Source organism: Pseudomonas sp. FSO-7, assembly GCF_059579345.1.
Map to the genome: position 1 here is coordinate 229,909 of NZ_CM184193.1, position 57,671 is coordinate 287,579.

A 57,671-nucleotide genomic window follows, 5' to 3' on the forward strand; every position below is an offset into this window, starting at 1 on the left:
GGCCCGGCGATGTACAACTCGCCGGGAACCCCCTGGGGCACCGGTTGCAACTGTTCGTCCAGGATCAGCACCCGGCCATTGGCGATGGGCACGCCGAGGTTGCGGTTGTTGTCGCCGACGCCGAACGGGCGTGTGGTCGCCAGCACCGTGGTTTCGGTCGGGCCGTAGATGTTGTGGAACCGGCATTGTGGCGCGAGCTGTTCGATCACGAACGGCTCGCAGACATCGCCCCCGGTGATCAGGTGCGCCAGGCCCAGCGGCGCATCCAGGGGCATGACGCTCAGCAGCGCAGGCGGCAGAAAGGCGTGGCTGACGCGCTGCTGGTGAATCAGCGCCACCAGTTGCTGCGGATCGCGGCGCTGGTCTTCACTGGGCACCACCAGCAAGGCGCCGTGGATGAAGGTCGGCAGGATATCCAGCAGCGACGCGTCAAAGTTGATGGTGGAAAACTGCAACGCCCGGCTGTCGCGCCGCAACCCGACGTAGTCGCCGTACCAGGCACAGAAATGGCTGAGGTTGCGATGGCTGAGCAGCACGCCCTTGGGCTGGCCGGTGGTGCCGGAGGTGTAGATCGCCACGGCCGGTTCGTCGCCGTCCAGCGTACGGCGGATCAGCGAAGCCGGGATGCCGGGCTTGGGCGCTGGCAGTTGGTGGACATTCAGCGTTGGCACCGAGAGGTCGCCGAGGTCGCTGGCGCCGTCGTGCAGCAACAGGTCCGCCTGGGCATTTTCCAGGATAAAGCGCCGACGTTGCGCCGGGTGCTGCGGGTCCAGCGGCAGGTACACCGCCCCGCAGCCCAGCACCGCCAGAATCGCCGCGTACAGGTGTGCGGACTTGGGCAGGCACACACCGATGACCTTGTGGGAGGAAGGCTTGCCCCCGATGAACGATGACGCGGTTTGGTTGAGAGCATCGGTGTCTTCATCGCGGGCAAGCCTTGCTCCCACAGATTCTCCAACAGCTCCTTTCTCATGTTCTGCTCGGTGCAGTATTTCCAGCATCGGCTGCTGCAACCCCAGCGCCAGGCGGCGCAAGGATTTGTAGTCGATCAATTGCCCATCGACCCACAGGGCGGGTTGCGTTGCGTCAGCGAGCAGGCGCTGCTCGATGCTGTGCATCACCGGTACGTCGGCGGCGGCCAGCAGCCAGGGTACCGGCGGCCGGTTGAGGCGGTGCTCGAAGGCCAGCGGCTCCAGCGCATCGAGGCCGAGCAGGGGGTGGGCGACAGCGTCGGCGTGTACTGTCGGCCAGTGATCGAAGCAGGTGTCATCCCGGGATAACTGGCTGACCAGCCGTGCGCCGGTTTCGACCACTGTCGCCAACGTACGCAGGCGCAAGGACTGACCGTTGCCATCGCGTTGCGGCGCGATCACGTCCTGGCACAACGGCCGCTGCGCACCGTCGTGAAAGACCAGTACCGGTTGCGGCAATGCCTCGCCGGGCCGCGTGCGCAGCGCCACGCGGATCTGCAGGCATGAACGGGCTTCAATGGCTCGCGGCGTCGTCCCGTCGTCGATCAACAGGTCGACCGCGTCGTGATCGGCCGGCGATTGCCGGACCACACCGTGGCCGTGCAGCTCCAGTTCCCGGGCCAGTTCGGTCATGGCCTGGCTGGTGCCAGGCACTGCAATGTCGAGGCGTCTCATCGAAAGGTCCTCATGGGGTCAGGTAATCAGCGAGGGCGTCGCGTACGCAGGGGGACGCGAGCATCGAGCTGCCGCGGAAAAAGCGCGTGATGTTGCCCACCAACGGGTGAAAACGATTGATCGGATAGGCCAGCGCACTGGCGTCTTCACGCAGCGACTGGCGTACCGATTCGTCGACAGGCAGGTGCGCGATCAGCTCGAAGTCGAAGGCTTGCTGCAGGTCGCTCGCCAGGTAATGGGCGATGAAACCGGGCATCAGGCATGCGATCGCCGCGCGGTCTTCTTCGGGCGCGGTGCGCCAGTAGATCTGTACCAGTCGCGTCCAGAAACCGGAGTGCCGGCCCTCGTCGAGCAAGTGATCGGCCATCAGTCCCTTGATCGAGGCCTTGACCGAGTCGTCCCGGGCGAAGGCGGCCACTTCGTTGGTCACGGTGTTCTCGGCAATGGCGATGCAGATCAGCTCCACGGCGCTGAGCAAATGCTCCGGGGCCCGGGCCAGGGTCGCCGGTATGGCGCGACTGAGTTCGATCTGCCCAGGCAACGGGATAGGGTCGATGCCGGTCATGTCGATGGTCTGCTGCATGAAGTCCATCGCCACCAGCGCGTGGTAATCCTCGTCCACCACCACGGTCATCGCGTCATAACGGCACGCGAACGGGAACTCGATGCCAAAGCTGTTCTTGGCGATGCGCCGGGCGGTGTGGTCCACCAGTTCCGTCTCGAAAATCACCACATCGTTAATGAACTTGTAGAGGCTCTGCACCAGCACAAAATCGCGCAGCTGCGGGCAGTGGCTGAGGAAGGTCTGGCTGTGCACCAGGGGCTGGCGGCTCATGGGGAAGATCAGCTTGTCGTCGTCTTCGACCCGGCGCCGTGGCCGGGTACGGATCGTGGCGCGGCTTTCCCAGGCGTCGGCGAAGGATTGGTATTCGACGGCGTTCATGGCGTCACCTGTGCAACCGGTTGGGCCATGCTCTGGCGCAGGCCGTCCCACAAGGCCGCGCGGCTGTGAACGGCGGCGAGCGCGGCGGCCAGGACTTCGGTTTCGCGCTGCGGGTCGCCATCGATCAGCCGGGCCAACAGTTTTTCTGCCGCCGGCCCGTGGTCTTCGGAATCGACTTCGATGTGCCGTTGCAGGTAGTAACGAAAGGTCGGTGCCTGATCCAGGCCAATGCCCCAGGCGTCGAGCATGCGCTGGAACATCTGCGGGATGACACTCTCGCGACCATGCACGAAGGCGGCGGCCACGCTGTGGGCCGGGGCGTGCAGGGCGGTGTGCAGGGTCTGGCGGACGAACCGCGCCGCCGCCGGTTCGACCTTGACGCTGTCCAACGCGGTCTCGGGGCTGACGCCTTCCTGCTGCAGGGTGATGAACTGCTCGATTGCGCGGGTATCGGCGCCGATTTCCCGCATAGCGTCCAGGTACAGTTCGAAATGGCTGCAATAGCCGGCGCCAGGGCGGTCATCCGACTCTTCCCCCAACACGATTTCATTGATCAAGCGGGCCGCATGGGGGTCGGCCGGCGGTAGCCAGGGCAGGTGGACACAGGTGAGCTCGCGTTGCAGCCGCTTGGTCAGCGACATGAAGTCCCAGACGGCAAAGACATGGCTTTCCATAAAGCGGCGTAACAGATCGATTGATGTAATCTCGGAAAAAACCGGGTGTTGACCAAGTTCGCGTTTTTTTAGAGATAGTTGTTCTTTGGATGGCTGCATTGGAACGTCCTCATCAATGATGTTTTGTCCGGAAGGCGGCTCGTTAGTTAATGGAGGCGAGCGGGTGCCTGAACCGAAATCCATGAATTGCCAAAGTGGCTTGAGTATTCTCTTTTAATCGTGCTTTCGGCTTGCGATGCCCTTGTTTGCTTGGCTTTTCGCAAGTCGGAAGGGCCGTCAGTAACGCGGCGAATAAAAAACTAATACACGGAGCAAGTAAGCGGCAAGTACTTTTTTAATTATTTAAAGTGGGTGTTTTATTGGGCGCGAAGAGGGCTTTTAAAACTTTTAATATAAGTTTTATTGAGGCGAAGAAGCTCCTTCCGATTTAGGAGTATCAGAATCGAATAGTTCGAGTGAATGCCTCACTCGGAGCACTTCAGGGATCGGGGAGTAAGGAAGTTTTATGTTATGGGCAGGACGTCGGTCGGACATCCGATCATCCCGCCGGTTGGACGACGCTCCTTGCGTATTGGCTTCGATTCGCCTGGCCTCAGCCAGGCGTTGACTTCTTCAGGTCTGTTTTGAATCGACAAGCGCAAGAGTGAGCCCAAATCGATGGCAGTGCCATTGAACTGATGGGGCGACGAGCCGCGGCCACGGCCAGGCCGCGCCGCGCTGGCGACAAGTGAGTCGGAAGGATATGTAAGAAATTTTTACGCCGGACGGAGCGCCGGCGTGGGATCACAGCTTCGACGGCTGTTCCAGATACCGGCGCATGGTGACAGAGGCTTTTTCCAGGTGCAGTTCCAGCAAGACGATCGCTTTGTCGATGTCTCTGGCCCGCGCGGCGTCGAGCAGCGCGTGATGATCGTCCTGGCTCAGCTTGCCCAGGCCCATGGACGACAGATGAAAGCGCAGGAAGCGCTCTTCTTCATTGAGCTCGCGCTCGATCAGGTCCAGCAGTTTGCCATTGGGCGCCTTGTGATAAAGCGACATGTGGAACAGCCGGTTGAGCTTGCCGATCTCGGCGTGATTGGTTTCCGTTTCCAGCTGTTCGATGTACTGGGCGGCCAGTGCCAGGTCGTTGTCATCGAGCAGCGGGATGGACAGGCGCAAGGCGAAAGATTCCAGGACCGAGCGCAGGGCGTAGGTCTCTACCGCATTGTTGGTGATCAACGGCGCCACGACGGCGCCCTTGTGCTGAACCACATTGAGCAGCGACTGCGCTTCGAGCTGGCGCAACGCCTCGCGCACCGGCATACGGCTCACGCCGAACAGGTCAGCCAGTTCCTGCTGGCGCAGGGCGGTTCCGCAAGGCAAGCGTCCATCGAGGATGGCCTCGCGCAGCGACTCTTCGATGATCGAGCGTGCCTGATCCGCGGGAATGGGACCGTTGATCTGGATAGTGCTTAGTGGTTTGGGCTTCTGTGTCACGACAACGCACCCTGCTTGGTAGTAAAGATTGGATCCAGGCACACGTTAGTTACAGGTTGGCGAGCCGTCAAAATCTCTCGACCAGAGGTTCCTGAACTAAAGTTTAGTCTGCCTGCGGTGATTGCACCTTGCCATTGTCTTTTGGTGGGCCAGGCGTCACCATCCAACGAATTTCCAACGACCCTTTTCGGACGTATTTCCCTTGGCTGCACCGTTCCCTGTCCTCAGGTCCTTGCGCTGGCTGTGTTCGGCATTGTTGCTGGCCGGCCTGATGCTGGGCGGCCTGCGGGCCGACTGGGACTTTGCGCAGATCAGCCGGCGGGCGCAAGCGTTATATGGGCCGCTGGGCGAAGGGCAGCAACGGATCGACGCGTGGCAGCAATTGCTGGCGACCCAGAAACAGATCCCGGAACTGGAACAGCTCAAGGTGGTGAACCTGTTTTTCAACAAACAGGTGCGCTACGTGGAGGACATCGACCTGTGGCGTGAAGTCGACTATTGGGAAACGCCGATCCAGGCTCTATGGAAGGGCGCCGGCGATTGTGAAGACTACGCCATCGCCAAGTATTTCAGCCTGCGTCATCTCGGGGTGTCCAGTGACAAACTGCGCATCACCTACGTCAAGGCCTTGCGGCAGAACCGTGCACACATGGTGCTCACCTATTACGCCACGCCCGAGGCGATGCCGCTGGTCCTCGACAGCCTGATCGACGGCATCCAGCCGGCCAGCCAGCGAACCGACTTGCTCCCGGTCTACTCTTTCAATGCCGAAGGGTTGTGGCTGCCGGGCGCCAAGGGCAACAAGAAAGTGGGTGACACCAAGCGCCTGTCCCGGTGGCAGGATGTGTTGAAAAAAATGCAGGCCGAAGGTTTCCCGGTCGAGACGACTAACTAGGAGCGCGCGCTCAGATGTCCTTGTTCAAACAGCTGTTGATCGCTATCTGTCTGTTCCTGGTGGTTGCCTTCAGCGGCAGCTTCATGGTCAGCCTGGAGAGCTCGCGGGCCCAGTACGTCAACCAGTTGCGCTCCCACGCCCAGGACGCGGCCACGGCGCTGGCGTTGTCGTTGACACCGAACATCGACGACCCGGCGATGGTGGAGTTGATGGTCAGCTCGATCTTCGACAGCGGCTACTACGCGACCATCCGCGTGGTCGACGTGGCCACCGACAAGACCCTGGTCGAGCGCACCGGTACGCCGGACGCCGGCAGCGTGCCGCAATGGTTCGTCAAGCTGATCGGCCTGGAACCGGCCGGTGGCGATGCCATCGTCAGCCGCGGCTGGGAGCAGGCGGCGCGGGTCGAGGTGATCAGCCACCCGATGTTCGCCCTCGCCAAGCTGTGGCAGAGCGCGTTGGGCAGCCTGGGCTGGCTGTTGCTATGCGGCGCCGTAAGCGCGGTGCTGGGGGCCTTGCTGCTGCGTCGCCAGCTCAAGCCGCTGGACTACATGGTGCATCAGTCCCATGCCATCGCCCGACGTGAGTTCCTGAGCTTGCCGGAGCTGCCGCGCACGCCTGAATTGCGCCGTGTGGTGCAGGCGATGAACCAGATGGTCGAGAAGCTCAAGGCGCTGTTCCAGGAGCAGGCCGAGCGCAGCGAGAAACTGCGGGTCGAGTCCTATCAGGACAACCTCACGGGCCTGGCCAACCGGCGCTATTTCGAAATGCAGCTCAATGCCCGGGTGAGCAACCCGGAGCAGGCCAGTTCCGGTTATCTGCTGTTGCTGCGGGTCAAGGACCTGGCCGGTTTGAACCAGCGGCTGGGTGGGCAGCGCACCGATCAGTTGCTTAAGGCGGTGGGTGAGCAATTGCAGCGTGAGTGCGCCCGCTATCCGGAAACCCACAACCTGGTCACGCGTATTCGCGGCGGCGAGTTCGCGGTGTTGGCGCCCGGTCTGGTGCGTGAGGAAGCCTTGCAACTGGCGCAGAACCTCGAAGGTGCGTTGGCGAGCCTGCACGCCACTGGAGCGACTGACGTGGCGTCGGTGGCCTCCATCGGGCTGGCGCCGTTCGTCCATGGCGACTCGCCGCAAGCGGTGCTCCAGCTCGGCGACCAGGCCCTGGCCCAGGCCGAAAGCCAGGGCGAACCGGGCTGGGCCTGTCTGGACCACAGTGCCTCGGCGAGCGTCGGCGACGATCACCATGCCTGGCATACGTTGCTCGACCAGGCTTTGAGTCATCAGCGCTTCGAGCTGTACTTCCAGCCGGTGGTGGCTGCCCAGGACACCCAGGTGGTGCTGCATTACAAAGTGCTGTCGCGCTTGCTGGACGAGCAGGGCCAGACCATCCCCGCCGGGCGGTTCCTGCCGTGGTTGGAGCGCTTCGGTTGGACGGCGCGCCTGGATCGCTTGATGCTTGAACAGGTGCTCGAGCAAATGGCCGGGCATGAACAATCCCTGGCGTTGAACCTGTCTTCGGCGACCTTGGCCGATCCGCAGGCGCTGAACAAGGTCTTCGAGATCCTGCGGGCGCATTCCAACCTTGGGCCGCGCTTGACCCTGGAGATTGGTGAAGAGCAACTGCCGGAGCAAGCGCTGCTGGAACAGTTGACTCGGCATCTGCGCGAGCTTGGTTTTTCCCTGAGTCTGCAGCGTTTTGGTGGGCGGTTCAGCATGATTGGCAACCTGTCGCGGTTGGGGTTGGCTTACCTGAAGATCGATGGCAGCTATATTCGTGCGATTGACCAGGAGAGCGACAAGCGCTTGTTCATCGAGGCGATTCAGCGTGCGGCTCACAGTATTGACTTGCCGTTGATTGCTGAGCGGGTTGAGACGGAAGGGGAGTTGGCGGTGATTCGGGAGATGGGGTTGTTTGGGGTGCAGGGGCAGTTGGTTGGGGAGCCTCGGCGGTGGGGGTGAATTTGTTTACCTTCTGACCGGGTACATATCCATTGCTGCGGTAACGGCGGCTGGCGGTTACGCCCTTACGGCGTGTCACTTTTGGCAAACGCCCCAAAAGTAACCAAAAGGTCTTGCCCCACCACTCGGTGCCTCGCCTAGGCTCGGCATGCCCTCACTCCGGCATTGCTCCGTGGGCCCGCCGCGAAGGACCATCCATGGTCCAGCGCGGCTATCCCGGCATCCATGCCGGGATGCCCACTGCGCAATGCCTGCGTTCGGCCAGCGTGGTTAACGGGGCCCCCAGATCAAAAGCCGAAGCGAGGCGGCCTTAGAGCCGACCTGGCTCTCCCGGCCGTACTCCGATCCCATTGTGGGAGCGAGCCTGCTCGCGAAGGCGGCCTGACAGCCGACCTGGGCTCTCCCGGCCGTACTCCGATCCCATTGTGGGAGCGAGCCTGCTCGCGAAGGCGGCCTGACAGCCGACCTGGGCTCTCCCGGCCGTACTCCGATCCCATTGTGGGAGCGAGCCTGCTCGCGAAGGCGGCCTGACAGCCGACCTGGGCTCTCCCGGCCGTACTCCGATCCCATTGTGGGAGCGAGCCTGCTCGCGAAGGCGGCCTGACAGCCGACCTGTCTCTCCGGCCATACCCCGATCCAACTGTGGGAGCGAGCTTGCTCGCGATGGCGGAGGATCAGTTTGCGGTGATGTTGGATACCCACAAGGGGTTTGGGAACGGCACGGTCCTGTGGCGAGGGAGCTTGCTCCCGCTGGGGCGCGCAGCGGCCCCCAAAAAAACGATGAGCGCTGCGCACTCAAGCGGGAGCAAGCTCCCTTGCCACAAAAGCTTCTCAGCCATCACGGCACAGATTGATCAACGGTAAACGCTGTGGGGGCGAGCTTGCTCGCGATAGCGGTGGTTCAGTCATATGACTACTGGGCTTGCTGGCCCATCGCGAGCAAGCTCGCTCCCACAGGAGAAACGCGATCACCCTAAGCCAGGTCGGCTCTCAGGCCGCCTCGTGAAGGACGTTGATCTCGGGCGCCCCGTTAACCACGATGGCCGAACGCAGGCATTGCGTAGTGGGCACCTCGGCATGGATGCCGAGGTAGCCGCGCTGGGCCATGGATGGCCCTTCGCGGCGGCCCACGGAGCAATGCCTTCGTTCGGGCATGCCGAGCCTAAGCGAGGCACCAAGTGGTGGGGCATGAGCGTTTTGGTTACTTTTGCGCTTTTCAAAAGTGACCCGCCGTCAGGGCGGAACCGTAAGTAGCCGTTACCGCAGAAACGGATATACACCCCCTCTAAAAGTCAGGTCCTAGGAGATTTCCTTCGAGTTGTAGCGAACTTGGTGAACTTGTCCGGCGTCTGCCCCGTGGCTAGTCTGGGTTTGTCACTGAAAAAAACGGTGACACTGGCGTGCAAGCCGGTTAAAAGACGACGCGCAAGCGCTTTATGGCGGTTGTGCGTGGGAGATTTCTTCGCGAGAAGGAGTCTGCCGGGGTTCCGTCTGCCCGGTCTTGCACACCTGCGTACAGCTGCCACCTCATTTGCGTGCAAGCGAAGGGTGTCGGTTCCACTTCTACAGATGGAGCTTCACGACATGTTCAAAGTAACTCCGAATCCGCCAGAAAACCCTGGCAATGCTTCCGACAAATCCTCGAAATCCAAAAAACTCGACGAAGCCGCCCAACGCGCCCTCGACTATTACCTCAATCCCAAACCAACCGATGACGCCTCGGGAAAAACCCAAACCGCCCAGCTCTTCATGGTCTCCCCGGACATCGACACCGAAACCCTCCTGGCCAATGCCTCCGAAGACCTGCTGTCCATCAGTGCCATCGCCGCCGACCTGGCGGATGACGTCGACGGCTCACGCCGCAGCGTGATCCTGGCGATCAGTCGAATGGCCGATGGGGTGCATTTGCTGGTGGAGCGGGCGATGGATCGGCTGGAGGTTCAAGCGGCGGGCTGACAGGCCTGCAGTGGATTGACGATTGCCATCGCGAGCAAGCTCGCTCCCACACTGGATCTGTTTCGAATCGAAATATGGAGATCAACACCGATCAACTGTGGGAGCGAGCTTGCTCGCGATGGCGTCAGCCCAGACAACCCAAAACCGGGCAATGTGGTCCACCTGGAGACATGCAGGGGCCTGCTTCGCAGGCCAGCGGGAGCAAGCTCCCTCGCCACAGGTGCTGTGTATTGCCTGGAGTGGCGTCAGCCTAGATCAACCCCTTCTCATCATCATCGATCAACCGACTCAACCCGCCCAATGCCTCCCGGGCCTGATTGCGGTCCATCAGCTTGGCCTGGGCCGCCGGTGGCAGGTCGGTGACGCGAATCACGCCTTTGCTGGTCAGCACCTGGATCAAGTCGTCGAGTACCCGGATCATCTCCAGGTCGCTCTGCTTGAGCTGCTTGAGGCTGTTTTCCACCGCCTGGTTGGCGAACCAGTCCTGGATCTCGTGGTTGTCGGACGGCAAGGTCTCGGTGGCCTCGGCGTAAGCGGTGGCTTCTACGCGCACCAGCAGGCCTTGTGCATCGCGTTGCACATAAAACATCGGGCATCCCTCATGTATGAAGCGGCGTCATGCTGGGCAGCATAGGCCAACTGCAGAGGAGTATGAACACTTATCCCGTGGCGAGGGAGCTTGCTCCCGCCGGGCTGCGCAGCAGCCCCAAAAAACAGGGCCGCTTCGCGTCTCAGTGGTAGCAATCTCTGGCCACGGGTTTTGTGTCAGGTTCAGCTGTTGTTGTGATCGACCTTGATGGTCGGGTCGCTGCCGGCGATCAATGAGTTCAGGTTTACGTTCGACCAGTTGTTGCCTTCGAGCTTGATCGTCACGTCCGGCGTCGCTGCGGCACCGTTGGCCCCATTGAATTGGCCGGAAGTGCTGACCTGCAGCGACGACACGCCATCGACCGTGCTGATTTTCAGGAAGTGGTCGATGGTGCTGCCGGTCTCACCCTGCAACAGGTCCCGCAGGTCGATCCGGTCACCTTCGCTGGCCTTGAAGTCCTTGATCACGTCAGTGCCGGTATCGCCGGCCTTCCAGACAAAGGTATCGCCCCCCAGACCGCCGATCAGGGTGTCATTGCCCTGGCCGCCGATCAGTGTGTCGTTACCCGTGCCGCCCAGCAGGATGTCATTGCCCTTGCCACCGTTGAGCGAGTCGTTGCCGCCCTGGCCGAAAATGATGTCGTTGCCGGCGCCGCCCAGCAGCGTGTCGTTGCCGTCGTGAGCACCGGACACATCGAACGCGGTGTAGTGCTCGGTGATGTACTGGTGCACGTTGCTGGCGGTGACCTTGCTGACGTCCACGCCGCTCTGTTGGGCGACGAAAGCCTGGATGGCCTGGTAGCCCTCGCCGGCAACGCCGTTGAAGCTCACCAGGTCGCCGAACAGGATGTCATTGCCGTCGCCACCGTTGACCGTGTCGGCGCCCGGCAGGGTCGCTTCGGTGTGGCCGATGATCGAGTTGGCCAGGTCTTTCGGGTCGATGTTGGTCTGCGGTTTGCCATCCGAGTCGTAGGGCTTGAGATCGTCCAGGGTCACGCCATTATTCAGGCCGATGGCTTCTACGTTGCTCAGGCCCTTCAACAGGGTGAAGCTGGCGGACGAGCCGGTTGCCGCCCAGGAGTCGGCGTAGCCACTGCCATCCAGGTAGGAGAACTCAAAGGTCCCGTTGCCCTCGGCATGCACCGTGCCGACATAGTTCTCGTTCCAGTTCCGACCGCTCTTGGTCGACAGGTACATTTCGCCGTTTTCGTAGATGGTGAATTTATGCGTGCTGTCGATCGTCTGGGTGTAGTACTTGCCGACGGTATAGTTGGCCGCACTCAGAACGTCGTCGAGCTTGACGGTGCCGTACAGTGTCGGGTTCGTCTGTTCGCCGGACTGGTAGAGGGTCGGCTGACCGTCGGTGATGAAGTACGTCAGGTTCTTCGCACCGGTATTGCTCAGGGCCTGGGTGCTATTGAAGAAGTTCGCGGTGGTCTTGAACACGTCTTCATAGTTGGTGCCGCCGCCGGACACCATCGAGTCGAGCACGTTCTTGAGCAGTGTCAGCGCGTTAGGGTCGTTGAGGTTCACCGCAACGCTTTTGTTCACTTGGTTATCGAAGTCCGCCAGGAAAATGTTCACGGTGCCCGAGTTACTGCCCATGCTCTGCTTGAGGGTGTTGAACACTTGGGTCAAGGAGTTCTTGGCGGCGGTCACGGACGACGAACTCATGCTGCCGGAGCTGTCGACCATGAAGGCGATGTTGTAGTTGGTGCCTGGCACCACGGTCAGGCCGCCGATGTCGGCGACTACCACGTCGTTACCGTCTGTGCCGGTGACGTTGTCGCTGCCGGAGGTGGCGGTGACTGCGTTGTAGGTGGCTGGGTACACCGTGACCGGGATCTGCGCCGTGCTGACCGCCGAGCCGCCGAGGGCTTCGGTGGACGTCGATGTCACGGTCAGGTTGAACTGGCCGTTGTAGTAGGTCGGCGGTGTCAGAGTCAGGCTACCCAGGTTCCAGCCGGTGACCGAAGCTTCGCCGTTGCTGCCCACGGTAGCGGTATGACCCGCGCCGTCACTCAGCACGCTGCCTTCAGGAATGCCACCGATCTTCACGCTCAGGCTTTCGGAGCCGTCGGTGTCGGTCAGGGCGGTGGTGATCTTCGACAGGTGCACGCTGGTGCCTTCGGCGCCTTCGTTGAGCTTGAAGCCGTCGTAGTAGCCTTCGCCGTTGGTGCCGTGCAGGTCGGAGACGGTCACGCCAGCATTTACCAGATCGGTCACGCCGGTGTAGAGCGGTACGCCGGCACTGCTCAGGTCCACGGGTGTGCTGCCATTGACCGACAGGTTCACGTCGTAGCTGCCCGGGCCGGTCTGGTTGTGGTGGTAGATGTCCAGGGTGTAGTAGCCGCTGGTGGTCGGCGTGAACGAACCGTTCAACTGGCCGCCCGCACCCCACGTGGTTGCCGCGGCGGTCTTGCCGCCGATGGTGACCAGCAAACTGTCATCGCCTATGCCGCTGAAGGTGTAGGTCTTGCCGGCTTCGAGGAAGATCAGGCCCGAGGTTTTCGACGCGGTGCCCGGGTTGACGTTGCTGTCGGACTGCACGTTGGTCACGTTGGTGCTGCTGTTCGGCGTGCCGGCGGCATCGATCACCGACTTGAGCGTGCCGGACGGCGCGCCGCTGCCATCGGTGCCCAGGCCCGACAGGCCGGTCCAGACTTCCTTGATCAGCCCGGTGGAGGTCACGTTGTTGCCGGCCACGTTGAGGCTCGGTGCGTCGGCGACCGGGGTGATGTCGATCTTCACGGTGCTGGTATTGCCCAGCGCCTGGCCATCGGTTGGCTGGAAGCTGATTTGCGCGTAATCGGCCTTTTGATTGCCCACACCGGCCGGGTTGCCGTTGGCGCCGGATTCGTTGGCATCGGGGGTAAAGCGCAGCTTGCCAGCGTCGATGTCGGCCTTGCTGAAGGTCTGGTTGTTGGCCACATCCTTCCAGGTTGCGCCGTCCAGGTACTGCAACTTGCCGTCACCCGGCAGCCCGGTGATTTTCACACCCTGGCTGGCGGCGGCGCTGTCCACGTCGCTGATACCGAACGTCGACCAGCCGAGGACCAGCGAAGTGTCTTCGGTACCGGTCACCGCGCCACCGGTGGCCACTGGCGCGTCGTTGATCCCGACCACGTTCACGGTGGTGGTCGCTGTGTTCGAGTAGTTACTGCCGTCGGTCACCGTCACGGTGATGATGCGCGGTACGGTGCTCGGGTCTTCGCTGTTGTTGATGAAGCTGATGTTCTTGATCTGCTGCATGTAGTCGGCCAGCGTCGCATTGCCCGTCAGCGTCAGGACGACCTTGCCGTCGGTGCTGTTGGCGTTGATGCTGATGCCGTTGACGCTGTTGCCCAGGTTCAGCGCATCGCCAGGCTGACGGTTGGTCAGCACGATGGTGGCGCCGGTCAGCATCGTGCTGTCCGGGTCAGTGATTTTCAGGTCGGTGTCGGCGATGGACACGCCCGGGCCGGTGGTGCCTTCGGTGAAGGTCACCTGGTAATCGGCACCGGTCTTGCCGCTGGAGTTGTTGGCGTCCAGGTCGAGGACCGGCGGCGCATCGTTGTCGATGATCGAGGTGCTGACGCTGCCATTGGTACCGCTGACGGCCAGGTGCTCGAAGTTGCCACCGGTGGCCGAGTCGATCTTGACCACGAAGTTTTCGGTGCCTTCGGTGATCTTGTCGTCCAGCGTCGCCACATTGAAGGTCGCGCTGGTGGCGTTGGCCGGGATCTTCACGGTGTAGACGCCGGTGAAGTCCGTGCCGTCGGCGGCAGTGCCGCTGTAGACGATCTTGACTGTCACCTCGGTTTGCGCCGGGTTCGTCAGGCTGACGGTGTACGTGGCCGCCTGGCCTTCAGTGACCGACGTGCTGCCGGTGATGCTGACGGTGGTGTTGTCGACAGTGTCGGTGACAGCGGTCACCGCTGGCGTGGTGCTTGGGACCAGGTTCTCGAAGTTGCCACCGGTGACGGTCTTGATGGTTGCCGCGACGCTACCGGCGTCTTGGTAGACGTCGTCCTTCGGTGCATCGACGATAACGGTACCGGTGGTCTTTCCGGCGTCGATGGTGATGACCGCACCGTTGCTCAGGGTCACGGTGACGGGTGTGCCGGCGGCGTTGGTCAGGGTGGCGGTGTAGGTGATCTGGCCGCCCTCGGCCACCGTACCGGTGGCGCTCAGGCTCAGGCCGGTTGTGTCCTGCGTGTCGGTCACCGACGTGTCAGCCGGTTTGCCGTCAATGGCGAGTTTTTCGTAGTTGCCACCCTTGGCGTCGTCAATCTTGACGCTCAAGTGGTTGCCGCCAGCGAGGGCATCGTTAGGTGTAACGAAGTTCGCGCTACCGGAGCTGGCGCCGACCGGGATTGTGATGGTCTGGCCGTTGCTCAATGTCACGACCAGCGGAGCGCCGGTGACTGGCGCATTGACCGACGCGGTGTAAACGACGGTGCCACCTTCAACTGCAGTCGGTGTCGCGGTGAGCGAGACGGTGCTGGTGTCGATGGTATCGGTGACGTCGGTCACCGCAGGCGTAGTGCTTGGCACCAGGTTTTCGAAGTTACCGCCGGTGGCCTTGTCGATGCTGACTTCAACCTTGCCGGCATCTTTGTAGACGTCGTCTTTCGGCGCGTCGACGGTGACGGTGCCGGTGGTGGCGCCGGCTGCGATGTTGATGACGGCGCCGTTGCTCAAGGTCACGGTGACTGGCGAGCCGGCGGCGTTGGTCAGGGTTGCGGTGTAGACGATCGAGCCGCCTTCGGCAACGGTGTTGGTCGCCGACAGGGACAGGCCGGTAGTGTCCTGAACGTCAGTGACTGAAGTTTCAACCGGGGTTTTATCTGCAACCAGGTTTTCGTAGTTGCCACCTTTAGCGTCGTCGATCTTGACGCTCAAGTGATTGCCGCCAGCGAGGGCGTCGTTTGGCGTGACGAAATTCACGCTGCCGGAGCTTGCGCCGACCGGGATGGTGATGGTCTGGCCGTTGCTCAACGTCACGACGAGAGGGGCGTCGGTGACCGGAGCATTCACCGACGCGGTGTAAACGACGGTGCCGCCTTCAGCGACGGTCGAGGTGGCCGTCAGGCTGACTGTCGAAGTGTCGATGGTGTCGGTCACGTTGGTCACGGCTGGCGTGGTGCTTGGAACCAGGTTTTCGAAGTTACCGCCGGTTGCCTTGTCGATGCTGACTTCAACCTTGCCGGCGTCTTTGTAGACGTCATCTTTCGGCGCATCGACGGTGACGGTGCCAGTGGTGGCGCCGGCTGCGATGTTGATGACGGCGCCGTTGCTCAGGGTCACGGTGACTGGCGAGCCGGCGGCGTTGGTCAGGGTTGCGGTGTAAACGATCGAGCCGCCTTCGGTGACGGTGTTGGTCGCGCTCAACGTCAGGCCGGTTGTGTCCTGGGTATCCGTGACGGTGGTGTCGGCAGGCTTGCCATCGATGGCGAGGTTTTCGTAGTTGCCGCCCTTGGCGTCGTCGATCTTGACGCTCAGGTTATCGCCGCCCGCCAATGCATCGTTCGGCGTGACGAAATTCACGCTGCCGGAGCTTGCGCCAACCGGGATGGTGATGGTCTGGCCGTTGCTCAGCGTCACGACGAGTGGGGCGTCGGTGACTGGAGCATTCACCGACGCGGTGTAAACGACAGTGCCGCCTTCAGCCACGGTAGACGTAGCGGTGAGCGAGACAGTGCTGGTGTCGATGGTATCGGTGACGTCGGTCACCGCAGGCGTGGTGCTTGGGACCAGATGCTCGAAGTTGCCGCCAGTGGCCTTGTCGATGCTGACTTCAACCTTGCCGGCGTCTTTGTAGACATCGTCTTTCGGCGCGTCGACGGTGACGGTGCCAGTGGTGGCGCCGGCTGCGATGTTGATGACGGCGCCGTTGCTCAGGGTCACGGTGACTGGCGAGCCGGCGGCGTTGGTTAGGGTCGCGGTGTAAACGATCGAGCCGCCTTCGGTGACGGTGTTGGTCGCGCTCAACGTCAGGCCGGTTGTGTCCTGGGTATCCGTGACGGTGGTGTCAGCCGGTTTGCCATCGATGGCGAGGTTTTCGTAGTTGCCGCCCTTGGCGTCGTCAATCTTGACGCTCAGGTTATCGCCGCCCGCCAATGCATCGTTCGGCGTGACGAAATTCACGCTGCCGGAGCTTGCGCCAACCGGGATGGTGATGGTCTGGCCGTTGCTCAGCGTCACGACGAGTGGGGCGTCGGTTACCGGAGCATTCACCGACGCGGTGTAAACAACGGTGCCGCCCTCAGCGACGGTCGAGGTGGCAGTCAGGCTGACAGTCGAAGTGTCGATGGTGTCAGTAACGTCAGTGACTGCTGGCGTGGTGCTTGGCACCAGGTTTTCGAAGTTACCGCCGGTGGCCTTGTCGATGCTGACTTCAACCTTGCCGGCGTCCTTGTAGACATCATCTTTCGGCGCGTCGACGGTGACGGTGCCAGTGGTGGCGCCGGCGGCGATGTTGATGACGGCGCCGTTGCTCAAGGTCACGGTGACTGGCGAGCCGGCGGCGTTGGTCAGGGTGGCGGTGTAAACGATCGAGCCGCCTTCGGCGACGGTGTCGGTCGCGCTCAACGTCAGGCCGGTCGTGTCTTGGGTATCCGTGACGGTGGTGTCAGCCGGTTTGCCATCGATGGCGAGGTTTTCGTAGTTGCCGCCCTTGGCATCATCGATCTTGACGCTCAGGTTATCGCCACCCGCCAATGCATCGTTCGGCGTGACGAAATTCACGCTGCCGGAGCTTGCGCCAACCGGGATGGTGATGGTCTGGCCGTTGCTCAACGTCACGACGAGAGGGGCGTCGGTTACCGGAGCATTCACCGACGCGGTGTAAACAACGGTGCCGCCTTCAGCGACGGTCGAGGTGGCAGTCAGGCTGACAGTCGAAGTGTCGATGGTGTCAGTAACGTCAGTGACTGCTGGCGTGGTGCTTGGCACCAGGTTTTCGAAGTTACCGCCGGTGGCCTTGTCGATGCTGACTTCAACCTTGCCGGCGTCCTTGTAGACATCATCTTTCGGCGCATCAACGGTAACGGTGCCAGTGGTGGCGCCGGCGGCGATGTTGATGACGGCGCCGTTGCTCAAGGTCACGGTGACTGGCGAGCCGGCGGCGTTGGTCAGGGTGGCGGTGTAAACGATCGAGCCGCCTTCGGCGACGGTGTCGGTCGCGCTCAACGTCAGGCCGGTCGTGTCTTGGGTATCCGTGACGGTGGTGTCAGCCGGTTTGCCATCGATGGCGAGGTTTTCGTAGTTGCCACCTTTGGCGTCGTCAATCTTGACGCTCAGGTTATCGCCGCCCGCCAATGCATCGTTCGGCGTGACGAAATTCACGCTGCCGGAGCTTGCGCCGACCGGGATGGTGATGGTTTGACCATTCGACAGGGTAACAACCAACGGAGCGTCGGTGACTGGTGCGTTGACTGACGCGGTGTAAACGACAGTGCCGCCTTCAGCCACAGTAGACGTAGCGGTGAGCGAGACAGTGCTGGTGTCGATGGTGTCGGTGATATCGGTCACCGCAGGCGTGGTGCTCGGCACCAGGTTTTCGAAATTGCCGCCGGTGGCCTTGTCGATGCTGACTTCAACCTTGCCGGCGTCCTTGTAAACGTCGTCGGAAGGCGCGGCAACGCTGACGGTGCCAGTGGTGGCGCCGGCAGCGATGGTAATGATCGAGCCATTGCTCAGGGTCACGGTGACCGGTGTGCCGGCAGGGTTGGTCAGGGTGGCGGTGTAGAGAATTTGCCCGCCTTCTGCCACTTGGGTGGATGCCGACAGGTTCAGGCCGGTGGCATCAGCCGAATCGGTGATCGTGGTGACGGCAGGTGTAGTGCTTGGCACCAGGCTTTCGAAGTTGCCACCGGTCGCACCCGTGATGGTGGTGCTGACGGTGCTGCCGTTGTTGTAGACGTCATTGGCCGGAGTATCGACGTTGACGGTACCGGTGGTCTGGCCCGCAGCAATGGTAATGACCGAGCCGTTGCTCAAGGTCACGGTCACCGGAGTCTGGGCCGCATTGGTCAGCGTCGCGGTGTAAGTGATCTGGCCGCCTTCGGTAATGGTATCGCTGGCGGTCAAGGTCAGACCGGTTGCATCGACCGAATCGGTGATCGTGGTGACCGCTGGTGTAGTGCTCGGGACCAGATTCTCAAAGTTGCCACCCGTCGCACCGGTAATGGTGGTACTGACGGTGCTGCCGTTGTTGTAGACGTCATTGGCCGGGGTATCGACGTTGACGGTACCGGTGGTCTGGCCCGCAGCAATGGTAATGACCGAGCCGTTGCTCAAGGTCACGGTCACTGGGGTCTGGGCAGCGTTAGTCAGCGTCGCCGTGTAAGTGATCTGGCCGCCTTCGGTAATGGTATCGCTGGCGGTCAAGGTCAGGCCGGTGGCATCGACCGAGTCAGTAATCGTGGTAACTGCGGGCGTAGTGCTCGGGACCAGATTCTCAAAGTTGCCACCGGTCGCACCGGTAATGGTGGTGCTGACGGTGCTGCCGTTGTTGTAAACGTCGTTGGCTGGAGTGTCGACCGCAACAGTACCGGTGGTCTGGCCCGCAGCGATGGTGATGACCGAGCCGTTGCTCAAGGTCACGGTCACTGGCGTCTGGGCAGCGTTAGTCAGTGTCGCCGTGTAAGTGATTTGTCCGCCTTCGGTAATGGTATCGCTAGCGGTCAGCGTCAGACCTGTAGTGTCAGTGGAGTCGGTGATCGTGGTGACCGCTGGTGTAGTGCTAGGCACCAGGTTTTCGAAGTTGCCACCCGTCGCACCGGTAATCGTGGTGCTGACCGTGCTGCCGTTGTTGTAGACGTCATTGGCCGGAGTATCGACGTTGACGGTGCCGGTGGTCTGGCCCGCAGCGATGGTAATGACCGAGCCATTGCTCAAGGTCACGGTCACTGGGGTCTGGGCAGCGTTAGTCAGCGTCGCCGTGTAAGTGATCTGGCCGCCTTCGGTAATGGTATCGCTGGCGGTCAAGGTCAGGCCGGTGGCATCGACCGAGTCAGTAATCGTGGTAACTGCGGGCGTAGTGCTCGGGACCAGATTCTCAAAGTTGCCACCGGTCGCACCCGTGATGGTGGTGCTGACGGTGCTGCCGTTGTTGTAAACGTCGTTGGCCGGGGTATCGACAGCAACAGTACCGGTGGTCTGACCCGCAGCGATAGTGATGACCGAGCCATTGCTCAGGGTCACGGTCACCGGAGTTTGAGCCGGGTTGGTCAAGGTGGCGGTGTAAGTGATCTGACCGCCTTCGGTGATGGTGTTGCTGGCGGTCAAAGTCAGGCCAGTGGTATCAGCCGAATCAGTAATCGTGGTGACCGCAGGCGCAGTGCTCGGGACCAGGTTTTCGAAGTTGCCACCGGTCGCACCGGTGATGGTGGTGCTGACGGTGCTGCCGTTGTTGTAGACGTCATTGGCCGGAGTATCGACGTTGACGGTACCGGTGGTTTGGCCGGCGGCGATGGTGATGACCGAGCCATTGCTCAGGGTCACGGTCACCGGAGTTTGAGCCGGGTTGGTCAAGGTGGCGGTGTAAGTGATCTGACCGCCTTCGGTGATGGTGTTGCTGGCGGTCAAAGTCAGGCCAGTGGTATCAGCCGAATCAGTAATCGTGGTGACCGCAGGCGCAGTGCTCGGGACCAGGTTTTCGAAGTTGCCACCGGTCGCACCGGTGATGGTGGTGCTGACGGTGCTGCCGTTGTTGTAGACGTCATTGGCCGGAGTATCGACGTTGACGGTACCGGTGGTCTGGCCGGCAGCGATGGTGATGACCGAGCCGTTGCTCAAGGTCACGGTCACCGGAGTCTGGGCCGGGTTGGTCAGGGTGGCGGTGTAAGTGATCTGGCCGCCTTCGGTGATGGTATCGCTAGCCGTCAGCGTCTGGCCGGTGGCGTCGACCGAATCAGTAATCGTGGTGACCGCAGGCGTAGTGCTCGGGACCAGGTTTTCGAAGTTGCCACCGGTGGCACCGGTAATCGTGGTGCTGACCGTGCTTCCGTTGTTGTAGACGTCATTGGCTGGGGTGTCGACGTTGACGGTGCCAGTGGTCTGGCCGGCGGCGATAGTGATGACCGAGCCATTGCTCAGGGTCACGGTCACCGGAGTTTGAGCCGGGTTGGTCAAGGTGGCGGTGTAAGTGATCTGGCCGCCTTCGGTGATGGTATCGCTAGCCGTCAGCGTCAGGCCGGTGGCGTCGACCGAATCAGTAATCGTGGTGACCGCAGGCGTAGTGCTCGGGACCAGATTCTCAAAGTTGCCACCGGTCGCACCCGTGATGGTGGTGCTGACGGTGCTGCCGTTGTTGTAAACGTCGTTGGCCGGGGTATCGACAGCAACAGTACCGGTGGTCTGGCCCGCAGCGATGGTGATGACCGAGCCGTTGCTCAGGGTCACGGTCACCGGGGTTTGAGCCGGGTTGGTCAGCGTGGCGGTGTAGGTGATCTGGCCGCCTTCGGTGATCGTATCGCTAGCCGTCAGCGTCAGGCCGGTTGCATCGACCGAATCGGTGATCGTGGTAACGGCGGGCGTGGTGCTAGGCACCAGGTTTTCGAAGTTGCCACCGGTCGCACCCGTGATGGTGGTGCTGACGGTGCTGCCGTTGTTGTAAACGTCGTTGGCCGGGGTATCGACAGCAACAGTACCGGTGGTCTGACCCGCAGCGATAGTGATGACCGAGCCGTTGCTCAAGGTCACGGTCACCGGAGTTTGAGCCGGGTTGGTCAAGGTGGCGGTGTAAGTGATCTGGCCGCCTTCGGTGATGGTGTTGCTGGCGGTCAAAGTCAGGCCAGTGGTATCAGCCGAATCAGTAATCGTGGTCACCGCAGGCGTAGTGCTCGGGACCAGGTTTTCGAAGTTGCCACCGGTCGCACCGGTAATGGTGGTGCTGACGGTGCTGCCGTTGTTGTAAACGTCGTTGGCTGGAGTATCGACGTTGACGGTACCGGTGGTCTGGCCCGCAGCAATGGTAATGACCGAGCCGTTGCTCAGGGTCACGGTCACCGGAGTTTGAGCCGGGTTGGTCAAGGTGGCGGTGTAAGTGATCTGGCCGCCTTCGGTGATCGTATCGCTGGCGGTCAGCGTCAGACCTGTAGTGTCAGTGGAGTCGGTGATCGTGGTGACGGCAGGTGTAGTGCTTGGTACCAGATTCTCAAAGTTGCCACCCGTCGCACCGGTAATCGTGGTGCTGACGGTGCTGCCGTTGTTGTAAACGTCGTTGGCTGGAGTATCGACGTTGACGGTACCGGTGGTCTGGCCCGCAGCAATGGTAATGACCGAGCCGTTGCTCAGGGTCACGGTCACCGGAGTTTGAGCCGGGTTGGTCAAGGTGGCGGTGTAAGTGATCTGGCCGCCTTCGGTGATCGTATCGCTGGCGGTCAGCGTCAGACCTGTAGTGTCAGTGGAGTCGGTGATCGTGGTGACGGCAGGTGTAGTGCTTGGTACCAGATTCTCAAAGTTGCCACCCGTCGCACCGGTAATCGTGGTGCTGACGGTGCTGCCGTTGTTGTAAACGTCGTTGGCTGGGGTGTCGACGTTGACGGTGCCAGTGGTCTGGCCGGCGGCGATGGTGATGACCGAGCCATTGCTCAGGGTCACGGTCACCGGAGTTTGAGCCGGGTTGGTCAGCGTGGCGGTGTAGGTGATCTGACCGCCTTCGGTGATGGTGTTGCTGGCGGTCAAAGTCAGGCCAGTGGTATCAGCCGAATCAGTAATCGTGGTGACCGCAGGCGTAGTGCTAGGGACCAGGTTTTCGAAGTTGCCACCGGTCGCACCCGTGATGGTGGTGCTGACGGTGCTGCCGTTGTTGTAAACGTCGTTGGCCGGGGTATCGACAGCAACAGTACCGGTGGTCTGGCCGGCTGCGATGGTGATGACCGAGCCGTTGCTTAAGGTCACGGTCACCGGGGTTTGAGCCGGGTTGGTCAGCGTGGCGGTGTAGGTGATCTGGCCGCCTTCGGTGACGGTATTGCCTGCGCTCAGGGTGACGGTGGTGGTGTCGACGGTGTCGGTAATCTGGGTCACGGCCGGCGTGGTGGGCACGGTCACGGCGATGCCGGTGCCGCCGGTGGTGCCTGTGACGCTCACACTGATCTGGCTGGGGTCGTTATAGACGGTGTCATTCGGCGCGAGTGGGACGTTGACGCTGCCGGTCAGCTGACCCGCCGGGATCACGATGACCGCGCCGTTGGACAACGTCACCGTCAGGGCGGTTTGCGGCGCCTGGGTGACCGTCGCGGTGTACACCAGCACGCCACCGGCCTCGGTCAGGGTCGGCGTGGCGCTCAGGGTCATCGTCGCATTGAGCACGGCGTTGGCGGTCGTATCCGTGGTATCGCCACCCAGGATGTTGTCATCAGTGGCGGCGGCGGCCGCGAGGCCTTCGGTTGGGAAACCGACGGTAGGGTCGACGCTGCCGGCGGTGGCATCCAGCACCACAAAGCTGTGACCGCCACCGGCGGCACCACCCGTACCCGCGGCAGTGGCGCCGGCGGCGGTGGCTTCCAGGGCGGTCGTCGGGTCGACGCCAGCGGCGATGGCTTGTTGCAGCTCTTCTACCGACGGCGCGGCCTGGGCAGTGGCTTGGGCCAGGTCGGTGGACGAGTCCGGGGCATTGGCGCTCCACTGAGTGTCGCGACCCAGGTCCAGGGTGCGGCCATCGGCCAGTTCCAATGTGACGGCGCCGGCAGGGCCAGTGTCCAACTGGTCGCCTACGTTCAGGCGATCACCTTCAATGAGTACGCGCCGGATGCCCTCTGGGGATACGACGAAAACCTGACCAACAATGCTTTTGACAACGGCAATAACACTGCTCATTGAAGACTCTCCGGGTGCCACGCTCAGTAGACTTCCATGGACCCGGCGGCTTGTGGGCAGCAGCGGTCTGGACGTTTATGTTCACAAAGTAAGGTTATTTGACGCTTTCTATCGTCAATATTTTGGCTATGCTTTTTGCGATTATTTTGTTTGTGCCAAACTATTGACCTTCTGCCGGCCATCCTAAACAATCGCTGACGTAATGTCACATTGATATTTAAGCGGCGACCTGTTCTTTCAGTGTGTGTTCCAACTCCTGTTTTGAACTTTCCGACATACGGTCATTCCGGTTGCCATCATCCGATGCAGCGCCACGTTTCGCTGTGATCCAAGACAAGTGTTTCAGGAAGAAATCCACCATGCGTCTGCACCTGCTCAAGGCTTTACCCTTTGCCCTCGCCGCCAGTTTCGTACAAGCACAAACCTTGCCGCAGGCCATGCAACAGGCGCTGGATGTCCATCCTGAAATCCAGGCCGGTGTGAACAGTCGTCTCGCAGCGGATTACCAACTCAAGGCGGCCAAGGGCGGCTACCTGCCTAGGGTGGACCTTGCAGCCGGGTATGGCCGTGAAGGCACCGACAGCGTCACCACCCGGTCGGGCGGCAATAACCATTGGGAAACCCTGAACCGCAGCGAGTCGAGCCTGCGCTTGTCGCAAATGGTTTTTGACGGTTTTGCGACGTCCAGCGAAGTGGGGCGTCAACAAGCCACCGTCAATGCCCGTGCCTATTCGCTGCTGGACGCCTCCGAGCGCACCGGGTTGACGGTGGCCCAGGTCTACCTGGACGTGCTGACCCGTCGCGAGTTCGTGCGCCTGGCCGAGGAAAACCTCAAAAGCCACGAGCGCATCTTCGACCAGATCAAGCTGCGCACTTCCCGTGGCGTAGGCAGCGGTGCCGACCTGGACCAGGCCGAAGCGCGCATGGCCCAGGCCCGTAACAACCTGATCACCGAACAAACCAACCTGGCCGATGCCGAGACCAACTACCTGAGCGCCGTCGGCCAACTGCCCGATCAATTGGAACGTCCTGCCGATTTTCTGGCGTTGCTGCCGGCCAACCTGACCGAAGCCCGCGCCCAGATGCTGGAAAACAGCCCGGTGCTGCGTTCGGCCGAAGCCGACATCGCCGCCGCCGAGCAACAGTACGAAGCCGCCAAGTCGAGCTTCTACCCACGCTTCGACGCCGAGTTGGGTCGCACGGCCGACAACGACCTGGACGGCCAGAACGGCCACAACAATGAATGGCAAGCCATGCTGCGCATGCGTTTCAACCTGTATGCCGGTGGCAGCAACAAGGCCGACCTGGAATCCAAGTCGTACCTGTCCAACCAGGCCCTGGACATCCGCAACAACGCGCTGCGCCAGTTGAACGAAGAGCTGGGCCTGGCCTGGAACGCCTTGAACAACGCGAACGCCCAGGTGCCGGTCGCCCAGCAATACGTGGATCGCAGCGCCAACGTGCGCACCGCCTACCAGAAGCAATTCAGCCTCGGCGAGCGAACCCTGCTCGACTTGCTCGACAGCGAAAACGAGTTGTTCAGCGCCTCCCGTCGCCTGGCGGAAATCAAGAATGTGCAGCTGTTCACCCAGTACCGGATCAAGGCAACCATGGGCCAGCTGTTGAAAAGCCAGGGTGTGGTCGCGCCGTTGGCATCGGTTGTGCAGAACGACGTGAAACCCAAGGTCCAGTTGCCTGGGATGAATTGAGTCTTCAACCTGTTTTAATCAGTCAGAGTGCCGAGCGTGGAATCAGAAGTCAGTCCAGTCGAACTAGTTCATGACCCGCGCACGCTGCACGACGACCCGTTGCTGGACGGTCTGCTGGCACTCTGCATGCTGCATCAGAAGCCGGCCAGCGCGGCGATGCTCACTACTGGCCTGCCGCTGCCCAAGCAACGGCTGAGCGTCGAATTATTGTCGCGCGCGGCGGCCCGTGCCGGCCTGCAAGGCCGGGTGCTGCAACGCAAGCTCGAGCAGATCCCGACCATCGCCATGCCGGCGCTGTTGCTGCTCAAAGACGGCCGCAGCGCCGTGCTGCTGGGCTGGGTCGGTGACGACCAGGCGCGATTGCTGCTCAGCGAAAGCGACGGCGGTGAGGTGACCATCAGCCGCGAACTGCTGGCCGATGACTACAGTGGCAAGGTGTTCTTCGCCCAGCCGCAGCATAAATTTGACGTTAACCACGGCACGCTCATTCCCCGGGCGCGTTCGTGGTTTCGCGACACCCTCAAACGGTCCCGCTGGCTGTACGCCGATGCCATCGCCGCGAGCCTGCTGATCAACATCATCGCCATGGCCGCGCCACTGTTCGTGATGAACGTCTACGACCGCGTGGTGCCGAACCAGGCCGAATCGACCCTGTGGGTACTGGCCGTTGGTATCACCGGCGCCTATGTGTTCGACCTGATCCTCAAGATGCTGCGCAGCCTGTGCCTGGACCTGGCCGGCAAGAAAACCGACCTGATCATCTCGGCGACCCTGTTCGAGCGCATCGTCGGCATGTCCATGAAATACCGCCCGGCGCGAGTCGGCAGCTTTGCCCAGAACATCCATGAGTTCCAGAGCCTGCGGGACTTCCTCGCCTCGCTGACCCTCACCAGCCTGATAGACTTGCCGTTCACCCTGCTGATCTTCATGGTCATCGCGATTATCGGCGGGCACCTGGTGTGGATTCCGGTGCTGGCGTTCCCGATTGCCCTGCTGATCGGCTATGCCTTGCAGAAGCCGTTGGTAGCGACCATGGAGCGCACCATGGCCCTGGGCGCCGAGCGGCAGTCCAGCCTGATCGAGACCCTGGCCGGCCTGGACGCGGTGAAGGTCAACAACGCCGAGAGCGAACGCCAGTACCAGTGGGAACAGACCATCGGCACCCTCAGCCGCCTTGAACTGCGGGTGAAGATGCTGTCCGGGCTGGCGATGAACATCACCTTGCTGATCCAGCAATTGGCCGGGGTGATCATGATCGTCTTCGGTGTTTACCTGATCATCGCCGGCAACCTGAGCATGGGTGGGCTGGTGGCCTGCTACATGCTCAGCGGCCGCGCCCTCAGCCCATTGGCCTCGCTGTCGGGCCTGTTGACCCGCTACCAGCAGGCGCGGGTGACCATGACCTCGGTCGACCAGATGATGGAGCTGCCCCAGGAGCGCAATTTCGATGAGCGCCCGCTGAGCCGCAAGGTATTGCAGGGCGCCATCGAATGCCGCCAGCTGAACTTCACCTACCCGAACCAGCAGAACGCCGCGCTGAAGAACATCAACCTGGTGATCAAGCCGGGCGAGAAAATCGGCATCATCGGCCGCAGCGGCTCGGGCAAGAGCTCGCTCGCCAAATTGCTGGTGGGCCTGTATCAGCCGGATGACGGCGCCTTGCTGGTGGACGGCGTGGACATTCGCCAGATCGACGTCAGCGAGCTGCGCTACAACATTGGCTACGTGCCCCAGGACATCCAGCTGCTGGCCGGCACCCTGCGGGACAACCTGACCTCCGGCGCCCGTTACGTCGAAGACGAGCTGGTGCTCCAGGCCGCCGAGCTGGCGGGCGTGCATGAATTCGCCCGCCTGCATCCACAAGGCTATGAACTGCAAGTCGGCGAGCGCGGGCAGAACCTGTCCGGTGGCCAGCGCCAGAACGTCGCCCTGGCCCGCGCGCTGCTGCTCAACCCACCCATCCTGCTGCTGGACGAACCCACCAGCGCCATGGACAACACCGGTGAGGAACGCTTGAAACAGCGCCTGGCCGCCGTGGTGGAAAACAAGACCCTGCTGTTGGTGACGCACCGGGCGTCCTTGCTGTCACTGGTGGACCGTCTGCTGGTGATCGACCGTGGACAGATCCTCGCCGACGGCCCGAAAGCCGCTGTCATGGAAGCGTTGAAGAAGGGGCAGATCAGTGTTGCTTAAGTCGGGTTTAAAGGGCGCTGTGGGCCGTTATTTCAAAGGCTCCGACTCGCTGCACGGCCAACCGCTGCCCGAGGTCAACAAAGCCCTGATCGAGGACGCTCCCCGGGTGGTGCGGTTGACGATCTGGGGCATCATCGGCTTCTTTGTGTTCCTGGTGCTGTGGGCCAACTTCGCCGAGATCGACGAAGTGACCAAGGGCGACGGCAAGGCGATCCCCTCGTCCAAGATCCAGAAGATCCAGAACCTGGAAGGCGGCATCGTCGCTGAGCTGTTCGTCAAGGAAGGGCAGATCGTCGAGGCCGGCGCGCCGTTGATTCGTTTGGATGACACGCGGTTTGTCTCCAACGTCGGCGAAACCGAGGCTGATCGCCTGTCCATGCTGTTGCGGGTCGAGCGCCTGAGTGCCGAGGTCGATGATCGGCCGCTGAACTTCCCGGCCGATGTGCTCAAGGCGGTGCCGGGCCAGGCCGCCAGCGAAGAGTCGCTGTACATCAGCCGTCGCCAGCAGTTGCACGATGAAATCGGCGGGTTGCAGGAGCAGTTGATCCAGCGCCAGCAGGAACTGCGCGAGTTCGTCTCCAAGCAGGCGCAGTACCGCTCCGGCCTGGCGCTGCAACGCCAGGAAATCAACATGTCCGAGCCGTTGGTGGCCCAGGGCGCGGTATCGCCGGTGGAAGTGCTGCGGCTCAAGCGCGCCGAAGTCGAGACCCGTGGGCAGTTGGACGCCACAACGCTGGCAATCCCCCGTGCCGAATCGGCGATCAAGGAAGTGCAGCGCAAGATCGACGAGACCCGCGGCAAGTTCCGCAGCGAAGCCCTGACCCAACTCAACGAAGCGCGCACCGACCTGAACAAGGCCCAGGCCACCGGCAAAGCCCTGGAAGACCGGGTGAGCCGAACCCTGGTGACGTCGCCGGTGCGCGGCATTGTCAATAAATTGCTGGTGAACACCATCGGCGGCGTGATCCAGCCCGGCAGCGACCTGGTGGAAATCGTGCCGCTGGACGACACCATCCTGGTGGAAGCGAAAATCCGCCCCCAGGACATCGCCTTCCTGCACCCCGGCCAGGACGCCACGGTGAAATTCACCGCCTACGACTACACCATCTACGGCGGGATGAAAGCCAAGCTGGAACAGATCGGTGCCGACACCATCACCGATGAAGACAAGAAAACCACCTACTACATCATCAAGCTGCGCACCGAACGCAGCCACCTGGGCACGCCTGAAAAGCCCCTGCTGATCATCCCAGGGATGGTGGCCTCGGTGGACATCATCACCGGCAAGAAAACCGTGCTCAGCTACCTGCTCAAGCCCATCATCAAGGCCCGGTCCGAGGCGTTGCACGAGCGCTAGGCACACAGGCCTGTGGCTTGCCGCTTTTGTGGCGAGGGAGCTTGCTCCCGCTTGAGTGCGAAGCGCTCACTGCTTTTTGGGGCCGCTGCGCGCCCCAGCGGGAGCAAGCTCCCTCGCCACAATCGTGCCATTCTCGAAGCCCTTGTGGGAGCGAGCTTGCTCGCGATAGCGGCAGGTCAGATTTTTATCTATCACTGACACACCGTCATCGCGAGCAAGTCCGCTCCCAAAGGTTCTGCCATATGGTTATGCATTTTTAATATTTAAATTAACTTTCTTATACCTTTAAAGTCATCCTCCTGCGTACCTGCCGACCAATCGGCGCGCCGCACGACACAAACCAACACGGTACCGCCGTGAGTTTTGATCGATGCGCGCCTGAAGCGTGCGTGGGAGTGATGTATGCCAGCCGTCTCTTATTCTCCAGATTCAACCGTCGCAAGCAGTGCGCCGCAGTCGTTCGAAATCCGTCCGTTCCCCGATGCCGTCGGCGCCGAGATCGTCGGGTTGGACCTGTCCCGGCCCATCAACGACCAGGATTTCGCCCGCATCCATCGTGCGCACCTGGACTATCACGTGGTGGTGTTCCGCGACCAACGCATCACCCCCGAACAGCAGATCGCCTTCAGTCGCCGCTTTGGCGTGCTGCAGATACATGTGCTCAAGCAGTTCCTGCTGGCCGGGCATCCGGAAATCCTCATCGTCTCCAACATCATCGAAAACGGCCAATCCATCGGCCTGGGGGATGCGGGCAAGTTCTGGCACTCCGATCTTTCCTATAAGGAACTGCCCAGCCTCGGCTCGATGCTTCACGCCCAGGAGCTGCCGAGCGAAGGCGGTGACACGCTGTTCGCCGACATGCACAAGGCCTGGGACGGTTTGCCCGAAACACTGCGCAAAGCGGTGGAAGGCCGTTCGGCGGCCCACTCCTACACCGCGCGCTACAGCGAAACCAAATTCGAAGGCAACTGGCGCCCGACGTTGACGCCCGAGCAACTGGCCCAGGTGGCTGAAGTGGTGCACCCGATCGTGCGCACCCACCCGGAAACCGGGCGCAAGGCGCTGTTCGTCAGCGAGGGGTTCACCACCCGCATCGTTGGTCTGCCGGAGGATGAAAGCAAAGCCATCCTGACGGAGCTGTATGCCCACAGCGTGCTGCCGCAGAACATCTATCGCCATCAATGGCAGCCCCATGACTTGGTGTTCTGGGACAACCGCTCGCTGATCCACCTGGCCGCCGGTTGCCCGAGTCATCTGCGCCGCAAGCTGTATCGCACCACCATCCAGGGCGACGCCCCTTTCTGATCGGCTGCGCAGCGCGCAAAGAGCCCGGAGAATCACCATGTCCAAACCCATTGCTTTTGCACCGCTGGCCGCCGCCATCGGCCTGGGCTTCAGTTTGCTCGCCGGTAGCCTGATCGCGCCGGCCAGCGCCCAGGCCGAGGGCGAGATTCGGATCGCCGAGCAGTTCGGCATCGTTTACCTGCTGCTGAACGTGGTCCGCGACCAGCAATTGATCGAGAAGCACGGCAAGGAGGAGGGCATCGAGATCAAGGTCGATTGGACCCAACTGTCCGGCGGCGCGGCGATCAACGATGCGTTGCTGTCGGGCTCCATCGACATTGCCGGGGCCGGCGTCGGGCCGTTGCTCACGGTCTGGGACCGCACCCGTGGCAAGCAGAACGTCAAGGCCGTGGCCTCCCTGGGCAACTTCCCTTATTACCTGCTGAGCAACAACCCGAAGGTCAAGACCATCGCCGACTTCACCGAGCAGGACCGCATCGCGGTGCCGGCGGTGGGGGTTTCGGTGCAGTCGCGTTTCCTGCAATACGCCGCCGCCAAGCAGTGGGGCGACAAGGACTTCAATCGCCTCGACAAGTACACCCTGGCGGTCCCGCATCCAGACGCCACGGCTGCGTTGATTGCTGGCGGCACCGAGTTGACCGGGCACTTTTCCAACCCGCCGTTCCAGGACCAGGCCCTGCAAAACCCCAACGTTCATGTGGTGCTCAACTCGTATGACGTGCTCGGGCCGAACTCACCCACGGTGCTGTTCGCCACCGAGAAATTCCGCGATGAAAACCCGAAGACCTACAAGGCTTTTGTCGAGGCCCTGACCGAAGCGGCCGAGTTCGCCCAGAACGACAAAGCCGCGGCGGCGGACACCTACCTGCGAGTGACCAAGGCCAAGATCGACCGGGCGACCTTGCTGAAGATCATCGACAACCCGCAGATCGAATTCACCGTCACGCCGAAAAACACCTACCCGCTGGCGGAGTTCCTCTACCGCGTCGGCGCCATCAAGAACAAGCCGGCGTCGTGGGAAGATTATTTCTTCCAGGACGCCAAACCGTTGCAGGGGAGCTGATTGTCATGAACGCGCTTTTGCAAGGCCACGCGGCCAGCAACCCCACCCGCACCGGCACGGCATTGTTGTCGGTGGATAACGTCAGCCTGGAATACCGCACCCCGCAGCGGGTAGTGCGGGCCACCCACCAGGTGAGCTTTGAAGTCGATCCGGCGGACCGTTTTGTTTTGCTCGGCCCGTCCGGTTGCGGCAAGTCCACTTTGCTCAAGGCCATTGGCGGCTTCATTACGCCGTGCGAAGGCGAGATTCGCTTGCAAGGTCAAACCGTCAACGCGCCGGGACCGGACCGGATCGTGGTGTTCCAGGAATTCGACCAACTGCCGCCCTGGAAGACCGTGAAGCAGAACGTGATGTTCGCGCTGCTGGCGTCCGGCACGCTCAAGCGTCGCGAAGCCGAGGAGCGGGCGCTGCACTACCTCGACAAAGTTGGCCTGGCGGCGTTTGCCGATGCCTACCCCCACACGTTGTCCGGGGGTATGAAAGCCCGGGTCGCGATTGCCCGGGCGTTGGCGATGCAGCCGAAAATCCTCTTGATGGACGAGCCCTTCGCCGCCCTCGATGCCCTGACCCGACGCAAGATGCAGGAAGAGTTGCTGCTGCTCTGGGAAGAAGTGCGTTTCACCCTGCTGTTCGTCACCCACTCCATCGAAGAGGCGTTGGTGGTGGGCAATCGCATCCTGCTCCTGTCTCCGCACCCGGGACGTGTCCGGGCGGAAATCCACAGCCATCAATACGATCTGCACAGCCTCGGTGGGGTGGGGTTCCAGCATACGGCGCGGCGGATTCATGGATTGCTGTTCAATGAAGGTCAGACGCCTGAAACCGAGCGTGAGCTGGATTTCACCGACATCCGTATCGCGTACTAAGGGGTGCCTTTCATGAGCCAATTATCGCCTGCGCGCGAAGAATACGAAGTCGACCTGCAACCCCTGGCCCACGTGCCGCTGGAGCGGGAATTACCCTTGGGCCAGCGCCTCTGGCAACAGGGTTGGCTGCGCAAAAGTCTGATCCTGTTATTGTTGGCGCTGGTGTGGGAGGGCGTGGCGCGTTACCAGAACAACGACCTGCTGCTGCCGAGCTTCTTGCAGACCGCCAGCGCGTTGTACGACGGTATGCTCAGCGGCGAGCTGCTGGGCAAGGTGTGGATCTCCCTGGTGGTGCTGCTCAAGGGCTATTTGTTGGGCATTATCCTGGCGTTTGGCTTGACCACCTTGGCGGTGTCGACGCAGTTGGGTCGCGACCTGCTGAGCACCTTGACGTCGATGTTCAACCCGTTGCCGGCCATCGCCCTGTTGCCGTTGGCGCTGTTGTGGTTCGGCCTGGGACAGAACAGCCTGATTTTCGTGTTGGTGCATTCGGTGCTGTGGGCGTTGGCGCTGAACATGTATGCGGGGTTTCTCGGTGTGTCGGAAACGCTGCGCATGGCCGGTCGCAACTACGGGCTCAAGGGCCTGCGCTTTGTGCTGTTCATCCTGATCCCGGCGGCGCTGCCGTCGATTCTCGCCGGGTTGAAGATCGGCTGGGCCTTCGCCTGGCGCACCCTGATCGCCGCCGAACTGGTATTCGGCGCCACCAGCGGCAAGGGTGGCCTGGGTTGGTACATCTTCCAGAACCGTAATGAGCTGTACACCGACAAGGTCTTTGCCGGGTTGGCGGTGGTGATTTTGATTGGGTTGTTGGTGGAGAATCTGGTGTTTGATTCCCTGGAGCGGGTGACGGTGAAGCGTTGGGGGATGCAGCGTTGAACAATTCTGAAGTCATGCTCCGAACCCGTGGCGAGGGAGCTTGCTCCCGCTCGGCTGCGCAGCAGTCGCAAAACCGGGCCATGCGGTTTGTCTGAAGGAATGCTGGGGCCTGCTCCGCAGGCCAGCGGGAGCAAGCTCCCTCGCCACTGATTATGGGTTGTCTGGGCTGACGTCATCGCGAGCAAGCTCGCTCCCACAGTTGATTGGCTTTGATCTCAAGATTTCAGTTCGACACAAAACCCCTGTGGGAGCGAGCTTGCTCGCGATGGCGATCTTCAATTCACCGCAGGTCTATTAACCTGACACTTGAACCTCAACCCTATCCCTGTGGCGAGGGAGCTTGCTCCCGCTGGCCTGCGAAGCAGGCCCCCTTCGAGGCTGATTTTATTTATCGCTGCCCGGCCCATTAGCCAAGTAAAGCCCCGTCCTTTTCCTTTAGACTGGCCGCCCTCAAGCAAGCCTTCAGGACATGGAATGCCAACCCCTCCCAGCCCCCTTCGCAAAGCCCTGGTCGTTTGGTTATACGCGGCGGCCTTGATGCACCTGTTCGCCGGCGTCACGCTGACCTGGGCCGGTCATTCGGGCTTGCTCGACGGCTATCTGAACACCATCGAACAGGCTTTCTGGGGCACCAATGCCGTGCCCGCGACGGCCCGCACGCAACAAGTCTGGTGGCTGGCCTTGTTCGGCGCCACGTTACAGAGCTATGCGTTGTACATGCTCGCCCTCGTCCATATCGGCAATCGATTGAAAAGTGCCATGCCTTGGGGTTGGCTGATCGCCGGCATCCTGCTGTGGGCGCCCCAGGACATGTTGATCTCTGCCCAGGCCCAGGTCTGGTCACACCTGTGGTTCGACAGCATCGCCCTGCTCGTTTTATTACCGCCGCTGTTCTGGCTCTATCGCCACGACCGCCGCATCTCCCTGACTGATAACGCGTCGAGTGATTCAAACCATGGCTGACTTTTCACTGCTGGACTGGGCGATCACGTTGTTGATTGCCCAGGCAATCCTCGGTGCGCTGGATACCCTGTATCACCACGAACTCACCGTCGCCTTGCCCTATCGCCACAGTGCGCGGCTGGAGCTGTCGATCCACGCCTTGCGTTCGTGCTTCTACGGGATCCTGTTCCTGGGCATTGCCCATCTGGCCTTCGAAGGCACCTGGGCGATTGTCATCGCGCTGCTGTTCGCCTTGGAGATCGGCCTGACGCTGTGGGACTTCGTGGTCGAGGACCGCAGCCGCAAACTGCCGCCCATCGAGCGGATCATGCACACGGTACTGGCGGTCAACGGCGGGGCCTTCTTCGCGCTGTACGGCGTGCAACTGGCGCAGTGGGCGAGTTTGCCCACCGGCCTGAGCGGGATCGACCTGGGCTGGCGCGGCTGGCTGCTGACCTTGTTCGCCATTGGCGTCACGGCCTCGGGGATTCGCGACGGCGTGGCGGCCTTGCGCATGCAACGCGCGGGCAAGCCTGCCAACCCGTTTGCCGGTGGCGCCCACAAGCGCGTGCTGGTCACGGGAGGCACCGGGTTTATCGGCGAGACGCTGGTCAATCAACTGCTCGACGCCGGGCACACGGTCAGCGTGCTGGCTCGCGATCCATTGAAAGCGGCGTATCTGTTTGACGGTCGCGCTCGCTGCCTGCGTTCGCTGGGCAAGCTGGGGCATGAGGAAACCTTCGATGTGCTGATCAACCTGGCGGGCGCTCCGGTGGCCGGGCCGCGCTGGAGCCCCAAACGCCAGGCGCAACTCATCGCCAGCCGGGTCAATACCACCGAAGCCTTGATGACGTGGTTGAAAAACGCCCGGCACAAACCGGCGTTGTGGATACAGGCCTCGGCTGTCGGTTTTTACGGCGTGCGGGACGCCAGCGAAAGCCTCGATGAAGGCGCCACCCGGGGCGATGGCTTCATGGCCGAACTCTGTGCGCGCTGGGAAGCCTCAGCGTTGCCTGCCACCGAGCTGGGCGTGCGACAGGTGGTGATGCGCCTGGGCGTGGTGTTCGGTCCGGGCGGTGCGTTGTTGCCGTTGCTGATTCCGTTTCGCCTGGGGTTCGGCGGGCGGATGGGCGATGGTCGGCAAATCATGAGTTGGGTGCACCGCGACGATGTCATCCAAGTGATCGCCCGTGCGTTCGATGACGAAAGCCTGAGCGGCACCTACAACCTGGTGGCACCGGAAACCGTCAGTCAGGCGCTGTTCGCCGAAAGCGTCGGCAAGGTGCTCAAGCGTCCGGTGTGGTTCCACATTCCTGCCGCGCCGGTGCGCGCCTTGGCAGGCGAGATGGCCCAGTTGTTTTTCGACGGCCAGCGCGTGGTGCCCAATCGTCTGGTCGAGGCCGGTTATACGTTCCGTTACCCGACGCTCGACGCCGCCCTGCGCGACCTGGCCTGAGGAGTGCCCATGAGCAAGCCCCGGATGTACCTGCTGGCCGGCAACGGCAGCGCCGCTGATTGGTGGGACGACGCCTTGCCGCATTTCCAACACTACGACGTGGTGCCGTTGGAACTGCCCGGCTTCGGCAACAACCCCCAGGCCCCTTGCGAAGACCTGGCGGCCTACGCCCAGGCGTTGTTGGCGGCGACGGTCCAGGGCAGTGCAATCATGGCGGTCGGGGTCAACGCCTTGCTGGTGCTGCACGCTTTGCAACGGCAACCGGGGCACTTTTGCCGCAGCGTGTTGCTGGCGCCGGTGGGCGCGTTTTTGTGGCAGCGACGACTGCCGGCATTGATGTCGCCGTTGCCGATTCGCAAGACCATTCACTGGCTGCTGGCGAACAAGCCAACGCTGTTTGCCCACAAGTTCTCCAGCCAGGCCTGGACGCCCGCGCAGTACCAGCGTATGGGCGCCGGCTATGGCCGTTGCCGCGCCTTTGTGCCGCACTGGGACCTGGTGCGTGCCGACACCGCGTTGCCGCTGCTGGAGTGGATCAGCGACCCGGTCGAATTGGTGTGGGGCGATCAGGACAAGGTGCTGGGCGTCACGCAGGCGGCGGCCTGGTCGGCCATTCTCGCCCGTGCCGATTTGACCATCAGCCTGAAACCCGGCTGGGGTCATTATCCGTGGATCGACTCACCGGCTGAATTCGCGGCGTGGCTGGAGTCCGGCGAGCGTGGCTTCGTCGCGCATACCAAGGGCGGCCGTTTGCGCCTGGCGGCACTGGCTGGGCAGCCGGTGCCTGCGGCGCTGTCGCTCAACGATTGCGATGATCCACGCCTGCCGAGCTTTCTGAAGAGCCAGCCGGACGCTCTCTGGGCCGTGCGTTCCTCCAGTTATGGCGAGGATCAGGCCGATGCGGCCAATGCGGGCTTGAGCACCACGTTCCTGCGTGAGCCGACAGGCAACGTACCGGCGCGGATTGCCGAGTTGAGCGCGGCGGGTGTCGAGGAAGTGGTGGTGCAGCGTTTCATCACGCCACGGCTGTCCGGGATCGCCTTCGTGCGTCACCTGTCAGTCGAACTGGAGTGGGTCGAAGGGCATCTGGAGTCGTTGGCCGATGGCAAGGTGAGCCCCGAGCGGGCGATCGTGTCCCGTCTCGGCGAGTCATGGAACAGCGGTGCATTCAAGCCAACCCATGGCCTGACCGCCGAAGCGCTGTGGCGGTTTCTCCAAGGCGTACTGCGGGTCTTTCACTATGTGCCCGGCGACGTCGAATGGGCCTGGGACGGCACGCAACTCTGGCTGCTGCAATACCGGCCGATCAGCGACTACGGCTGGCGCCGGCACCTGACCGCCGCCAACATCGCCGAGATCCTGCCGCCGCAACCCAGCGTTCTGGTGGAGTACGCCCAGCGCCGCGCGGCGGCGAGCATTCCGGCGATCATGGCCCGTTGGGATTCACGGGTGTTGCAGGACAACGAGCCCTTCACGGCGGTGTTTGGCGGTGCTTCGTATATCAACAACGACCTGTTTCTCGCCCGACTGGCCGACTGGGGCATCAGCGCCAGCAGCTACGCCGGTGAGGTTGGTGGCGCCACCCCGCATCTACCTTGGCAGCCCCTGCGACTGCTGCGTTCGCTGCCGTTGTTCCTGCGCATGCAGCGCATTGCGCGTGGCCATTTGCTGACGCTGGAAAACGGCTTGCAACGCTTCGACCGAGAGCTGCACGAACTGACCGCACAAGGCGCTGGCGGCCAGCAACTGGCTGACTGGTTTACCCGCTTCTACGTGTTTGTGGTGCAGGGCAACCTGTGCATCGCGACGGCGTTGGCCAGCAGCGGCGGCGATCTGCTGGGACGACCGCCGACCGCCTATGACGACCTTGAACACAGCCCCCATCGGCTGCCTTGGGAAACCGATCCGGCAACGCCACGCCCGGCGCCAACCGAGTTGCCGTTGCAGGCATTCCCCCAATGGCCCCTGGCGATTCGCCTGGCCCACGGCGCTGGCCTGCCGGGTTTACGCGGTTACTACCTGCAAGTGCGCGAATGGTATCGCGACAACCTGATGCGGATTTTCTTTCGCCTGCACCACGCCGTGCCATTAGTCGATCGGGCGCATTGGTTCGCACCGCACCCGGACATCCGCAGCCGCGACGGCAGCTTCTGGCAGGACGGTCGTGAAGGCACCGAGCAGGCGAGCGGGTTCCTGATCTACCCGGGCCAGGCCCAAGGCATTTTGGGCGAGGACATTCTGCTGGAAGACACCTTGGACCCTGGCCGCCACGCCCACTATCAAAGCGCCCGGGCAGTGATTGCGCGCATGGGTGGGCGTTTGTCCCACGGCTCGACGCTGCTGCGTGAACTGCGCAAACCCTCGGCGGTGCTGCCTCAGGTCGATGTGGCCTGGTTGGGGCGTGAGGTGGTGTATTGCGATGGTGAGTTGACGTTGGTGGAGTAGGCCCTGCGCGATGATCGTCGATCACAGAACCTGTGGCGAGGGAGCTTGCTCCCGCTGGACTGCGCAGCAGTCCCAAACCCTAGCGCCTCGGTGTGTCAGGCAGGTCGGATTTAAATTGCTTGGGGTCGCTGCGCAACCCAGCGGGAGCAAGCTCCCTCGCCACAGGAAGTGCGTTCAGCTCAGGGGCTGTTCTCAATCCTCAGAAACGAAAAAACCGGCCGAGGCCGGTTCTTTCACCCCAACGGCCAGAGAACTTAATCTCTGCGTACGGGGTTGAGTGGGGTCATCCTAAGTGGAAGAGGCCGTGGGGTGAGCGCTATAAGTGCTGATGTTAATCGACCTGTGGCGAGTGGATTTATCCCCTCGCCACAGAGCGTGTATGACCATCAGATTTCTCACCTCTCACAGCTACTCCCTTGACGCCCCCCACCGCTGTCGTAGACTCCGCCCATCCGTCAGGGAGTAACGGTCATGCGGCGTTTGAGTAGTTGGGTTGTGGGATTGGCCTTCATCACGTGCGGGGTTCAGGCGCAAACGCCGGCTTCCGACGATCCGTTGCTGGAGAGCAACATCTCGGCCAATGCCTCGGGCAGCGAGGCGCGAGGGGTGCTTCGGGCGCGGGATCAGGCGGTGCTGGCCAGTGAATTGGCCGGGCGGATTGTCGAGTTGCCGTTCAGTGAGGGCGAGTCGTTCAAGAAGGGCGACACCCTGGCGCGTTTCGATTGCTCGGCCTATCAGGCCCAGCTCAATGCGGCCCAGGCGGCCAGCCGTGGCGCCAGTGAAGAACTGGCCCATAACCGGCAGTTGGCGGCGTTGAAATCCGTTGGGCGTTTCGAAGTGTCGCGGGCCGAGGCGCGGCTCAGCGAGGCCCAGGCGCAATCCCAGGTGTACCAGGTCCAGGTCAAGCGCTGCAGCGTGGTCGCCCCGTTCGACGGACAGGTGGTGGCGCGCAAGGTCCAGCGTTATGAGAGTGTGGCGGCCGGCGCGCCGTTGCTGGACGTGGTCGACAACCGCACCCTGGAAATTCATGTGTTGGTTCCCTCGCGTTGGATGGGCAAGCTCAAGCCCGGCCAGCCCTTTACCTTCGTCCCCGATGAAACCGGCAAGCCGTTGCAAGCGACGGTCAAGCGCCTGGGGGCGCGCATCGACGAGGGTAGCCAGACCCTGCTGCTGGTGGCGAGCGTGCCGGATGCCGGCGGCTTGCTATCCGGCATGAGCGGCACGGCGCGTTTTGTGGAGTCGAAGTGAACGCGCCGATAACGGGCAGCGCCGAGCAGGTGTTTGCCCGCTTCCTCGACTTGGAACGCCAGACACGGGCCGCGCGTACGTCGGCGCAATTGAGCTACAGCCTGGTCAATGACGGCCAGGCGTTGTTCGGCTTTCGCCACGCCGCGTTGTTGATCGCCGGCAAGGTCCAGGCTGTGACCGGCGTCAGTACCGTGGAGCCGAATGCGCCGTTCGTGGCGTTTGTCGAACAGGCGGTGGCGCAACTGTTCAAGCAGGGCCTGTTGAATCAGGCTCGGGTGATTGCCGCCGATCTCGTCAGCGAATCCATCCGGGCAGACTGGCGCAGCCTGTCGGCCGGGCAAGTGTTCTGGTTGCCGTTGATCGATCATCAGGGCCAGGTGTTCGGCGGTTTGTGGTTGGCCCGCGACCTGCCATGGACCCCGCCCGAACAAGTACTGCTATCGCAATTGGGCGACACCTACAGCCACGCCTGGCTGGCGCTGCAACCACGTAAGCCGTGGCGTCTGCGTTGGACGCGCAAACGTCAGGTCGCCCTGGTGGCGGTGCTGTTGCTGGGGTTGTTGATTCCTGTGCGCCAGTCAGTGTTGGCTCCCGCCGAAGTCGTACCGTTGGGTGGACAAGTGGTGGCGGCGCCGTTGGATGGGGTGATCGCCGAGTTCCTGGTCAAGCCCAACCAGGCCGTCAAGAACGGTGACTTGCTGCTGCGTTTCGAAAGCACCAGCCTCAAGGCCCAGGCCGATGTGGCCGAGCGGGCGTTGGGCGTGGCCGAGGCCGAACTCAAGGCTAATTCCCAGCGCTCGTTTGCCGACGCTGAATCCAGTTCGAAGATTGACCTGCTGGCCGCCCGCGTCGAACAGAAACGTGCCGAGCGCAACTACGCGCTTGAACTGCTCAAGCGCAGCGAAGTACGCGCCGAGCGGGACGGCATCGCAGTGTTCGCCGACGCCGAGCGCTGGCTCGGCAAGCCGGTGCAGACCGGCGAACGATTGATGGAAATCGCCGATCCGAACCAGGCCGAGTTGCGCATTGAATTGGCGGTGGGCGACGCGATTGCCTTGGAGCCCGGTGCGCAAGTGGCATTGTTTCTCGACAGCGACCCGTTGCAGCGGCACCTGGCCTGGCTCGAGCGCTCGGCCTATGAAGCGCAGCCTACCGCCGCCGGGCAACTGGCGTATCGGTTGGATGCGCGCTTCGATGCCACGGCGCCGCGCATTGGCCTGCGGGGCACGGCGAAGGTCTTCGGTGACCGCGCGCCGCTGGCGTTGTACCTGTTGCGTCGGCCACTGGCCGGCCTGCGCCAGAGCGTAGGCCTGTAGCATGGACCTGCCGAGCCTGCGGCCGGACCTGCAATTGTCCCCGGCGGCGCCGGACCCGGACGGTTCGCCGCAGTGGACCTTGGCCGATCCGGTGCGCGGACGCTATTTCAAGCTTGGCGCGGCGGCGATGCGCATGCTGCGGCACTGGTCCCTGGGGGATCCGGAGCAGGTGCTGCAAGCCGCGAACCGCGAACCGGGCCTGCCGCTCAATGGCGAATCGCTGGAGCAACTGCTGGGCTTCTTGCGCGGCCATGACCTGATCAGCGCGATGGACCCGCAACAGCGCGACAGCTACCTCTTCAAGACCGCCGCGCAGCGCCAGAGCCTGTGGCAGATCCTGCTGCATCAATACCTGTTTTTTCGCATTCCGCTGTGGCGCCCGGACGCTTTTCTCAACCGGGCCTGGCCCTGGTTGGCGCGGTTCGGCCCGGGGATCCTGCGCTATGGCCTGCCGCTGACCCTGGGCCTGGGCATCTTCCTGGTGTCGCGGGACTGGCAGCGCTTCATCGCGACGTTTCCGCACCTGTTCAGCCTGGGCGGTGCGCTGGCGTTCGGGGCGGCGTTGCTCTTCGCCAAGCTGTGCCACGAATTCGGCCATGCCTTCATGGCCAAGCGCGCCGGTTGTCGTGTGCAAAGCATGGGCGTGGCGTTCATGGTGCTGTTGCCGATGTTCTACACCGACGTCAGCGACGCCTGGCGGATCAACGATCGCCGCGCACGGTTGTTGATTGGTGCCGGTGGCGTCCTGGCCGAATTGCTGCTGGCGTGCATCGCGCTGCTGGCCTGGTCGCTGCTGCCCGACGGGCCGGCACGCACCGCGGCGTTCATGCTGGCCAGTGCCACCTGGATCACCACGTTGATCATCAACCTGAACCCCTTCATGCGTTTCGACGGGTACTTCCTGCTCAGTGATTTCTGGGCGGTGGATAACCTGCAGGGGCGTGCGTTCGCCCTGTGCCGCTGGCGCCTGCGCGAAGCCTTGTTCGGTTATGGCGCGGCTGCGCCGGAACCCTGGTCGCCGAAGATGCGCCGCCGTTTGCTGGTGTGGGGATACGGCTCCTGGCTGTGGCGGGCGCTGTTGTTTTTCGGGATTGCCCTGGCGGTCTATCACCTGTTCTTCAAGGTGCTGGGCATTTTTCTGATGATGGTGGAATTGGTCTGGTTCATTTTTATGCCCATCGTGAATGAGTGGCGGCAATGGTGGAGTCGCCGTGAGCAAGCCCACGGTGGGCGGATGCTTCTGAGCGGCCTGGTGCTGCTGGCGTTGCTGTTGGCGTTGCTGTTGCCCTGGCGCAGCGCGGTGGAAGTGCCGGTCATGCTCGAGGCCGGGCGTGCCAGTGCCTTGCATGCGCCGGTGGCGGCACGGGTCAAGCAGGTGAACGTGCACGACGGCCAGACCGTGGCCCAGGACGATGTGTTGATCGAACTGGAGTCGCCGGACATGGCGTCGCGCCTGGCCATCGTGCGCCGGGAAATCCAGATCCAGCAGTTGCAGATGCGCCGTCAGGCCGGGCGCAGCGAAACCGCCGCCGATGCCGGCATCATCGAACAGCAATTGGCCGAAGCGGTGGCCGAGTACCGGGGCCTGGTGGCCCAGCGCGAACGGCTGTTGTTGCGTGCGCCCCATGCTGGCCAGGTGCGCGACTTGTTGCCGCAACTGTCGGTAGGGCGCTGGCTGTCACCGACCCAGGCGCTGGCGCGGGTGGTACAGACCGATTCGCGCTTGCGCGGGTACCTCACCGAAGCCGAGCTTTGGCGGGTCGAGCCGGGTGCCACGGGACGGTTCATCGCTGACGATCCGATGCACACGTCGATTGCCGTGCAGTTGAATGAAATCGACACCAACGGCGTTGCCTGGGTCGAACAGCAAGCGTTGACGTCCGACCATCACGGGCCGATTGCGGTGCGCCGCGATTCGCAGCAGCGGGCCGAGCCGGTGCAGGCCCAATACGGTGTGCGCCTGAGCGCGGTGGACGCCACGTCCGCCCCGGTGCAGCCGCTGCGTGGCGTGGCGGTGTTGCAGGGCAAGGGCGAGTCGCTGCTGGGAGCGGCCTGGCGGCGGTTGGCGGCGCTGGGCGTCAGGGAAAGCGGTTTTTAAGGAGCAAGCATGAATTCAGTGGCGGCAGAGGGGTTGGTGGTACGGCCATCGCAGGTCAGCGATGGGCCGTTTTTGCAGAGTCTTTACCAGGCGGCACGGCCGGATCTGCAATGGATCGACGGCGAGCACGAGCAAGTGCAGCAGGTGATTGCCCAGCAGTTCCAGGTGCAGGAACAAGGGCTGGGCGAGAACTTTCCCAACGCCATGCATTACGTCGTGGAAAAACTCGGCACCGCGATCGGCGCGTTGAGCACGGATTTCGGGCCCAATGAAATCCGCGTGCTGTATCTGGCCTTCATCCCCCAGGCCCGTGGGCAGGGCTATGGCCGGGCGGTGTTGCAAGGGGTACAGAAAGCCGCGCAACAGATCCGTTGCCCGGTGGCGACCGTGGTCTGGAGCAGCAACCCCCACGCGCGCCAGCACTATCTGGCGCTGGGCTTCGAAGTGCAAGAGCGCAACCCGGCGGCGGAGCGGTTGGTCTGGTATCCGAAAGGCAACTGAGTGATCCCTCTGTGGGAGCGAGCTTGCTCGCGATGGCGTCAGCCCGGACCACCCGTAAACCCGTAAACCTGTGGCGATGGAGCTTGCTCCCGCTCGGCTGCGCAGCAGTCGCAAAACCTGACAAAACGGTCCGCCTGGAGGAAGGCAGAGGGCCTGCTTCGCAGGCCAGCGGGAGCAAGCTCCCTCGCCACAGGTTCCCGGCTGGATGGAGGATTGCCATCGCGAGCAGGCTCGCTCCCACAAGGGCCTCATCAGTCTTTAGTTGAATGCGATGTAGAAATACCCCAGCGCCGGATCCCGTCCCATGGGCGGTATCCGTGACACGAACACCCCCTCGAGCTTGCCCAGTTCCGGCACCTCCAGAGCGCAGAGCCCGTCGACGAACGCGGTGCTTTCCAGGCTGTTGAATTCCACGCTGAAGGGCATGCGTTCGGTGTTTGGCAGCTTTGACCGAGACGTTTCTTCAAGGGTTTCGAAGCGCACCGGCAGGCGGCTGCCGTCGGGCAGGGTCAGGCTGCCGGTCTGGCCCAGCAGCGGTTGGAAATGGCGGCTATGAACCTGTTGCAACATGTCGACACTCCAAAAGGCCGGAGGACCGCAGCCCTCCGGCGGTTCATCAGTTGCGGGATGGGAAATAGCCTTGAAGGGCGATGCTGAAGTTGATCGCCAGGAACGGGTTCATGATCGCCATCGGCATGCCGCCGCCCGTGGGGGAGACCGTGCCGTTGACGGTGGTGGTGACGCCTTGCAGCGACACCGGCGAGGCGCCTATCTGGTCGGAATAGATATTCGCCGCGCCCGGCCCGGTGCCCGAGGTGCCGATGAACGAGTTGGTGGCCGTCGGCGTATTCACCGGGTTGCTGGCCGGGTTGGCCAACTGCAGGGTGGTCGAGGCGGTGATGCCGGTGAGGGCGTGGGTGTGGTTAGGCAGGTTGTTGAGCGTTGCCGTGACGTTTTCGGTGCCGGAGATCTCGCCGATGACGCGCGGGGTCAAGCCCAGGCCATTGCCTTGGCCCAAGGGCAGGCGACCTTGTAGGTTGGGCAGCATGAACGTGGTCTGGCCATTGCCTCCGTATGTCACTCCGATCAGGGCGAACAAGGTCTGGTATTGAGAAAGGGAAAGCGTCTGCCCGTTGCACAGGGCCCAGTCCCTGGGGGCAAAGTTAAAGGCGAATGACTGGATAGTGCCGATGAATACTTCCATAGATTCCTCATCCTTCAGGTGATTGGTCTTGCAGTGCCCGGACGTGAAGGACAAGAGTGCGATCAGCCCGACTCCTTTATTCCCTGGCCTGGTCACGCACGGCTGAGCGTAGACCGGGATATTGGGTTCTGCCGAGCGAAGCGGGCGGAAAAATGTCGCGAAACGGCTTAATCGATTCAGGTTCACCGAGCGTCTTTACCGTCCATCTTTTTTACCGTGTGGGGCGAATCTGATATCAAAGTACTACTAGGCGAAGATTATTTCCTCGGCTACGCTTGGCGATACAAAGGGACTACAAACAAGGTGAATGGATTGCCGCAGTTTCACTTCATTTCCGGTTTACCGCGCTCAGGCTCGACCCTGCTTTCTGCCATTTTGCTGCAGAACCCGCGCTTTCATGCCGGCATGACCAGCCCCGTCGGTACGCTGTTCAGCAGCGTCCTGCAGCAATGCAGTGCCGGCAGCGAGTTCGGTTCGGTGATCGACACCGACCTGCGTCGCCGCCTGCTGCGCGGCCTCTTCGATTCCTACTACGCCGACAAAGCCGATAAACCGGTCATCTTCGACACCAACCGCCAATGGTGCGCCCGCCTGCCTGCCTTGCAGGACCTGTTTCCCCAAGCCAAGACCATCGCTTGCGTGCGCAACGTCGCCTGGGTGCTCGACAGCCTGGAGCGGCTCTACCGCGCCAACCCGTTCGAGAACACCAAGCTGTTCAATGACGATGACGAGCGCAACACCGTCTACAGCCGCTGTGAAACCCTGGCCCAGCGCAACCGCCTGGTGGGGTTCGCCTGGACGGCGCTCAAAGAGGCCTATTACGGCGAGAACGCCGAGTCGCTGCTGATCGTCGATTACGATCTGTTGAGCCAGGCCCCGGAGCGGGTGATGCGCCTGGTGTACGAATTCATCGGCGAGCCCTGGTTCGAACACGACTTCGATCACTTGACCTACGACGCCCCGGCCTTCGATCAGGCCCTGGGCGTTGCCGGCCTGCACAAGGTCAAGCCCAAGGTCGCGCCGCAAGCCCGGCGGACCTTGCTGCCGCCGGACCTGTTTGAGAAGTATGCCGAGTTGTCGTTCTGGCGCGATGGGTCCGCCAGCGCCGCCAATGTCATTCGTATGAAAACCGACGCCACGGTCAGTTGATCGCGGTTTTTTTCATTTGCGTGTTCAAGAAGTTCGAGTCCAGGTGATCGTCATGTGGTGGAGCAAAGGCAAATCGCGGGTAACCGAGGGCGCACAGGCCCTGGCATCGCCAATGATCATGTCCCTGGAGCCGCGAATGCTGTTCGACGGCGCGGTGGCCGCAACCGTGGCCGATGCCGCGCAACCGGACGCCCAGCCGTCTGCCGAGGCGGCCAAGACGCCCACGGCGGACCAGCCGACCGACACGCATGCGCCCCAGGGCCAGGTCGATTCCACCCAGGCTGCGGTTCCGGGCAAGGCCGTGGTGTTTGTCGATTCCCGGGTCAAGGATTCCGCCAATCTGCTCGAAGGCGTGGCGCCTGGTACCCAGGTGGTGCAACTGGATGCGAACAAGGACGGCTTGCAGCAGATCGCCGATTACCTGGACACCCACCAGGGCATCAGTTCGGTGCAGATCATCGCCCACGGTAACGCCGGCGATCTGTGGTTGGGCAACAGCTACCTGTCGGCGGACAACGTCCAGGCCCGCAGTGAAGTGCTGGCGCAGATCGGCCAGGACATGAACGCCGGCGGCGATATCCTGATCTATGGCTGCTACACCGCCGAAGGCGAGCGCGGCCTGAGCCTGGTCGATTCATTGGCGCAGTTGACCGGCCGCGACGTGGCGGCGTCCACCGACCGCACCGGCCTGGGCGGCGACTGGGACCTGGAAATCGCCACCGGCAACATCGAAAGTGCCAACGTGCTCTCGACCACTGCCATGAGCGAGTACCAATGGGGCCTGGCTACCTGGACCGCTACCAACAATCTCAATTCCGGCATCGGCTCTCTGCGCGCAGCACTGTCTTCTGCGCAGAACGGCGACATCGTCACGTTCAATACCAGCATGACTGTCGCGCTGACCCAGGTGTTGGACGTCAATAGAAACGTCACCATCGATGGTGATCTCAACAACGATAACGTCGCCGATGTCACCCTCGACGGGCAATATCGCACCCAGATCATCAACGTGACGGCCGGCACCACCGCTACCCTCGATGGTCTGGTGATTACTCGCGGCATGGTGGCGGGTAACGGCGGTAATGGCGGCGACGATGCGCTGGTGTCAAAGGGGGGCGGGATCTATAACGCCGGCACCTTGACCCTGAGGAACGTCACCGTCACCGCGAACGCCGCGTCGGGCGGTGGTGGCGGTGGTGGTGTCACGCCGCAATACGCCGGTGGCGGTGGTGGCGGCGGTGGCGCGATTACTGGTGGTACCGGCGGCAAGGGCGGCGACACCCTCAATGCCACGGGCTCCAACGGCTCGGCCGGGCAGGGCGGTGCCGGTGGCGGCTTCTTCAACATGGGCGGGCGTGGCGGCTCCTCCACCGGCGGGGCCGGCGGTTCCGCATATCCGGGCTACAGCACGGGCTCCGCGGGCGGCACGGCCTCCAGCGGTGGGCTATCCATCGGTGGCGGTGGCGGTGGCGACGGCTATAACGACATTGGCGGCGCCGGTGGCGGAGCGGTCGGTGGTATTTATAACGATACCGGCGCGACCCTGCGAATCATCGGTAACTCGGTCATTTCCAACAACGTCGGTGCAGGTGGCGGCGGTGGTGGCGGTGGTGCCGGTGGTGGCTACAACCACACGGGCGGTGCCGGCGGCGTCGGTGTCGGGGCCATCTGGAACAAAGGCTCGATCCTGATCACCGCCGCCAACTTCGCCGCCCTGGCCGGCAACGTCGGTGGCAGCGGCGTGGGTGGGACCAGTGCCGGCAGCGCGGGTGTTTCGCCGGCGTCGGTGGCCAACGTCTACGGTGACGGCGGCACCATCAACACCAACTATGTGCCGGACGAGACGCCGCCTACGGCGACCGTCGTGGTGGCCAATACCAGCTTGAACTCCGGTGGTACGTCGCTGGTGACCATCACCTTCTCCGAGGCCGTGACCGGTCTCACTGCGGCGGACCTGACAGTACAGAACGGCACCGTCGGGGTCTTGAGCAGTGGCGACGGCGGCATCACCTGGACCGGCACGTTGACTGCGGCCAGCAACATCGCCGACACCACCAACGTCATCACCCTGAACAACACCGGGGTCGCCGACCTGGCCGGCAATGCCGGCGTGGGCACCACCGACTCGAACAATTACATCGTCAACGACACCGTGGCGCCCACGGCGTCCATCGTGGTCAGCGACACCGCCCTCAGAGTCGGTGAAACCTCGGTGGTGACCATTACCTTCAGCGAAGCGGTGAGTGGTTTCACGGCCGCCGACCTGACCGTCGCCAACGGCTCGATCAGTGGCCTGAGTTCCAGCGACGGCGGCATCACCTGGACGGCCACCCTGACGCCGGATACGGCGATCACCGATACCTCCAATCTCATTGTCCTGGACAACACCGGCGTGGCGGACCTCAACGGCAACGCCGGCGTGGGGACGACCAACTCCAACAACTACGCCATCGACACCCTGCGTCCGACCGCCACGATCGTGGTCGCTGATACCGCGTTGAGAGTCGGCGAAACGTCGCTGGTGACCATCACTTTCAACGAAGCGGTGAGCGGTTTCACCACCGCCGACCTGACGGTCGCCAACGGTACGGTCACCGGGCTGAGCAGCAGCGACGGCGGTATCACCTGGACCGGGACGTTGACCCCGAGCGCCAGCGTCAGCGACACCAGCAACCTGATCACGCTGACCAACAGCGGCATTGCCGACCTGTCCGGCAACGTCGGCAGCGGCACCACTGACTCGAACAACTACGCCGTCGATACCCTGCGCCCGACCGCCACCATCGTGGTGGCCGATACCGCGCTGAACGTCGGTGAAACGTCCCTGGTCACGATCACTTTCAGCGAGGCCGTCACGGGCTTCACCCTGGCGGACCTGACCGTTGCCAACGGCTCCTTGAGCGGGTTGAGCAGCAGCGACGGCGGTATCACCTGGACCGCGACGCTCACCCCGAGCGCCAGCATCACCGATGCCACCAACCTGATCATCCTGGCCAATACCGGTGTGACGGACGCGGCCGGTAACACCGGCAGCGGCACCACCAGCTCCAACAACTACGCGGTCGACACCCAGCGTCCGACCGCGACTATCGTCGTGGCCGACAATGCGTTGAGCGTTGGCGAAACCTCGTTGGTGACCATCACCTTCAACGAAGCGGTGACGGGCTTTACCACTGCCGACCTGACGGTCGCCAACGGCACGGTCACTGGCCTGAGCAGCGGCGATGGCGGCATTACCTGGACCGGCACGCTCACGCCAAGTGCCAGCACCAGCGATACCAGCAACCTCATCACCCTGGACAACACCGGCGTGACGGACGCGGCGGGCAACGCCGGCAGCGGCACCACCGACTCCAACAACTACGCCATCGACACCGCGCGTCCGACGGCCACCATCGTGGTCGCCGACTCGACCATCGGCGTTGGCGAAACATCGGTAGTGACCATTACCTTCAGCGAGGCGGTGACCGGTTTCACCCTGGCGGACCTGAGCGTCACCAACGGCAGCCTGAGCGGCCTGAGCACCAGCGACAACATTACCTACACCGCCACCTTCACCCCAAGCGTGGGTGTCAGTGATGCCACCAACCTGATCACGCTCAACAACACGGGCGTGGTGGACGGTGCGGGCAACACCGGCAGTGGTACCACCGATTCCAACAACTACGTCGTCGACACCCTACGCCCGACCGCCACCATCGTGGTGGCCGATACGGCGCTGAGCGTCGGCGAAACCTCGCTGGTGACCATTACTTTCTCCGAGGCGATCAGCGGTTTCGACAATTCGGACCTGAGCGTCGCCAACGGCACGCTGAGTGCGGTCAGCAGCAGTGACGGCGGCTTCACCTGGACAGCTACCTTCACGCCGGCCCTTGGGGTCAGCGACACGTCCAACGTCATCACCCTGAACAACACCGGCGTCAGCGATGCGGCGGGCAACACCGGTACCGGCACCACCAACTCCAACAACTACCAGGTCGACACCAACGTGCCGACGGCGACCATCGTGATTGCCGATACCAGCTTGAGCATCGGCGAGACGTCGTTGGTTACCGTGACGTTCAATTCGGCGGTCAGCGGGTTCGACAATGCGGACCTGACCGTCAGCAACGGCACGCTCAGCACCATGAGCAGCACCGACGGCGGGGTCACCTGGACAGCCACCTTCACGCCGAGCGCCAGCATTTCCGATACCAGCAACGTGATCACCCTGGACAATACCGGCTTGATCAACGGCGCGGGCAACGCCGGCGTGGGCACCACCGACTCCAACAATTATGCGATCGACACGGTCCGCCCAACCGCGACCATCGTCGTGGCCGACACCGCCATTGCCGCCGGCGAAACTACGGTGGTGACCATCACCTTCAGTGAGGCGGTGACCGCGTTCACCAGTGCCGACCTGACGGTCGCCAACGGCGTGATCTCGGGGCTGAGCAGCAGCGACGGCGGCATCACCTGGACCGCGACCTTTACACCGACCGCTGGCATCAGCGACACCAGCAATGTCATCTCGCTCAACAGCGGTGGCATCGTTGACTTGGCGGGCAACGTCAACGTTGGCGCCACCGATTCGAACAACTATGCCATCGACACCGTGCGCCCAACGGCGACCATTGTCATGGCCGACGCCAACCTCAGTGTCGGCGAAACCTCGTTGGTGACCATCACCTTCAGCGAGGCGGTGACCGGTTTCACCAACGCCGACCTGAGCGTGGCCAACGGCACCCTCAGCGCTGTCAGCAGCAGCGATGGCGGCCTGACCTGGACCGCGACCTTCACGCCGGCCCTCGGCGTGCGGGATACGTCCAACCTGATCATCCTGGACAACACCGGCGTCAGCGACGCGGCGGGCAATACCGGCACCGGCACGACCAACTCGGCCAACTACGCCATCGACACGCAGGTGCCGACGGCGACCATCGTGGTGGCCGATACTTCTCTGAGCATCGGTGAAACCAGCCAGGTGACCATCACCTTCAACGAAGCGGTGAGCGGTTTCGACAACAGCGACCTGACCGTCAGCAACGGCACGCTGAGCAACGTGTCGTCCTCCGACGGCGGCGTTACCTGGACGGCCACGTTTACGCCGAGCGCGAGCATTGCCGATACCAGCAACCTGATCAGCCTGGACAATACCGGAGTCGTCAACGTCTCGGGCAACGCCGGCGTCGGCACCACCGATTCGAACAACTATGCCATCGACACCGTGCGGCCAACGGCAACCATCGTCGTCGCCGACACGGCCATTGCCGCGGGCGAGACATCGCTGGTGACCATTACCTTCAGCGAGGCTGTGACCGGCTTCACCGACGCCGACCTGACCGTCGCCAACGGTACTCTCAGCGGGTTGAGCAGCAGTGACGGCGGCATCACCTGGACCGCGACCTTCACGCCTGCCACTGGCATCGCCGACACCAGCAATGTCATCACCCTCGCCAACGGCGGCGTCGCCGACCTGGCGGGCAATGCTGGCAGCGGCACCACCGACTCGAACAACTACAGCGTCGACACCCAGGGGCCGACCGCCACCATCGTGCTGAGCGATTCGGTGTTGAAACCGGGTGAAACCGCTCAGGTGACCATCACCTTCAGCGAAGCGGTGACCGGCTTCAGCAACGCCGACCTGAGCGTGGCCAACGGCACCCTGAGCGCCGTTAGCAGCAGCGATGGCGGCCTGACCTGGACCGCGACCTTCACCCCGACCCAGGGCGTGACCGACGTCACCAACCTGATCACCCTGGACAACACCGGGGTCAGCGACGCGGCCGGCAATACCGGGACAGGCACCACCGATTCGGCCAATTACGCGGTCGAAACGCAGGTGCCGACTGCCACGATCGTGGTGGCCGATAACGCGCTCAAGGTGGGGGAAACCTCGCTGGTGACCATTACCTTCTCGGAAGCGGTCAGCGGTTTCGACAATGCCGACCTGAGCGTGAGTAACGGCACGCTGAGCAACGTTTCTTCTTCCGACGGCGGCGTTACCTGGACGGCCACCTTCACCCCGACGACCAGCATCACCGACACCAGCAACCTGATCAGCCTGGACATCGGCGGCGTGGTCAACGCCTCGGGCAACAGTGGCGTCGGCGTGGTGAACTCCAACAACTACGCGATCGACACAGTTCGTCCAGGCGCCACCATTACCATGGGCGACGCCTCCCTGGGCATCGGCCAGAGCACCACCGTGACCATCAGCTTCACCGAGGCGGTGTCCGGTTTCGACTTGTCGGACCTCAGTGTCGCCAATGGCGTGTTGTCCAACCTCGCCAGCAGTGACGGCGGCCTGACCTGGACGGCGACCCTGACGCCTACGGCGGGCGTGACCGACGCCACCAACCTGATCCTGCTCGACGCCAGCACCGTGCAGGATCTGGCCGGCAATGCTGGCGTGGGCATCGCGATTTCCAGCAACTACGCACTCGACGCCTCCCGGCCGACGGCGACCATCGTGGTCGCCGACCCGAACCTGACGGTGGGCGAGACGACCCAGGTGACCTTCACCTTCAGCGAAGCGGTGACGGATTTTGACCTGTCGGACCTCAGCGTCACCAACGGCGAACTGACCAACCTGACCACCAGCGACGGCGGCAGGACCTGGACGGCCACGTTCACGCCAACGGTGAACCTCACCGATCCGAGCAACTTCATCGCCCTGGACACCAGCAACGTCAGCGACCTGACGGGCAACGCCGGGGCCAGCGTGGCGGTGTCCAACAACTATGCGATCGACACCGTGGTGCCCAACGATGTGAAGCCGCCACCGGAGTTCCTGACGTCCGACCCGGTCACGGTTATCCCGCCGTCCGAGGTGCCATTGCAGCCGATCGTTTTCACCCCGCCAACGGGCGACCTTGGCTCGCCGCTGGGCTTCCCTCCATTGTTTGAACAGCGGGATGTGGGCGGTGGTCTTCGGCCGATAGGGGACATTTTCATCAACCGTGGCGAACTGGCGCCGAGCTATATCGCGCAAGTATTCAGCAGCGACGCAGCTGGCGATGGCTCCGGCCAGGGCTTCCTGGGCTTTGGTGGTGGTGATGGCGGGGTGTTTGGCAGCAGCACGGTCTCGAGCCTGTTCAACCGCGACACCGGTTCCGAAAGTGAATCGATGGACGCCTTTGGCAGCCAGTCGATGCAGGGCGGCGATGGCTCCCAAGGCGCTCGAGGGATATTCGGTGCACCGACTCTGGGCCAGCAACTGCAGCAGCTCAAGGACACGGAACAGCGTCAGGTCAATAGCCTGGCAACGGCTTTAAAACAGGTCGGCATCAGCCAAGTGCAGGCCTGAAAATCATAAAAAATTGGGGCAGCCAGGGGCAATCCAGGGAATGAATAGAAGTCAGAAGTTATTCGGTATGAGTGTGCTGGCGTTGGTGGTGAGTGGATGTGCAGTCACCAGCGATCCGATCGAGCGTAGCGTCAGCGAACAGCGCGCTCGAACGGATCTGCAGAACATGTACAAGGATCAGGAGCCCTTGAGCGGCCCACTGACCTTGCACCAGGCCATGGCCCGGGCGGTGAAGTACAACCTCGAAGGCCGCTTGAAGATCATGGAGGAAGCCCTGGCCAAGCGTCAGTTGGACCTGGCCAGCTTCGACATGCTGCCGCGCATGGCGCTGGACGCCGGGTATGTGGGCCGTAACAACGTCAGTGCCTCCAGCAGCCAGAGCGTGGAAACCGGTACCCAGTCCCTGGAGCCGTCGACCTCCCAGGACCGCGACCGTGAGGTGGCGGACCTGACCATGGTCTGGAACGTGCTCGATTTCGGCGTCAGCTACATCAGCGCCAAGCAGGCCGGGGACCAGCGCCTGATCGTGCAGGAGCGCCGGCGCAAGGTGATCAACACCATCGTCCAGGATGTGCGTTCGGCCTACTGGCGCGCCATGGCCGCCGAGCGCCTGCTCAAGCAGATCGACAGTCTGATGGCCCGGGTCGAGACGGCGCGCGACAACAGCCAGAGCATGAGCGAACAGCGCATCGGTGACCCGGTACAGGCCCTGGGTTACCAGCGTTCGCTGATCCAGGCCACCCGCCAACTGGAAGAGCAACGCCGGGCGCTGTCCCTGGCCAAGACCGAACTGGCGACCTTGATCAACTTGCCCTTGGGCACCGAGCTGACCCTGGCGACCCAGGATGAATACACCATCCCGGAACTCAAGGTCGACCTGGCCCGTCTGGAACAGGAAGCCCTGGCCAGCCGTCCGGAACTGCGTGAGCAGGATTACCAGACCCGCATCACCGCCGCCGAAACCCGCAAGGCCATGTTGCGCCTGCTGCCGGGGCTGGAGTTTTCCGCCGGCGGGCATTACGACAGTAACTCGTTCCTGGTGGAACAGGGCTGGGCCGACTATGGCGTGAAAGTCACCTGGAACCTGTTCAACGTGATCTCCGCCCCGGCGGCCATCGACGTGGCCAAGGCCGGGGAAGAAGTGGCGGCGGCGCGGCGCCAGGCGATGTCGATTGCCGTGCTGGCGCAGCTGTACGTCGCCAACGCGAACTATCGCGAAGCGCTGCGCCAGTTCAAGACCAGCCAGCAACTGTCGGACATCGACGGGCAGATTGTCGGCCAACTGCGCAGCCGTCACCAGGCTGCCGGCATCGGTGAGCTGGACCTGATCCAGGGTGAACTCAATACTCTGCAGGCCGATCTGCGCCGGGACCTGGCCTACGCCGACCTGCGCAACGCCTACGGGCAGATCTTTGCCAGCGCCGGCCTCGACCCGCTGCCAAACGAAGTGCAATCGACCGAAGTCCAGTCGATTGCCACGGCGCTGGCCAACCGCGAAGCGGCCTGGGCCCAGGGCGATATCGCGTTGCCGAAGCCTGCCACGGTGACGCAATAACCGGGCGCAACCATGACGCGCCCGGCGTTTTCCCGGCTGCCGGTGACGGTGAACCTGCCGCTGCTGTTGCAGGCACTGGCGGCCATTGAAGACGCGCGCTGGCAGAGGCATTTCAACAGTGCCTATCACAGCGGCGACTGGAGCGGCGTGGCGCTGATTTCGGCGGCGGATGCCGTCACCGAGCTGTCGCCCGGGCGCGGTCAGCCACGGCAGCGTGCACCTTGGTCAGCGGACGGTCGCTGGCAGGAGGCATTGCGCGACTGGCCCCTGGAGATCGTCTCGGCCCGGCTGCTGCGGCTCGGACCCGGCGGGTGCATCCACGAACATCGCGACTATGACTTGGGCGGGCCGGACGCCGACCTGCGCCTGCACGTTCCGCTGCTCAGCCCCGCTGATGTGGACTTCTTCCTGGACGGGCAAATCATTCCGATGACCGCGGGGGAGTGCTGGTTTCTCGACTTGGCGCGGCCCCATCGAGTGGTTAACCGAAGTGCGCATTCGCGGGTTCACCTGGTGCTCGACTGTCGCCCCGGGCCGTGGCTGGTCCGGCAGATTGCCGATGGGCTGCCCACCACACCCGACGCGGGCGTCAGGCAAAGCGACTTCGCTCTTTTTCAGCAGCGCGTGGAAAGCGATCCTGACCTCGCCCGCACCTTGCAGAGCCTGCACGACCTCGACGCTTTCATTGAGTCGGCGCTGGCGCTGGGGGCCGAACGAGGGCTGCATTTCACCCGGGAAGAATTGCGGGCTGCCATGGGCAACGGTCGCCAGCGGTGGAGGGCGCAATGGAAGACCTGAACCTGCACGGTTGGTTGCCGATCCGCCTATGGCCAGAGGCCGGGCAATGGCGGGTCGACTGGTGCTGGTTCGGCGATGCGCGACTGTCACAGCCGTTCTTTGGCGATGCGGTGGAAGACGCCCTGCGCCTGCCCTTCAATCAGGCGTTCCGCCGCCAGACGCCCTTGGACGCACTCGGTCAGTGGCAAGGACAAAGCCCGGGACTTGAGCCCTGTGCGTTCATTTTCCATGCCTCCCGTTGCGGCTCGACCTTGATCAGCCAGATGCTCGCCCAGTTGGACGACCATATCGTCATCTCGGAACCACCGCCCCTGGATGCGCTGCTGCGCAGTGATCTGCCGCCGGCCGAGCGGTCTGCGGCACTCAAGGGCTTGATGTCGGCCTACGGGCAGCGCCGCCGAGGCGTGGAGCAACGCCTGGTGGTCAAGCTCGACGCCTGGAACATCGGTGAACTGCCGCTGCTGCGTGAGTGTTTTCCCGACACGCCCTGGTTGTTCGTCTATCGCGATCCCTTGGAAATCGCCGTTTCTCACCTGCGTCGTCCCGGCATGCACATGGTGCCGGGGATGATCGGGACGACTGGCCTGGACGATGGGTTGCCATTTGGCAGCCAGGAAGATTTCATCTCGCGCCGGGTGGGGCGGTTGTTGGCGACGGGCTTGGAACACTGCCGGGCATTGGCTGGCGTGGCGGTCAACTACACCGAGCTGCCCGAGGCGATGACGGGCCGGTTGGCGGCGTTTTTCGGGCTCGATGATGAGCAAGGCGGGCAAGTGTTCGCGACAGTGGGGCAGCATGCCAAGCAGCCGGCGCAGGCGTTTGTGGGCGATAGCGAGGACAAGCGCCGGGAGGCTTCGGCGCTGTTGCGTGAGCGGGTTCTGCGCTGGGCGCAGGGGCCCTATGAAGCACTGAAATTACTGACCACGTAGCTGGGCGAAAGCGCTTCTGTGGCGAGGGAGCTTGCTCCCGCTCGGTTGCGCAGCGACCGCCAAATCCTGGGGCTGCTTCGCAGCCCAGCGGGAGCAAGCTCCCTCGCCACAGGGGTGGTGCTCGCTCCGTGGATCAAGCCTTGTTAGGCGACAACTCCGCCATCCCCTTGAGCAACTCGATCGGCAGGGGGAAGACGATGGTGGAGCTTTTATCCCCGGCGATCGACCCCAGCGTCTGCATGTAGCGCAGTTGCATGGCACCTGGCTGGCGCCCGAGCATTTCGGCGGCCTGCATGAGTTTTTCCGAGGCTTGCAGCTCGCCTTCAGCGTGGATCACCTTGGCCCGCCGTTCCCGTTCGGCCTCGGCTTGGCGGGCGATGGCGCGGATCATGGACTCGTTGAGGTCCACGTGCTTGATCTCGACGTTTGCCACCTTGATGCCCCAGGCGTCGGTCTGGGCGTCGAGCACCTGCTGGATGTCACCATTCAATTGCTCGCGCTCGGCCAGCAGTTGGTCCAGGTCATGTTTGCCGAGAACCGCGCGCAACGTGGTCTGGGCCAGTTGGCTGGTGGCCATGAGAAAGTTTTCCACCTGGATAATGGCCTTCTGCGGATCGAGCACGCGGAAATACAGTACCGCATTGACCTTCACCGAGACGTTGTCCCGGGTGATCACATCCTGGGGCGGCACGTCGAGGACAATGGTGCGCAGGTCGACGCGGATCATCTGCTGCACCACTGGAATCAGCAGGATCAACCCCGGCCCCTTGACCTGCCAGAACCGACCGAGCTGGAACACCACCGCCCGTTCGTATTCGCGCAGGATGCGGAATGTCGAAGCCGCCAGCGCGATCAACAGCAACAACAGCATCGTAAAACCGATTTGCATGCCCATCTCAAACTCCTTGTGAGTCAGCGGGGGCCACTTCCAGCAGCAAGCCCTTGCGGGCAATGACCCGCACCGCTTGCCCAAGCCGCAGCGGCGTCGCGCTTGCCACCTGCCAGCGTTCGCCTTCCAACTGGACCCAGCCATGATGATTATTGCCAGCCTGCAACACGGTCACCGCCGTGACGCTGCCCAACAGCGCGGCATCGCCGCTGACAGGCTCACGTGGGCGTGTTTTCAACGCACGGACCAGCAAGGCAATCAGCAGCAAGGCGCTGACCAGGCCCAGGCCGAGCATCAACGGAACCGGTACGTCGGCGTTGGTCAGGATGACCGCGCCAATCACACACAAGACAATGCCGCCCAACCCCGCGACGCCGTAATTGGGCAAGGCCGCCTCGAAGACCAGCAAGGCCACGCCAACGGCGATCAGCCAGAAACCCAGGGGATCGGTGCCGGGCAGCATGAGCCCATCGGCGCCGAACGCGGGCCCGCTTATCGCGAGCAGCGCAATCGTCAACCAGTGAATGTTCACGGGATCCTCCGCAACGGGTAGTCGTCGGGATGTTTATTCAAAGTCTAGTCGAGTCGGGGGTTGATTGAATTTTGATCAGTTTGGCGGTCGGCGAGGGGCTAGACTGCCTAGGAACAACCCCGCCATTCATTCATGTCCAGGAGCCCCCTATGGAACCGCCGATTCACACCCTTCGAGCATTGTTCAAGCAACTGGGCTTGCCCGATGATGCTATTGGCATTGACCAGTTCATTGCCACGCATTCACCCCTCAAGCCCAGGTTGCACTTGGCCGATGCGTTTTTCTGGAATGAGGGCCAGCGGCAAATGCTGCGCGAGGAAATCCTTGAGGATGCGGACTGGGCGGAAGTGATAGATCAACTGGATGTGTTGCTGCGCAAGGGGCGTAGCGAGTGAGAACGGACGCAATACCTGTGGGAGCGAGCTTGCTCGCGATAGCGATATGTCTGTCACATCAATGTTGACTGACAGTCCGCTATCGCGAGCAAGCTCGCTCCCACAGGGTTATCTTGTTATTCGTTTTAAGAATTAACAAATAGCTTCTTATTCCTTAAATAATATAGCTCTCCTCCCTATACTCGTCCGGGAACAGACACGCAGGAGAGCACCCATGCGCAACGAATCGATTCGCTACCTGATTGTGCCGGGCTGGCAAGGATCGCCGGAAAATCATTGGCAAACCCACTGGCAGAACAGCCTGCCCAACAGCGCCCGGGTCGAGCAGGCCGACTGGGTGACGCCCCGGCGTGAAGATTGGGTTGCGGCGCTGGCCGAGGCCGTGGCCGCCGACAGCACGCCAGTGATCCTGATTGCCCATAGCCTGGGTTGCATCACGGTGGCCCATTGGGCCGCCACCGCGCCGCTGCAGTTCCTGCGGCAGGTGCGTGGGGCGTTACTGGTGGCACCGGCGGATGTCGAGCGGCCAGCCTGCGTCCCGGCGCTGCGCAACTTCGCGCCGATTCCCAGCGATCTGTTGCCATTCCCAAGCCAAGTGGTCAGCT

At 62.7% G+C, this 57,671-nt stretch carries 35 protein-coding genes (2 of these 35 only partly in view); 24 read left to right on the top strand and 11 right to left on the bottom strand.

What is annotated here, in order from left to right; all coding sequences use genetic code 11:
- The 4 genes from AC515T_RS01065 to AC515T_RS01080 all read right to left on the bottom strand — a co-directional run.
- Positions 1–1,646 carry the start of an amino acid adenylation domain-containing protein gene (locus AC515T_RS01065; protein ID WP_496531099.1) on the bottom strand. 1,882 nt of this gene lie to the left of the window's left edge, so 1,646 of the gene's 3,528 nt are visible here — the first part of the coding sequence; its start codon is at positions 1,644–1,646; the stop codon falls past the left edge of the window.
- Positions 1,647–1,656: 10 nt separating this feature from the next.
- The gene (locus AC515T_RS01070) at positions 1,657–2,589 is read right to left on the bottom strand and encodes a diiron oxygenase (protein ID WP_496531100.1); all 933 of its coding nucleotides are present in this window, start codon (positions 2,587–2,589) and stop codon (positions 1,657–1,659) included.
- Positions 2,586–3,362 (bottom strand): DUF3050 domain-containing protein, encoded by a 777-nt coding sequence (locus AC515T_RS01075; RefSeq protein ID WP_496531101.1) that lies wholly within the window; start codon positions 3,360–3,362, stop codon positions 2,586–2,588. The genes AC515T_RS01070 and AC515T_RS01075 overlap by 4 nt, the downstream gene beginning before the upstream one ends.
- A gap of 684 nt (positions 3,363–4,046) precedes the next feature.
- Positions 4,047–4,739 (bottom strand): GntR family transcriptional regulator, encoded by a 693-nt coding sequence (locus tag AC515T_RS01080; RefSeq protein ID WP_496531102.1) that lies wholly within the window; start codon positions 4,737–4,739, stop codon positions 4,047–4,049.
- A 271-nt stretch (positions 4,740–5,010) separates the two neighbouring features.
- On the opposite strand from AC515T_RS01080, the gene lapG reads away from it, so the two are divergent.
- Both lapG and lapD read left to right on the top strand, forming a co-directional pair.
- Positions 5,011–5,634, top strand: a complete 624-nt coding sequence (gene lapG / locus AC515T_RS01085; RefSeq protein WP_436278757.1) for a cysteine protease LapG — start codon at positions 5,011–5,013, stop codon at positions 5,632–5,634.
- A 14-nt stretch (positions 5,635–5,648) separates the two neighbouring features.
- Positions 5,649–7,595, top strand: coding sequence for a cyclic di-GMP receptor LapD (gene lapD / locus AC515T_RS01090; RefSeq protein WP_496531103.1), 1,947 nt, complete (start codon positions 5,649–5,651; stop codon positions 7,593–7,595).
- A gap of 990 nt (positions 7,596–8,585) precedes the next feature.
- On the opposite strand, the gene AC515T_RS01095 is transcribed toward lapD, so the two are convergent.
- Entirely contained in the window at positions 8,586–8,750 is a 165-nt protein-coding gene (locus tag AC515T_RS01095) for a hypothetical protein (RefSeq protein WP_496533211.1), read from the bottom strand.
- 429 nt (positions 8,751–9,179) lie between these two features.
- On the opposite strand from AC515T_RS01095, the gene AC515T_RS01100 reads away from it, so the two are divergent.
- Positions 9,180–9,551 (top strand): DUF6124 family protein, encoded by a 372-nt coding sequence (locus tag AC515T_RS01100; protein WP_496531104.1) that lies wholly within the window; start codon positions 9,180–9,182, stop codon positions 9,549–9,551.
- 250 nt (positions 9,552–9,801) lie between these two features.
- On the opposite strand, the gene AC515T_RS01105 is transcribed toward AC515T_RS01100, so the two are convergent.
- Positions 9,802–10,140 carry a tryptophan synthase subunit beta gene (locus AC515T_RS01105; RefSeq protein WP_496531105.1) on the bottom strand — a complete coding sequence of 113 codons (339 nt, stop codon included), beginning with the start codon at positions 10,138–10,140 and terminating at the stop codon, positions 9,802–9,804.
- 182 nt (positions 10,141–10,322) lie between these two features.
- Complete coding sequence (locus AC515T_RS01110) at positions 10,323–22,946, bottom strand: retention module-containing protein (protein ID WP_496531106.1); 12,624 nt, start codon at positions 22,944–22,946, stop codon at positions 10,323–10,325.
- A gap of 359 nt (positions 22,947–23,305) precedes the next feature.
- Between AC515T_RS01110 and AC515T_RS01115 the strand changes: the two genes are divergently transcribed.
- The 14 genes from AC515T_RS01115 (at position 23,306) to AC515T_RS01180 (ending at position 42,324) form a co-directional block, all read left to right on the top strand.
- Positions 23,306–24,655, top strand: coding sequence for a TolC family outer membrane protein (locus AC515T_RS01115; protein ID WP_496531107.1), 1,350 nt, complete (start codon positions 23,306–23,308; stop codon positions 24,653–24,655).
- Positions 24,656–24,691: 36 nt separating this feature from the next.
- Positions 24,692–26,848 (top strand): type I secretion system permease/ATPase, encoded by a 2,157-nt coding sequence (locus tag AC515T_RS01120; RefSeq protein ID WP_496531108.1) that lies wholly within the window; start codon positions 24,692–24,694, stop codon positions 26,846–26,848.
- Entirely contained in the window at positions 26,838–28,205 is a 1,368-nt protein-coding gene (locus AC515T_RS01125; protein ID WP_496531109.1) for an HlyD family type I secretion periplasmic adaptor subunit, read from the top strand. The genes AC515T_RS01120 and AC515T_RS01125 overlap by 11 nt, the downstream gene beginning before the upstream one ends.
- Positions 28,206–28,607: 402 nt before the next feature.
- Positions 28,608–29,510, top strand: coding sequence for a TauD/TfdA dioxygenase family protein (locus tag AC515T_RS01130; RefSeq protein WP_496531110.1), 903 nt, complete (start codon positions 28,608–28,610; stop codon positions 29,508–29,510).
- A gap of 37 nt (positions 29,511–29,547) precedes the next feature.
- Positions 29,548–30,573 (top strand): ABC transporter substrate-binding protein, encoded by a 1,026-nt coding sequence (locus AC515T_RS01135; RefSeq protein ID WP_496531111.1) that lies wholly within the window; start codon positions 29,548–29,550, stop codon positions 30,571–30,573.
- A 5-nt stretch (positions 30,574–30,578) separates the two neighbouring features.
- Complete coding sequence (locus tag AC515T_RS01140; protein ID WP_496531112.1) at positions 30,579–31,439, top strand: ABC transporter ATP-binding protein; 861 nt, start codon at positions 30,579–30,581, stop codon at positions 31,437–31,439.
- Between the two features lie 12 nt (positions 31,440–31,451).
- Positions 31,452–32,318: an ABC transporter permease gene (locus AC515T_RS01145; RefSeq protein WP_496531113.1), complete on the top strand. Its 867-nt coding sequence runs from the start codon at positions 31,452–31,454 to the stop codon at positions 32,316–32,318.
- A 474-nt stretch (positions 32,319–32,792) separates the two neighbouring features.
- Positions 32,793–33,281, top strand: coding sequence for a cell division protein (locus AC515T_RS01150; RefSeq protein WP_496531114.1), 489 nt, complete (start codon positions 32,793–32,795; stop codon positions 33,279–33,281).
- The gene (locus AC515T_RS01155; protein ID WP_496531115.1) at positions 33,274–34,716 is read left to right on the top strand and encodes a TIGR01777 family oxidoreductase; all 1,443 of its coding nucleotides are present in this window, start codon (positions 33,274–33,276) and stop codon (positions 34,714–34,716) included. Before AC515T_RS01150 ends, AC515T_RS01155 begins: the two co-directional genes overlap by 8 nt.
- A gap of 9 nt (positions 34,717–34,725) precedes the next feature.
- On the top strand, positions 34,726–37,161 hold the full coding sequence (locus tag AC515T_RS01160) for an alpha/beta hydrolase (RefSeq protein ID WP_496531116.1): 2,436 nt from the start codon (positions 34,726–34,728) through the stop codon (positions 37,159–37,161).
- Positions 37,162–37,632: 471 nt separating this feature from the next.
- A complete protein-coding gene (locus AC515T_RS01165) occupies positions 37,633–38,409 on the top strand; it encodes an efflux RND transporter periplasmic adaptor subunit (protein WP_496531117.1) in 777 nt (258 codons plus the stop codon).
- Entirely contained in the window at positions 38,406–39,725 is a 1,320-nt protein-coding gene (locus AC515T_RS01170; protein WP_496531118.1) for an efflux RND transporter periplasmic adaptor subunit, read from the top strand. The genes AC515T_RS01165 and AC515T_RS01170 overlap by 4 nt, the downstream gene beginning before the upstream one ends.
- A 1-nt stretch (position 39,726) precedes the next feature.
- Complete coding sequence (locus tag AC515T_RS01175) at positions 39,727–41,823, top strand: efflux RND transporter periplasmic adaptor subunit (RefSeq protein WP_496531119.1); 2,097 nt, start codon at positions 39,727–39,729, stop codon at positions 41,821–41,823.
- A gap of 9 nt (positions 41,824–41,832) precedes the next feature.
- Entirely contained in the window at positions 41,833–42,324 is a 492-nt protein-coding gene (locus tag AC515T_RS01180) for a GNAT family N-acetyltransferase (RefSeq protein WP_496531120.1), read from the top strand.
- Between the two features lie 258 nt (positions 42,325–42,582).
- On the opposite strand, the gene AC515T_RS01185 is transcribed toward AC515T_RS01180, so the two are convergent.
- The gene (locus tag AC515T_RS01185) at positions 42,583–42,894 is read right to left on the bottom strand and encodes a DUF6916 family protein (RefSeq protein WP_496531121.1); all 312 of its coding nucleotides are present in this window, start codon (positions 42,892–42,894) and stop codon (positions 42,583–42,585) included.
- A gap of 46 nt (positions 42,895–42,940) precedes the next feature.
- On the bottom strand, positions 42,941–43,528 hold the full coding sequence (locus AC515T_RS01190) for a phage tail protein (protein ID WP_496531122.1): 588 nt from the start codon (positions 43,526–43,528) through the stop codon (positions 42,941–42,943).
- 303 nt (positions 43,529–43,831) lie between these two features.
- Here AC515T_RS01190 and AC515T_RS01195 point away from each other — a divergent pair, with 303 nt between their 5' ends.
- Genes AC515T_RS01195 through AC515T_RS01215 form a run of 5 tightly spaced genes read left to right on the top strand, consistent with a single transcriptional unit; the run spans position 43,832 to position 55,250 of the window.
- Positions 43,832–44,677, top strand: coding sequence for a sulfotransferase family protein (locus AC515T_RS01195; protein WP_496531123.1), 846 nt, complete (start codon positions 43,832–43,834; stop codon positions 44,675–44,677).
- A gap of 52 nt (positions 44,678–44,729) precedes the next feature.
- Entirely contained in the window at positions 44,730–51,968 is a 7,239-nt protein-coding gene (locus AC515T_RS01200) for an Ig-like domain-containing protein (RefSeq protein WP_496531124.1), read from the top strand.
- A gap of 40 nt (positions 51,969–52,008) precedes the next feature.
- Positions 52,009–53,523, top strand: coding sequence for a TolC family protein (locus AC515T_RS01205; protein WP_496531125.1), 1,515 nt, complete (start codon positions 52,009–52,011; stop codon positions 53,521–53,523).
- Positions 53,524–53,535: 12 nt separating this feature from the next.
- On the top strand, positions 53,536–54,321 hold the full coding sequence (locus AC515T_RS01210) for an aspartyl/asparaginyl beta-hydroxylase domain-containing protein (RefSeq protein ID WP_496531126.1): 786 nt from the start codon (positions 53,536–53,538) through the stop codon (positions 54,319–54,321).
- On the top strand, positions 54,309–55,250 hold the full coding sequence (locus AC515T_RS01215; RefSeq protein ID WP_496531127.1) for a sulfotransferase family protein: 942 nt from the start codon (positions 54,309–54,311) through the stop codon (positions 55,248–55,250). The genes AC515T_RS01210 and AC515T_RS01215 overlap by 13 nt, the downstream gene beginning before the upstream one ends.
- A gap of 133 nt (positions 55,251–55,383) precedes the next feature.
- Here AC515T_RS01215 and AC515T_RS01220 read toward each other — a convergent pair whose 3' ends face one another.
- Both AC515T_RS01220 and AC515T_RS01225 read right to left on the bottom strand, forming a co-directional pair.
- Positions 55,384–56,145, bottom strand: a complete 762-nt coding sequence (locus AC515T_RS01220) for a slipin family protein (protein WP_003196596.1) — start codon at positions 56,143–56,145, stop codon at positions 55,384–55,386.
- 1 nt (position 56,146) lies between these two features.
- A complete protein-coding gene (locus tag AC515T_RS01225) occupies positions 56,147–56,671 on the bottom strand; it encodes an NfeD family protein (protein WP_496531128.1) in 525 nt (174 codons plus the stop codon).
- Positions 56,672–56,820: 149 nt separating this feature from the next.
- Here AC515T_RS01225 and AC515T_RS01230 point away from each other — a divergent pair, with 149 nt between their 5' ends.
- Together AC515T_RS01230 and AC515T_RS01235 are read left to right on the top strand one after the other, a co-directional pair.
- The gene (locus AC515T_RS01230) at positions 56,821–57,066 is read left to right on the top strand and encodes a DUF2789 domain-containing protein (protein WP_305469170.1); all 246 of its coding nucleotides are present in this window, start codon (positions 56,821–56,823) and stop codon (positions 57,064–57,066) included.
- A 214-nt stretch (positions 57,067–57,280) separates the two neighbouring features.
- A protein-coding gene (locus AC515T_RS01235; protein WP_496531129.1) for an alpha/beta hydrolase crosses the window boundary here: on the top strand, positions 57,281–57,671 show its 5' portion. The gene runs 191 nt beyond the window's last position; the window shows 391 of its 582 coding nt (coding positions 1–391); its start codon is at positions 57,281–57,283; its stop codon lies beyond the right edge, outside the window.

What these genes read in the sequence shown, in the direction of transcription:
- AC515T_RS01070 (WP_496531100.1), bottom strand. Translation starts at nt 2,589, where the DNA reads ATGAACGCCGTCGAATACCAATCCTTCGCCGACGCCTGGGAAAGCCGC.
- AC515T_RS01075 (WP_496531101.1), bottom strand. Translation starts at nt 3,362, where the DNA reads ATGCAGCCATCCAAAGAACAACTATCTCTAAAAAAACGCGAACTTGGT.
- lapG (WP_436278757.1), top strand. Translation starts at nt 5,011, where the DNA reads ATGCTGGGCGGCCTGCGGGCCGACTGGGACTTTGCGCAGATCAGCCGG.
- lapD (WP_496531103.1), top strand. Translation starts at nt 5,649, where the DNA reads ATGTCCTTGTTCAAACAGCTGTTGATCGCTATCTGTCTGTTCCTGGTG.
- AC515T_RS01095 (WP_496533211.1), bottom strand. Translation starts at nt 8,750, where the DNA reads ATGCCCGAACGAAGGCATTGCTCCGTGGGCCGCCGCGAAGGGCCATCC.
- AC515T_RS01100 (WP_496531104.1), top strand. Translation starts at nt 9,180, where the DNA reads ATGTTCAAAGTAACTCCGAATCCGCCAGAAAACCCTGGCAATGCTTCC.
- AC515T_RS01105 (WP_496531105.1), bottom strand. Translation starts at nt 10,140, where the DNA reads ATGTTTTATGTGCAACGCGATGCACAAGGCCTGCTGGTGCGCGTAGAA.
- AC515T_RS01110 (WP_496531106.1), bottom strand. Translation starts at nt 22,946, where the DNA reads ATGAGCAGTGTTATTGCCGTTGTCAAAAGCATTGTTGGTCAGGTTTTC.
- AC515T_RS01115 (WP_496531107.1), top strand. Translation starts at nt 23,306, where the DNA reads ATGCGTCTGCACCTGCTCAAGGCTTTACCCTTTGCCCTCGCCGCCAGT.
- AC515T_RS01130 (WP_496531110.1), top strand. Translation starts at nt 28,608, where the DNA reads ATGCCAGCCGTCTCTTATTCTCCAGATTCAACCGTCGCAAGCAGTGCG.
- AC515T_RS01135 (WP_496531111.1), top strand. Translation starts at nt 29,548, where the DNA reads ATGTCCAAACCCATTGCTTTTGCACCGCTGGCCGCCGCCATCGGCCTG.
- AC515T_RS01140 (WP_496531112.1), top strand. Translation starts at nt 30,579, where the DNA reads ATGAACGCGCTTTTGCAAGGCCACGCGGCCAGCAACCCCACCCGCACC.
- AC515T_RS01145 (WP_496531113.1), top strand. Translation starts at nt 31,452, where the DNA reads ATGAGCCAATTATCGCCTGCGCGCGAAGAATACGAAGTCGACCTGCAA.
- AC515T_RS01150 (WP_496531114.1), top strand. Translation starts at nt 32,793, where the DNA reads ATGCCAACCCCTCCCAGCCCCCTTCGCAAAGCCCTGGTCGTTTGGTTA.
- AC515T_RS01155 (WP_496531115.1), top strand. Translation starts at nt 33,274, where the DNA reads ATGGCTGACTTTTCACTGCTGGACTGGGCGATCACGTTGTTGATTGCC.
- AC515T_RS01160 (WP_496531116.1), top strand. Translation starts at nt 34,726, where the DNA reads ATGAGCAAGCCCCGGATGTACCTGCTGGCCGGCAACGGCAGCGCCGCT.
- AC515T_RS01165 (WP_496531117.1), top strand. Translation starts at nt 37,633, where the DNA reads ATGCGGCGTTTGAGTAGTTGGGTTGTGGGATTGGCCTTCATCACGTGC.
- AC515T_RS01175 (WP_496531119.1), top strand. Translation starts at nt 39,727, where the DNA reads ATGGACCTGCCGAGCCTGCGGCCGGACCTGCAATTGTCCCCGGCGGCG.
- AC515T_RS01180 (WP_496531120.1), top strand. Translation starts at nt 41,833, where the DNA reads ATGAATTCAGTGGCGGCAGAGGGGTTGGTGGTACGGCCATCGCAGGTC.
- AC515T_RS01185 (WP_496531121.1), bottom strand. Translation starts at nt 42,894, where the DNA reads ATGTTGCAACAGGTTCATAGCCGCCATTTCCAACCGCTGCTGGGCCAG.
- AC515T_RS01190 (WP_496531122.1), bottom strand. Translation starts at nt 43,528, where the DNA reads ATGGAAGTATTCATCGGCACTATCCAGTCATTCGCCTTTAACTTTGCC.
- AC515T_RS01200 (WP_496531124.1), top strand. Translation starts at nt 44,730, where the DNA reads ATGTGGTGGAGCAAAGGCAAATCGCGGGTAACCGAGGGCGCACAGGCC.
- AC515T_RS01205 (WP_496531125.1), top strand. Translation starts at nt 52,009, where the DNA reads ATGAATAGAAGTCAGAAGTTATTCGGTATGAGTGTGCTGGCGTTGGTG.
- AC515T_RS01210 (WP_496531126.1), top strand. Translation starts at nt 53,536, where the DNA reads ATGACGCGCCCGGCGTTTTCCCGGCTGCCGGTGACGGTGAACCTGCCG.
- AC515T_RS01215 (WP_496531127.1), top strand. Translation starts at nt 54,309, where the DNA reads ATGGAAGACCTGAACCTGCACGGTTGGTTGCCGATCCGCCTATGGCCA.
- AC515T_RS01220 (WP_003196596.1), bottom strand. Translation starts at nt 56,145, where the DNA reads ATGGGCATGCAAATCGGTTTTACGATGCTGTTGTTGCTGTTGATCGCG.
- AC515T_RS01230 (WP_305469170.1), top strand. Translation starts at nt 56,821, where the DNA reads ATGGAACCGCCGATTCACACCCTTCGAGCATTGTTCAAGCAACTGGGC.